Origin of the sequence: Brevundimonas sp. (assembly GCF_035627055.1) — a bacterium.
Taxonomy (GTDB): domain Bacteria; phylum Pseudomonadota; class Alphaproteobacteria; order Caulobacterales; family Caulobacteraceae; genus Brevundimonas.
This window is the reverse complement of record NZ_DASPMM010000020.1, coordinates 1-52,524: the sequence shown is the minus strand read 5'-3', so window position 1 is coordinate 52,524 and position 52,524 is coordinate 1. Positions and strand designations below refer to the sequence as shown.

At 70.0% G+C, this 52,524-nt stretch carries 63 protein-coding genes and 1 tRNA gene (1 of these 64 only partly in view); 36 read left to right on the top strand and 28 right to left on the bottom strand.

Translation table 11 applies throughout. The annotated features are described in order from the left end of the window. A protein-coding gene (locus tag VEA98_RS10520) for a metallophosphoesterase (protein ID WP_324813938.1) crosses the window boundary here: on the top strand, positions 1 to 538 show its 3' portion. It extends 305 nt beyond the left edge of the window; 538 of the gene's 843 nt are visible here — the last part of the coding sequence; its start codon lies beyond the left edge, outside the window; it ends in the stop codon at positions 536 to 538. 63 nt (positions 539 to 601) lie between these two features. Here the strand turns inward: VEA98_RS10520 and VEA98_RS10515 are convergent, their stop codons facing one another. From VEA98_RS10515 to VEA98_RS10505, 3 genes are all read right to left on the bottom strand, one after another. Then, on the bottom strand, positions 602 to 778 hold the full coding sequence (locus VEA98_RS10515; RefSeq protein WP_324813935.1) for a DUF1328 domain-containing protein: 177 nt from the start codon (positions 776 to 778) through the stop codon (positions 602 to 604). Positions 779 to 870: 92 nt separating this feature from the next. After that, complete coding sequence (locus VEA98_RS10510; protein WP_324813933.1) at positions 871 to 1,278, bottom strand: hypothetical protein; 408 nt, start codon at positions 1,276 to 1,278, stop codon at positions 871 to 873. Beyond that, positions 1,278 to 1,658, bottom strand: a complete 381-nt coding sequence (locus VEA98_RS10505) for a glycine zipper domain-containing protein (protein WP_324813930.1) — start codon at positions 1,656 to 1,658, stop codon at positions 1,278 to 1,280. The genes VEA98_RS10510 and VEA98_RS10505 overlap by 1 nt, the downstream gene beginning before the upstream one ends. Before the next feature lie 133 nt (positions 1,659 to 1,791). Here VEA98_RS10505 and VEA98_RS10500 point away from each other — a divergent pair, with 133 nt between their 5' ends. Both VEA98_RS10500 and maiA read left to right on the top strand, forming a co-directional pair. Then, complete coding sequence (locus tag VEA98_RS10500) at positions 1,792 to 2,445, top strand: fumarylacetoacetate hydrolase family protein (protein WP_324813927.1); 654 nt, start codon at positions 1,792 to 1,794, stop codon at positions 2,443 to 2,445. Continuing rightward, on the top strand, positions 2,442 to 3,074 hold the full coding sequence (maiA, locus tag VEA98_RS10495) for a maleylacetoacetate isomerase (RefSeq protein WP_324813925.1): 633 nt from the start codon (positions 2,442 to 2,444) through the stop codon (positions 3,072 to 3,074). The genes VEA98_RS10500 and maiA overlap by 4 nt, the downstream gene beginning before the upstream one ends. Before the next feature lie 55 nt (positions 3,075 to 3,129). Here the strand turns inward: maiA and VEA98_RS10490 are convergent, their stop codons facing one another. Both VEA98_RS10490 and VEA98_RS10485 read right to left on the bottom strand, forming a co-directional pair. After that, entirely contained in the window at positions 3,130 to 3,750 is a 621-nt protein-coding gene (locus tag VEA98_RS10490; protein WP_324813922.1) for a hypothetical protein, read from the bottom strand. 170 nt (positions 3,751 to 3,920) lie between these two features. Continuing rightward, entirely contained in the window at positions 3,921 to 4,808 is an 888-nt protein-coding gene (locus VEA98_RS10485; protein ID WP_324813920.1) for an alpha/beta hydrolase, read from the bottom strand. A gap of 46 nt (positions 4,809 to 4,854) precedes the next feature. On the opposite strand from VEA98_RS10485, the gene VEA98_RS10480 reads away from it, so the two are divergent. Next, positions 4,855 to 5,502 (top strand): glutathione S-transferase family protein, encoded by a 648-nt coding sequence (locus VEA98_RS10480; protein WP_324813918.1) that lies wholly within the window; start codon positions 4,855 to 4,857, stop codon positions 5,500 to 5,502. Between the two features lie 9 nt (positions 5,503 to 5,511). Here VEA98_RS10480 and VEA98_RS10475 read toward each other — a convergent pair whose 3' ends face one another. Beyond that, positions 5,512 to 6,795 (bottom strand): M23 family metallopeptidase, encoded by a 1,284-nt coding sequence (locus VEA98_RS10475; protein WP_324813914.1) that lies wholly within the window; start codon positions 6,793 to 6,795, stop codon positions 5,512 to 5,514. Between the two features lie 292 nt (positions 6,796 to 7,087). On the opposite strand from VEA98_RS10475, the gene VEA98_RS10470 reads away from it, so the two are divergent. The 10 genes from VEA98_RS10470 (at position 7,088) to VEA98_RS10425 (ending at position 14,706) form a co-directional block, all read left to right on the top strand. Then, positions 7,088 to 7,243 (top strand): hypothetical protein, encoded by a 156-nt coding sequence (locus tag VEA98_RS10470; RefSeq protein WP_324813912.1) that lies wholly within the window; start codon positions 7,088 to 7,090, stop codon positions 7,241 to 7,243. Next, positions 7,240 to 10,431, top strand: a complete 3,192-nt coding sequence (locus tag VEA98_RS10465) for an intermembrane phospholipid transport protein YdbH family protein (RefSeq protein ID WP_324813910.1) — start codon at positions 7,240 to 7,242, stop codon at positions 10,429 to 10,431. The genes VEA98_RS10470 and VEA98_RS10465 overlap by 4 nt, the downstream gene beginning before the upstream one ends. Before the next feature lie 79 nt (positions 10,432 to 10,510). Continuing rightward, on the top strand, positions 10,511 to 10,699 hold the full coding sequence (locus VEA98_RS10460) for a YnbE family lipoprotein (protein WP_324813908.1): 189 nt from the start codon (positions 10,511 to 10,513) through the stop codon (positions 10,697 to 10,699). Next, a complete protein-coding gene (locus tag VEA98_RS10455; RefSeq protein WP_324813906.1) occupies positions 10,699 to 11,088 on the top strand; it encodes a YdbL family protein in 390 nt (129 codons plus the stop codon). The genes VEA98_RS10460 and VEA98_RS10455 overlap by 1 nt, the downstream gene beginning before the upstream one ends. Positions 11,089 to 11,189: 101 nt before the next feature. Then, positions 11,190 to 11,330 carry a hypothetical protein gene (locus VEA98_RS10450; RefSeq protein WP_324813904.1) on the top strand — a complete coding sequence of 47 codons (141 nt, stop codon included), beginning with the start codon at positions 11,190 to 11,192 and terminating at the stop codon, positions 11,328 to 11,330. 96 nt (positions 11,331 to 11,426) lie between these two features. Continuing rightward, positions 11,427 to 12,476, top strand: a complete 1,050-nt coding sequence (locus VEA98_RS10445) for a sensor histidine kinase (protein ID WP_324813902.1) — start codon at positions 11,427 to 11,429, stop codon at positions 12,474 to 12,476. Between the two features lie 74 nt (positions 12,477 to 12,550). Next, positions 12,551 to 12,808 carry a hypothetical protein gene (locus VEA98_RS10440; RefSeq protein WP_324813900.1) on the top strand — a complete coding sequence of 86 codons (258 nt, stop codon included), beginning with the start codon at positions 12,551 to 12,553 and terminating at the stop codon, positions 12,806 to 12,808. A 43-nt stretch (positions 12,809 to 12,851) separates the two neighbouring features. Beyond that, positions 12,852 to 13,655, top strand: a complete 804-nt coding sequence (locus VEA98_RS10435) for a tryptophan 2,3-dioxygenase (RefSeq protein ID WP_324813898.1) — start codon at positions 12,852 to 12,854, stop codon at positions 13,653 to 13,655. Positions 13,656 to 13,666: 11 nt separating this feature from the next. Next, positions 13,667 to 14,161 (top strand): hypothetical protein, encoded by a 495-nt coding sequence (locus VEA98_RS10430; RefSeq protein WP_324813895.1) that lies wholly within the window; start codon positions 13,667 to 13,669, stop codon positions 14,159 to 14,161. Positions 14,162 to 14,220: 59 nt separating this feature from the next. Next, entirely contained in the window at positions 14,221 to 14,706 is a 486-nt protein-coding gene (locus tag VEA98_RS10425) for a PA2169 family four-helix-bundle protein (RefSeq protein WP_324813892.1), read from the top strand. Between the two features lie 65 nt (positions 14,707 to 14,771). Here the strand turns inward: VEA98_RS10425 and rplS are convergent, their stop codons facing one another. Both rplS and trmD read right to left on the bottom strand, forming a co-directional pair. Continuing rightward, complete coding sequence (gene rplS, locus VEA98_RS10420) at positions 14,772 to 15,203, bottom strand: 50S ribosomal protein L19 (protein ID WP_324813890.1); 432 nt, start codon at positions 15,201 to 15,203, stop codon at positions 14,772 to 14,774. Between the two features lies 1 nt (position 15,204). Further along, positions 15,205 to 15,960 (bottom strand): tRNA (guanosine(37)-N1)-methyltransferase TrmD, encoded by a 756-nt coding sequence (gene trmD, locus VEA98_RS10415; RefSeq protein ID WP_324813888.1) that lies wholly within the window; start codon positions 15,958 to 15,960, stop codon positions 15,205 to 15,207. Positions 15,961 to 16,058: 98 nt separating this feature from the next. Here trmD and VEA98_RS10410 point away from each other — a divergent pair, with 98 nt between their 5' ends. Continuing rightward, positions 16,059 to 16,703, top strand: a complete 645-nt coding sequence (locus VEA98_RS10410; RefSeq protein ID WP_324813885.1) for a hypothetical protein — start codon at positions 16,059 to 16,061, stop codon at positions 16,701 to 16,703. 16 nt (positions 16,704 to 16,719) lie between these two features. Here the strand turns inward: VEA98_RS10410 and VEA98_RS10405 are convergent, their stop codons facing one another. Beyond that, positions 16,720 to 18,555: a DUF885 domain-containing protein gene (locus VEA98_RS10405; protein WP_324813882.1), complete on the bottom strand. Its 1,836-nt coding sequence runs from the start codon at positions 18,553 to 18,555 to the stop codon at positions 16,720 to 16,722. A gap of 67 nt (positions 18,556 to 18,622) precedes the next feature. After that, on the bottom strand, positions 18,623 to 18,934 hold the full coding sequence (locus VEA98_RS10400) for a metalloregulator ArsR/SmtB family transcription factor (protein ID WP_324813879.1): 312 nt from the start codon (positions 18,932 to 18,934) through the stop codon (positions 18,623 to 18,625). 87 nt (positions 18,935 to 19,021) lie between these two features. Here VEA98_RS10400 and VEA98_RS10395 point away from each other — a divergent pair, with 87 nt between their 5' ends. Beyond that, on the top strand, positions 19,022 to 19,942 hold the full coding sequence (locus VEA98_RS10395) for an acyl-CoA desaturase (protein WP_324813877.1): 921 nt from the start codon (positions 19,022 to 19,024) through the stop codon (positions 19,940 to 19,942). Beyond that, positions 19,939 to 20,373: a hypothetical protein gene (locus tag VEA98_RS10390; protein ID WP_324813875.1), complete on the top strand. Its 435-nt coding sequence runs from the start codon at positions 19,939 to 19,941 to the stop codon at positions 20,371 to 20,373. The genes VEA98_RS10395 and VEA98_RS10390 overlap by 4 nt, the downstream gene beginning before the upstream one ends. Here the strand turns inward: VEA98_RS10390 and VEA98_RS10385 are convergent. Together VEA98_RS10385 and VEA98_RS10380 are read right to left on the bottom strand one after the other, a co-directional pair. Next, positions 20,370 to 20,948 carry a DUF6655 family protein gene (locus VEA98_RS10385; RefSeq protein WP_324813959.1) on the bottom strand — a complete coding sequence of 193 codons (579 nt, stop codon included), beginning with the start codon at positions 20,946 to 20,948 and terminating at the stop codon, positions 20,370 to 20,372. The genes VEA98_RS10390 and VEA98_RS10385 overlap by 4 nt on opposite strands. 40 nt (positions 20,949 to 20,988) lie before the next feature. Beyond that, a complete protein-coding gene (locus VEA98_RS10380; protein ID WP_324813873.1) occupies positions 20,989 to 21,429 on the bottom strand; it encodes a VOC family protein in 441 nt (146 codons plus the stop codon). Between the two features lie 151 nt (positions 21,430 to 21,580). Between VEA98_RS10380 and VEA98_RS10375 the strand changes: the two genes are divergently transcribed. The 3 genes from VEA98_RS10375 (at position 21,581) to VEA98_RS10365 (ending at position 23,462) form a co-directional block, all read left to right on the top strand. Next, entirely contained in the window at positions 21,581 to 22,156 is a 576-nt protein-coding gene (locus VEA98_RS10375; protein WP_324813871.1) for a YqaA family protein, read from the top strand. Between the two features lie 186 nt (positions 22,157 to 22,342). Beyond that, a complete protein-coding gene (locus tag VEA98_RS10370; protein ID WP_324813869.1) occupies positions 22,343 to 22,882 on the top strand; it encodes a disulfide bond formation protein B in 540 nt (179 codons plus the stop codon). Next, the gene (locus VEA98_RS10365; protein WP_324813867.1) at positions 22,863 to 23,462 is read left to right on the top strand and encodes a demethoxyubiquinone hydroxylase family protein; all 600 of its coding nucleotides are present in this window, start codon (positions 22,863 to 22,865) and stop codon (positions 23,460 to 23,462) included. The genes VEA98_RS10370 and VEA98_RS10365 overlap by 20 nt, the downstream gene beginning before the upstream one ends. A 64-nt stretch (positions 23,463 to 23,526) precedes the next feature. Here VEA98_RS10365 and VEA98_RS10360 read toward each other — a convergent pair whose 3' ends face one another. The 4 genes from VEA98_RS10360 to VEA98_RS10345 are packed head-to-tail and all read right to left on the bottom strand — an operon-like array spanning position 23,527 to position 26,949. Beyond that, positions 23,527 to 24,507: an esterase-like activity of phytase family protein gene (locus VEA98_RS10360; RefSeq protein ID WP_324813865.1), complete on the bottom strand. Its 981-nt coding sequence runs from the start codon at positions 24,505 to 24,507 to the stop codon at positions 23,527 to 23,529. Next, a complete protein-coding gene (gene cobT, locus VEA98_RS10355; protein ID WP_324813862.1) occupies positions 24,507 to 26,378 on the bottom strand; it encodes a cobaltochelatase subunit CobT in 1,872 nt (623 codons plus the stop codon). The genes VEA98_RS10360 and cobT overlap by 1 nt, the downstream gene beginning before the upstream one ends. A gap of 22 nt (positions 26,379 to 26,400) precedes the next feature. Then, positions 26,401 to 26,640 carry a zinc-finger domain-containing protein gene (locus VEA98_RS10350; RefSeq protein WP_324813860.1) on the bottom strand — a complete coding sequence of 80 codons (240 nt, stop codon included), beginning with the start codon at positions 26,638 to 26,640 and terminating at the stop codon, positions 26,401 to 26,403. A gap of 54 nt (positions 26,641 to 26,694) precedes the next feature. Further along, the gene (locus VEA98_RS10345; RefSeq protein WP_324813858.1) at positions 26,695 to 26,949 is read right to left on the bottom strand and encodes a hypothetical protein; all 255 of its coding nucleotides are present in this window, start codon (positions 26,947 to 26,949) and stop codon (positions 26,695 to 26,697) included. A gap of 158 nt (positions 26,950 to 27,107) precedes the next feature. Here VEA98_RS10345 and VEA98_RS10340 point away from each other — a divergent pair, with 158 nt between their 5' ends. Further along, the gene (locus VEA98_RS10340; RefSeq protein ID WP_324813857.1) at positions 27,108 to 28,082 is read left to right on the top strand and encodes an ABC transporter ATP-binding protein; all 975 of its coding nucleotides are present in this window, start codon (positions 27,108 to 27,110) and stop codon (positions 28,080 to 28,082) included. A gap of 96 nt (positions 28,083 to 28,178) precedes the next feature. Here the strand turns inward: VEA98_RS10340 and VEA98_RS10335 are convergent, their stop codons facing one another. The 3 genes from VEA98_RS10335 to VEA98_RS10325 all read right to left on the bottom strand — a co-directional run bounded on the left by VEA98_RS10335 (position 28,179) and on the right by VEA98_RS10325 (position 30,734). Further along, entirely contained in the window at positions 28,179 to 28,574 is a 396-nt protein-coding gene (locus VEA98_RS10335) for a Tat pathway signal protein (protein WP_324813855.1), read from the bottom strand. A gap of 188 nt (positions 28,575 to 28,762) precedes the next feature. Continuing rightward, entirely contained in the window at positions 28,763 to 29,758 is a 996-nt protein-coding gene (gene bioB / locus VEA98_RS10330) for a biotin synthase BioB (RefSeq protein WP_324813852.1), read from the bottom strand. Positions 29,759 to 29,795: 37 nt separating this feature from the next. Beyond that, entirely contained in the window at positions 29,796 to 30,734 is a 939-nt protein-coding gene (locus VEA98_RS10325; protein WP_324813850.1) for a retropepsin-like aspartic protease, read from the bottom strand. A gap of 174 nt (positions 30,735 to 30,908) precedes the next feature. On the opposite strand from VEA98_RS10325, the gene ahcY reads away from it, so the two are divergent. Then, positions 30,909 to 32,318: an adenosylhomocysteinase gene (ahcY, locus tag VEA98_RS10320; RefSeq protein ID WP_324813847.1), complete on the top strand. Its 1,410-nt coding sequence runs from the start codon at positions 30,909 to 30,911 to the stop codon at positions 32,316 to 32,318. Between the two features lie 45 nt (positions 32,319 to 32,363). On the opposite strand, the gene VEA98_RS10315 is transcribed toward ahcY, so the two are convergent. After that, positions 32,364 to 34,418, bottom strand: coding sequence for an alkaline phosphatase D family protein (locus tag VEA98_RS10315; RefSeq protein ID WP_324813845.1), 2,055 nt, complete (start codon positions 34,416 to 34,418; stop codon positions 32,364 to 32,366). A gap of 135 nt (positions 34,419 to 34,553) precedes the next feature. Beyond that, positions 34,554 to 34,769, bottom strand: a complete 216-nt coding sequence (locus tag VEA98_RS10310) for a hypothetical protein (RefSeq protein WP_324813844.1) — start codon at positions 34,767 to 34,769, stop codon at positions 34,554 to 34,556. A 132-nt stretch (positions 34,770 to 34,901) separates the two neighbouring features. Here VEA98_RS10310 and VEA98_RS10305 point away from each other — a divergent pair, with 132 nt between their 5' ends. After that, positions 34,902 to 35,108 carry a twin transmembrane helix small protein gene (locus VEA98_RS10305; protein WP_324813842.1) on the top strand — a complete coding sequence of 69 codons (207 nt, stop codon included), beginning with the start codon at positions 34,902 to 34,904 and terminating at the stop codon, positions 35,106 to 35,108. 3 nt (positions 35,109 to 35,111) lie between these two features. Next, complete coding sequence (locus VEA98_RS10300; protein ID WP_324813840.1) at positions 35,112 to 35,684, top strand: cob(I)yrinic acid a,c-diamide adenosyltransferase; 573 nt, start codon at positions 35,112 to 35,114, stop codon at positions 35,682 to 35,684. Between the two features lie 4 nt (positions 35,685 to 35,688). Here the strand turns inward: VEA98_RS10300 and VEA98_RS10295 are convergent, their stop codons facing one another. Beyond that, entirely contained in the window at positions 35,689 to 36,021 is a 333-nt protein-coding gene (locus VEA98_RS10295; protein ID WP_324813838.1) for a hypothetical protein, read from the bottom strand. Positions 36,022 to 36,128: 107 nt separating this feature from the next. Between VEA98_RS10295 and VEA98_RS10290 the strand changes: the two genes are divergently transcribed. From VEA98_RS10290 to arfB, 8 genes are all read left to right on the top strand, one after another. Continuing rightward, complete coding sequence (locus VEA98_RS10290) at positions 36,129 to 36,893, top strand: electron transfer flavoprotein subunit beta/FixA family protein (protein ID WP_324813836.1); 765 nt, start codon at positions 36,129 to 36,131, stop codon at positions 36,891 to 36,893. After that, positions 36,893 to 37,822 carry an electron transfer flavoprotein subunit alpha/FixB family protein gene (locus VEA98_RS10285; protein WP_324813834.1) on the top strand — a complete coding sequence of 310 codons (930 nt, stop codon included), beginning with the start codon at positions 36,893 to 36,895 and terminating at the stop codon, positions 37,820 to 37,822. Before VEA98_RS10290 ends, VEA98_RS10285 begins: the two co-directional genes overlap by 1 nt. A gap of 172 nt (positions 37,823 to 37,994) precedes the next feature. After that, the gene (locus VEA98_RS10280) at positions 37,995 to 38,438 is read left to right on the top strand and encodes a hypothetical protein (RefSeq protein WP_324813830.1); all 444 of its coding nucleotides are present in this window, start codon (positions 37,995 to 37,997) and stop codon (positions 38,436 to 38,438) included. Between the two features lie 5 nt (positions 38,439 to 38,443). Next, positions 38,444 to 38,722 (top strand): DUF167 family protein, encoded by a 279-nt coding sequence (locus VEA98_RS10275; protein WP_324813827.1) that lies wholly within the window; start codon positions 38,444 to 38,446, stop codon positions 38,720 to 38,722. Positions 38,723 to 38,805: 83 nt separating this feature from the next. After that, the gene (locus VEA98_RS10270; protein ID WP_324813824.1) at positions 38,806 to 40,302 is read left to right on the top strand and encodes an amidohydrolase; all 1,497 of its coding nucleotides are present in this window, start codon (positions 38,806 to 38,808) and stop codon (positions 40,300 to 40,302) included. After that, positions 40,302 to 41,654, top strand: coding sequence for an amidohydrolase family protein (locus VEA98_RS10265; RefSeq protein ID WP_324813823.1), 1,353 nt, complete (start codon positions 40,302 to 40,304; stop codon positions 41,652 to 41,654). Before VEA98_RS10270 ends, VEA98_RS10265 begins: the two co-directional genes overlap by 1 nt. Positions 41,655 to 42,155: 501 nt before the next feature. Beyond that, entirely contained in the window at positions 42,156 to 42,617 is a 462-nt protein-coding gene (locus VEA98_RS10260) for a YaiI/YqxD family protein (protein ID WP_324813821.1), read from the top strand. Next, positions 42,614 to 43,018: an alternative ribosome rescue aminoacyl-tRNA hydrolase ArfB gene (arfB, locus tag VEA98_RS10255; RefSeq protein ID WP_324813818.1), complete on the top strand. Its 405-nt coding sequence runs from the start codon at positions 42,614 to 42,616 to the stop codon at positions 43,016 to 43,018. The genes VEA98_RS10260 and arfB overlap by 4 nt, the downstream gene beginning before the upstream one ends. Before the next feature lie 2 nt (positions 43,019 to 43,020). Here the strand turns inward: arfB and VEA98_RS10250 are convergent, their stop codons facing one another. The 4 genes from VEA98_RS10250 to VEA98_RS10235 form a co-directional block, all read right to left on the bottom strand. Further along, positions 43,021 to 43,482: a hypothetical protein gene (locus VEA98_RS10250; protein WP_324813816.1), complete on the bottom strand. Its 462-nt coding sequence runs from the start codon at positions 43,480 to 43,482 to the stop codon at positions 43,021 to 43,023. Positions 43,483 to 43,503: 21 nt separating this feature from the next. After that, positions 43,504 to 45,102 carry a 2-polyprenylphenol 6-hydroxylase gene (gene ubiB, locus VEA98_RS10245; RefSeq protein WP_324813813.1) on the bottom strand — a complete coding sequence of 533 codons (1,599 nt, stop codon included), beginning with the start codon at positions 45,100 to 45,102 and terminating at the stop codon, positions 43,504 to 43,506. Continuing rightward, a complete protein-coding gene (locus VEA98_RS10240) occupies positions 45,090 to 45,872 on the bottom strand; it encodes a class I SAM-dependent methyltransferase (RefSeq protein WP_324813811.1) in 783 nt (260 codons plus the stop codon). Before VEA98_RS10240 ends, ubiB begins: the two co-directional genes overlap by 13 nt. A gap of 68 nt (positions 45,873 to 45,940) precedes the next feature. After that, positions 45,941 to 46,648 carry a Crp/Fnr family transcriptional regulator gene (locus VEA98_RS10235; RefSeq protein WP_324813809.1) on the bottom strand — a complete coding sequence of 236 codons (708 nt, stop codon included), beginning with the start codon at positions 46,646 to 46,648 and terminating at the stop codon, positions 45,941 to 45,943. A gap of 156 nt (positions 46,649 to 46,804) precedes the next feature. On the opposite strand from VEA98_RS10235, the gene VEA98_RS10230 reads away from it, so the two are divergent. Beyond that, entirely contained in the window at positions 46,805 to 47,107 is a 303-nt protein-coding gene (locus VEA98_RS10230; protein ID WP_324813806.1) for a 4a-hydroxytetrahydrobiopterin dehydratase, read from the top strand. Between the two features lie 8 nt (positions 47,108 to 47,115). Beyond that, positions 47,116 to 47,886, top strand: a complete 771-nt coding sequence (locus tag VEA98_RS10225) for an SDR family oxidoreductase (protein ID WP_324813804.1) — start codon at positions 47,116 to 47,118, stop codon at positions 47,884 to 47,886. A 6-nt stretch (positions 47,887 to 47,892) separates the two neighbouring features. Here the strand turns inward: VEA98_RS10225 and VEA98_RS10220 are convergent, their stop codons facing one another. Further along, positions 47,893 to 49,179, bottom strand: a complete 1,287-nt coding sequence (locus VEA98_RS10220; RefSeq protein ID WP_324813802.1) for a hypothetical protein — start codon at positions 49,177 to 49,179, stop codon at positions 47,893 to 47,895. Between the two features lie 160 nt (positions 49,180 to 49,339). Between VEA98_RS10220 and VEA98_RS10215 the strand changes: the two genes are divergently transcribed. Together VEA98_RS10215 and VEA98_RS10210 are read left to right on the top strand one after the other, a co-directional pair. Then, positions 49,340 to 49,416 (top strand) — tRNA-Arg (locus tag VEA98_RS10215). Between the two features lie 92 nt (positions 49,417 to 49,508). Further along, positions 49,509 to 49,943 carry a surface-adhesin E family protein gene (locus tag VEA98_RS10210; protein ID WP_324813800.1) on the top strand — a complete coding sequence of 145 codons (435 nt, stop codon included), beginning with the start codon at positions 49,509 to 49,511 and terminating at the stop codon, positions 49,941 to 49,943. Between the two features lie 4 nt (positions 49,944 to 49,947). On the opposite strand, the gene gyrB is transcribed toward VEA98_RS10210, so the two are convergent. Beyond that, the gene (gene gyrB / locus VEA98_RS10205; RefSeq protein ID WP_324813797.1) at positions 49,948 to 52,395 is read right to left on the bottom strand and encodes a DNA topoisomerase (ATP-hydrolyzing) subunit B; all 2,448 of its coding nucleotides are present in this window, start codon (positions 52,393 to 52,395) and stop codon (positions 49,948 to 49,950) included. Between the last annotated feature and the right edge of the window lie 129 nt (positions 52,396 to 52,524).

Genomic DNA, 52,524 nt, shown 5'->3' with positions numbered 1-52,524 from the left:
GGCCCTGATGGTGCGCGGCGTGGTCACGGCCCGCGGCTGGCAGGCCCGGCCCAACTGGTCCAAGGGCGTCATCGACCTGGCCCAGACCCGCAAGGCCGCCGAGGCCCTGCGCCAGGCCCCGGCCGGGGCCCTGCGCATCCTCGCCTGCCACCACCCTCTGGTGGAGATGATCGGCACGCCCATGACCGGCGACGTCAAGCGCGGCGACGAGGCGGCGCTGATCTTCGCCGAGGCGGGCGTCGATCTGATCGCAACCGGCCATGTCCACGTGCCCTTCGCCCTGCCGGTGAACCTCGGCGACAAATGCTCCTACGCCGTCGGCTGCGGGACCCTGTCGCATCGCGAGCGGGGCGCGCCCCCCAGCTTCAACCAGATCGACTGGGACGCGAAGGAGATCGTGGTCACCGCCATCGCCTGGACCGGCGACCGCTTTGAACCGGGCCAGGTCTGGCGCCTGCCGCGCCGGCAGGACACGCGCAAGCGGTCGACCGCGCCCAAACCGAACATCCCCGGCGAACGCGAGCGCACGGCCACCTGACGCTGAAACGAAAAAGGGCCGCGGCGGAACCGCGGCCCTTTTCCTGTGCCGGACGAGGCGGCGCTAGATGCGCGTGCCCCGTCCGCGCATCCCGCCCATCACCAGGGCGATCACGAACAGGATGACGGCGATGATGGCGATGAATTTGGCGATCTCGAACGAGAAGTTGGCGATGCCCCCAAACCCGAGCACCGCCGCGACCAGCGCGACGATCAGAAAGATGATGGCCCAGCGAAACATGAGCGGTGACTCCCGGAAACGTTGATCCAAAGGAGCGGCTCGATACCGCCGCGCCTGTCAGATCAACTCGCCGGACGCGGCCGTGTTCCGCTTCAGCGGCGCCGACGGCCGTGCGACTTCTCGGTGAAGGCGGCCGCGACCATGGTCGCCAGGGCCGGGTTGCGCAGGAATATCCAGCCCCCGGCCAGCGCCGCCGCCGTGCCGAGGATCGGTCGGTTGCGGAACAGCGTATAGGCCCGCTCGCCGAGGCCCATGGGTTCGTCGTCCTCTTCCTCTTCCTCGTGCGCCTCGCGCCGCAGGAAGACCATCACCACCGTCAGCGCCGCCAGGGCGAACAGCAGCATGGTCAGGGCGGCCGCGGCCAACGGCACGAGCACCAGGCACAGGGCGTAGAAGATCGTGGCCCCGAACGCGATCACGGCGACCAGCGCCGCCCCGGCCGCCACGGCGGCCGCGACGGCCTTCTTCGCCATCTTGCGGGCCAGCCCTCCGCCCAGCATCAGCGGCGACGACCGGCGAGCAGGAGACCGAGGACGACGCCGACGCCGAGCGCGATGGCGGTCGACTGCATCGGGCGCTCCTGCACCCGTTCGGTCAGATAGCGCTGGGCCTCGTCGAGGCGCTCCGAGGCCTCGTCATAATACTCCCGGCCACGCACCCGGGCGGTGTCGTAATAGCCGCGGGCGCGTTCACGCAGGACGTCCGACTGTTCACGCAGGCGCGCCTCGGTTTCCGCGGCCTTGGCCCGCAGGCGGGTTTCGGCGGTCGCGGCCTTCTCGCGCAGCCGCGCCTTTTCCTCGGCGCCGAGGGTCTTCAGGTCGTCCTTCAGCGTGTTGATGTCGTTCTTCACGGCTGTCCGTGCTGCCTTGGTCGTGGCCATGTGCGCGCTCCGCTTTGCAAGCTTGACGGTTAGATAGAGAACCCTGAGCCGGAACGCCACTGCGACGTGCGGGTTCCGCAACGCAGCATGACGCGCGCTGGCGAAGCGGCGCTTCCCGGCCTAGACAACGGCGATGACCGACTGGCTGTTCCCGCCCGCCCCGACCGCCTCCCTGCCGATCGTCGGACACGCTGACAGGCTGCCCGTGCGGCGCATCCTGTGCGTCGGCCAGAACTACGCCGCCCACGCCCGCGAAATGGGCCACGAGCGCGCCGAACCCTTCTTCTTCTCCAAGCCCGGCGACGCCCTGGTCACCGACGGCGCCGACCCCCTCTATCCCACCGCCACGGCCGAGCTGCACCACGAGGTCGAACTGGTCTGCGCTATCGGCGAGGACGGCGGGATCGTCGGCTGGGCGGTCGGCTGCGACCTGACCCGCCGCGATCTTCAGGCGGCGGCCAAGGCCAGGGGCCGCCCGTGGGACGCCGCCAAGGGCTTCGATCAGTCGGCCCCCTGCGGCGCCTTGACCCTCGGTCCGCTGCCGGACCCGGCCGCGCCCATCGCCCTGTCGGTCAACGGCGAGACCCGCCAGTCGGGCCGGCTCAACGACATGGTCTGGGCCCCGGACGAGATCCTCGCCAAGGCCCGGACCCTCTGGGACGTCCGCCCCGGCGACCTGATCTTCACCGGCACGCCCGAGGGCGTCGGCCCCCTTCAGCCCGGCGACCGGGTCGAGGCGTCGATCGGCGGACTGGAGCCCCTGACCTTCACCCTGAGGCCGCGATGATCCTGCACGGCTACTGGCGCTCGGGCGCCGCCTACCGCACCCGCATCGCCCTGAACCTCAAGGGGCTGTCTTACGATCAGTCCGGCGTCGACCTGCGCACCGGCGCCCAGCGGTCGGAAGCCTTCGTCGCGCTGAATCCGCAGGGCATGGTCCCCGCCCTGGAAGTGGACGGCGCGGTCCTGACCCAGAGCCCGGCCATCCTCGAATGGCTGGAGGAGGCCCATCCGACGCCGCCCCTGCTGCCCGCCGACCCGGTCGGCCGCGCCCATGTCCGGGCCATGGCGGCCCTGATCGGCTGCGACATCCACCCGCTCAACAATCTCCGCGTCGGCAAGGCCCTGCGCGAGACCTTCGGGGCCGACCAGACCGCCGTCGACGCGTGGGCCGCGCGCTGGATCCTGCCGGGCTTCGAGGCGCTCGAGCGGCTTGTGGTCGCCCACGGCGACGGCTGGTGCTTTGGCGCCTTGCCGACGCTGGCCGACTGCTACCTGATCCCGCAGATCTATTCGGCCCGGCGCTTCAACGTCCCGCTGGACGCCTTCCCCCGCCTGCTGGCCATCGATGTGGCGGCGCGGATCCACCCCGCCTTCGTCGCCGCGCATCCAGACAACCAACCGGACGCGGACTGAGGCCAACCAGCGGCCCGGATGTCCGGTGCGCAGGCGAACACGCGTCCCCCGAAACTCACAGCAACAGCTTTCCCTGAGGGCCCGTTCTACTCCCTGGGGTGTGATCGCCCCCGGCCGTCCCACGGCCGAGCGCTTGGACTTCAAGCTCGTCGAAGTCGAGACGCCGGATTGGTCGCAACCGACCGGTCACGCGTGTTCCGGTGTCCCAAGGCCTTGAACTGCCGCGAGGCATGGGAAAGCGGAAGGGGCGCGAGGGAATGCGGCACCTGATCCGGCCGTTCCAGCCGTCGACGCTCAACGGCCAGGCCGGAAAGCCGCCAATATAGTCCACGTAGGCTTCGTAAGCGTCGGGACGCAGAAACAGCGACACCCCGATGCCCGTGAAGTCGATTTCGCCGCGCATGTAGGTGTCTCGCACCAGCACCTCGGCGACCTTCAGCGTCCCCAGCGAGGTCCCGCTGTCGCGTCGGGCAACGTGGAGGAACTTGTCCTGCATCGTCCCGGCGTTGTCGTAGGGCGTCGTCGTCGGCCGGGGCGGCCGCCCGAAGAGAACGTCGTCCGGCGCGTTGGAGAAGCCGATGTCGACGATGTCGCCGTATCGGTGACCGACGACCAACCCCGACGAGTCTGGGTCGGCTTCGGGGGAGAGATGGCTGATCACGACGAGTGATGACATGACGCGACGACCCAACGGCTCCCGAAGTTGAGTCCTCGCATTTCAGGCTTTCGTCGACGTTAAGCGGCTACGAGAGCGCACTTGCCAGCGTCCTGTTGCTGGCGCCCTGCCAAGGTTCGTCAATGACCCTTTGCCGAACCGCGCTGATCGGCTGACGCCGGATTCACGCCCTATCCCAGGAACCGCTCCACCGCCGCGAGAAACCGGCTCGGCTGGTCGATCATCACCATATGCTCGGCCCCCTCGATCCGCTCGAAGGTCGCCGGGCCGGGCAGGTTGGCGTAGGCCCCGCGGAACAGGCTGTCGGTGCGGCTGCGCGGCGAGGTCTCATCGGGGCTCCAGCCATAGACCACCGTCACCGGGGCGGTGATGTCCGGCAGCCGGTGGCGCAGGTCGACGGTCATGACCTCGTAGAGGGCTTGGGCCAGAACCCGGCGGTCGCCGCCCTGCCAGCCCATCGAGCCGAACACCGCATCGGCCGCTCCGCCCAGTTCGAGACCCAGCGCGCGGCCGCGCTCGCGCAGTCCCTGATCGCCGAGGAACTGCACGGCCTGGTAGGCGACCTGCGCGATCGGCTCCACGTCGCCGACCGTTGCGCCGGGGCTGATCAGGGCCGGGAAGAAGGGCGAGGCGTCCACCGTCATCAGCCGATCGACCCGGCCCGGCGCGTCAGCGGCGAGGCGCAGCGCGATCTGGCCGCCCATGGAATGGCCGATGACGGCCGGACGCTCCAGGCCCGCCTCGGCGATGTAGCGGCGCAGCTCGCCGGCCACCGCCCCCATGATCGCACCTTCGGCGTTGGCCGCCGCCGGAAGGTCGCCGAAGCCTCGCACGGACACCAGATGCAGCCGCCGGTCCGGCAGGCGGGCCGCCGTGCGGCTCCAGACCGCCGAGGTCGAGGCGAGGCCGGGGATCAGGATCATGTCCGGCCCGCTCCCGCGCGTCTCGACCGTGATCCGCCGCGACTGGAAGGCGGCCCGCGCCCACGCCGGCGCGCCGGCGGCGCAGAGACCGGCGGCGGCGATCAGGCCCTTGAGGATGTTTCGTCTTTGTTCCATCGCCTCGTCGGTCTAGGCTGGCTCCCTAAACACGAGGGAGGTTCAGATGATCCCGCCGTCCGACGACGAAATCGTCTTCTACACCAACCCCATGTCGCGCGGCCGGATCGCGCGCTGGATGCTGGAGGAGGTCGGCCGTCCGTACCGCACCGTGGTGCTCGATTTTGGCACGACTATGAAGGCGCCCGACTATCTGACGATCAATCCGATGGGCAAGGTCCCGGCCGTGACCTGGCGCGGCGTGGCGGTCACCGAATGCGCCGCGATCTGCGCCTGGCTGGCCGACGCCTGTCCCGAGGCGGGCCTCGCCCCCGCCCTCGACGACCCGGCGCGCGGGACGTACCTGCGCTGGCTGTTCTTCACCGCCGGACCAGTCGAGGCGGCGGTCACCGCCAAGGCCCTGAACCTGCTGGCGCCCGCCGAAAAGGCCGGCATGGCCGGCTACGGCAGCTTCGAACAGGTGGTCGACGCCCTGGAAGGCGCGGTGTCCGGCGGGCCGTGGATTCTCGGCGACCGCTTCTCGGCCGCGGACGTCTATGTCGGCAGCCAGATCATGTGGGGCCTGCAGTTCAAGACCCTGCCCGAGCGCGACGCCTTCAAGGCCTATGCGGAACGGCTGTCAGGCCGTGAGGCGGCCGTCCGGGCGCGCGGCATCGACGACGCCCTGATCGCGGCGGCGCAGGCGGGCGGCTGAGAGGGAAGATCAGCCCTGGGCGGGACGCAGGCCGCCGCCCAGGCTGGCGCGCTGGACCTCGGGACGGCGCTCGCCGCCGGCCGCGATGATGCGGTCGATGCGGGCCTTCTCGGCGCGGAAGGCGGCCAGATCGGCCCCCGCCAGGATGGTGCCTTCCGTGGTGCGCACGCCCGCGGGATTGATCCGCCGGCCGCCGCGCCAGATTTCATAGTGCAGGTGCGGACCGGTCGAGGCGCCGGTCGAGCCGACGAAGGCGACGACCTGGCCCTGACGGACCCGCTGGCCGGCGCGCATGCCCGAGGCGTAGCGCGACAGGTGACCGTAGCCGGTCTCCAGGCCGTTCGAATGGCGGATGCGCAGCCAGTTGCCGTAGCCGCCCCAGCGCCGCGCCTCGACCACCACGCCGTCGGCCGGGGCCACGACCGGCGTGCCGGTGCCGGCGGCGAAGTCGATGCCCTGGTGCATCCGGCGATAGCCGGCGATCGGGTGACGGCGGAAGCCGAAGCTCGAGGAGATGCGGGAGAAGCGCTCCAGCGGCGTGCGCATGAAGGCCGAGCGGGTGTTCTTGCCGGTGGCGTCGAAATACTGGGCTTCCTTCGCGCCCGCCGGCTGGAAGCGGTAGAAGGCCACGCCCTTCAGTTCGGCGTACAGCAGGCCGTCGGTGCCGATCGTGCGGCCGTTCTCGGTCACCGTGCGGCCGTAGACATAGGTGAACTCGTCCGAGGCGCGGATGTCGCGATCCATGTCGAACTTGTGCGAGAACAGCTGACCGGCCTTGCGGCGAACCGCGGCCGGGGCGCCCTCGCGCTGGGCCGAGGCCGACAGCGAGCCGTCCACCTTGCCCTTCAGGACGACGATCTCGTGGGTGACCTTCTCTTCGAGCGCGCGCAGGCGCAGGGCGCCGTCGAAGGTGCGCGACACCGTCACCTGGCTGGCGGGGCCGGTGCGCATGGTCAGGCCGATCAGGCGCGGATCGCCCCGGCCGCCGCGCGGCTTGGCGATGGCGGTCTCGAAGCGGAGACCGGCGCGGATCTCGCTCATGTCCATGGCGTTGGACAGGGTGGCGGCGATGGCCGAGGCTTCCTCGGGCGCGATGCCCGTGCGGCGAACGGCTTCCTCGAAGGTCTCGCCACGGCGAATCTGGACGGGGATCGCCTCGGGGGCGGTCAGGCCGGCGGGGGTGCCCGCGGCGGCGAAGGCCCGGGCCTCGATGAGGGCCAGCTGGGCGGGAGTCAGGGCGGGAGCTTCTTCAGCCCGGGCGGGCTGGTAAACACGTCCGGCAAGAAGGGCCACCGAGAGCGCTGCGACCGCCGTGAGAGCATGAGGCGCGAGACGCATCGGTTGGCGACGTGGATCGAACTGAGCCATCGGTCCCCGAAAACTGCGACGCCGACCGGCGCCCAAGCTACTGAACAAGCAAGGATCGCGCCTGAAGAGGCCCCCGACGCGAGACAGGCCCTATAACCCGTCAGTCCCATCATGGGAAGTCAGTTCGTTACAGACCATTAACCGGGACCGTTACCAGCGGTAAAGCCTGCGTGATGGATCAGCTTATCGCCGGGAGCGAACAGTGTATTGACGACGTTTGGCCACGGTATTCGGGGTCAACTCGCCGCACGGTCCTGATATCGTCATCACTGCACTCAAAGTGGCGGATGCGCCACTCTACTGTGTTCCCTCAGTCACGGCCGCTGTGCTGTTCCAGGAGTCCGGTTTGTTCATCGTCCAGATCAACGCATGAGCGAGGCCGCCGCGCCCGCCACACCGCCGCCGAGCGCTGCCGGACGCAGGAGTCGCACCGGGCGGCGCCTGCTGCTGGCCGCCGGCGTGCTGGTCTGCGTTCTGCTGGTGCTGGCGGGCCTGCTCTATCTCAACCGCCGCGCCGCCACCCGCCAGGTGCTGATCGGCTGGCTTGAGCGTCAGGGCATCCCCGCCGACGTGGACATCGAGCGGGTCGAACTCGACGGCATCGTGGCGAGCGTCCGCATCGGCGACCCTCGCAATCCTGATGTTGTGGTGGAGCGGGTCGAGGTCGATTACGCCATCGGCTCGCCGTGGTCGAAGGCCGGCCTCGGGATCACCCCCAGCCGCATCCGGCTGGTCAGGCCCGTGCTGCGCGCCTCGTTCCGGGACGGCAAGCTGTCGCTCGGCTCGCTCGACCCGCTGGTCGAGCGGTTCACGGGCCGGCCGCCCCGTCCCGACGCGCGTGGGCCGCTGGTGCTGGTGGAGCAGGGCCGGGTCCGGCTCGACACCGAATACGGCCCGGTCGGCATTCTCGGCGACGCCCGCATCGACGACGGCAAGCTGATCCGGCTCAGCGCCCGCATGCCCGCCGCCGACCTGAAGAGCGGCGACATCGAGGCCCGCGCCCTCGCCGCCACCCTCAGCGTCGAGACCACCGGCGACCGCGCGGCGGTGCGGGCCACGGCCGCCGCCGACCTGGCGGCCCTGCCGGGCTTCACCGGCGTCGGGACCCGGATCACCCTGACCGGCGACCTGCCCTATCCCGATCTGAAACAGCGCCGGGGCGACGGCCGGGCGCAGCTGGCGGTCGGGCTGGTCGCCGCCCGCCTCACCGCCGGGGACATCGTGGCCCGCCAGGCCGTCGCCGACCTCGATTTCGACGGCCAGACCGCGGGCTGGCTCGAGACCTTCCGCGTCGAGGGCGCGGCCGACGCCGACCTCCGCGCCTCCCGCATCGAGGGCTCCGGGCTGGACGCCTCGGCCGCCGTCCTGCGCTGGACCCGCGCGGGGGCCGTGATCGCGCGCACCGACGCCGGACTGGGCTGGCGCATCGACGGCCCGGCCGGGGCCTCCGCCGCCCGCGCCTCCGGGGCGGGACTGGAGGGCTCCGGCGTGGCGCTGACCTCCCGCCGCCTCACCGTCGGCGGCCGCGACGCCGCCTTCGAGGTGAGCGGCCCGCTCGGCCTGGCCGCCGACCGGCTGGGCTGGGGCGAGCTGTCGCTGGCGGAAGCCCGCGGCGCCGCTGACCTCGAGCTCGTCGCCGACGCCGGCCTGCGCCTGCGCGTCGACGGCGGCCTGCGCGCGAGCCGCGGAGCGTGGCCGCTGTTCGGCCCGACGGCGCGCGACGACGGCCCTGATCTGGCCGAGATGAAGCGGGCCCTGTCCGCCTTCGCGGTCGATATTCCCGCCTTCACCGTCGTCTCGGGCGGCGGCGGAACCCGGGTGACGCTCGACCGGCCCGCGACCCTGCGGCCCGCCAACGGCGGCGTCCTCACCCTTCGATCCGCCGCCAGCCCGATCTTCGCCGCTGCGTCCGGCCAGCTCGGCGGCGGCGCCCTGTCCCTGACCGCCACGCGCGGCAAGGGCCTGCCCGAGGCGAGCTTCGCCATCCCGGCCTGGCGTCTGACGCCAGACGGCTTCACCGCAGACCTTGAGGGCCGCGCCGCCCTCGACTTCGAACTGGCGCGGGGGATCACGCTGGACACCCGCGGGCGTCTGACCTCGTCGAACGGCCGCGTGACCTACGTCGCCGCCGGCTGCATCCCGCTGAGCGTCGAGCGGCTGGAGCTGGGCGAGAACGACGTCGTCGGCCTGTCGGGCCGCGCCTGTCCCGGCGCCCGCCCGCTGGTCAGCATCGCCGACGGGCGCTGGCGGGCCGACGGTGCCCTCGCGGGCGTGGTGGCCTCCGCCCCCTTCCTCGCCCTGCGGTTCCGCGACGCCGACGGGACCTTCGCCGCCACCGGCGGCCCGGCCGGCCTCGGTCTGGAGACGCGGATCGACCGCGCCACGGTCGAGGACGCCACCACCCCGCTGCGCTTCCACCCGCTGCAGGCGACCGGCTCGGCCCGGCTGGCGGACGAGGACTGGACCGGCGCTTTCGACCTGTCGCGGGAGGGCGTGACGCTCGGCCGCCTCGAACTCGCCCACGACGGCGGCTCGGGGGCCGGCGGCCTGACCATCGACGCCCCCTCCGTCGTCTTCGCCGAGGGCGGCCTGCAGCCGTCAGACCTCACCCCCCTCGTCGCCGGCTTCGTCGGCTCGCCCGCGACCGGCTCGGTGGCCTTCCAGGGCCGCATAGACTGGCTGGCCGAGGCCGAGGGCTCCAGCTCCGGCCGGCTGACCATCCCGAACCTCGATTTCGTCAGCCCGGCCGGCCCGGTTAAGGGCCTGAAGGGCGCCATCGACTTCACCAGCCTGGCCCCGCTCGTCACCGCCCCTGGCCAGCGCCTGACCGCCGACGTTCTGGAGTCCGTCGCGCCTCTCACCGAGGTCGCGGTGACCTTCGGCCTCGACAAGTCGGCGGTGACCGTCGAGGGCGCCGATCTCAAGGTCGCCGGCGGAGTCATCCGCGTCGAGCCCTTCGCCTTCCCGCTGGGTCCCGGCCAGCCGTTCAGCGGCGTCATCGTGCTGGAGAACGTCCAGCTCGGCGAGGTGATCGCCGGCTCCGGCTTCGGCGACAAGGTGGCGCTGGACGCCGTCGTCTCCGGCCGCCTGCCCTTCACCTCGGAGCCGGGCGCCGGCATCCGCATCGCCGGCGGGACCCTCGCCGCCGTCCAGCCGGGCCGGCTGTCCATCCAGCGCGAGGCGCTCAGCGGCCTCGACGCCGACGGCGGCGGCGAGGCCGTGCCCCCCGGAACCGTCCAGGATCTCGCCTACCAGGCCATGGAGAACCTGTCGTTCGACATCCTCTCGGCCGAGGTCAACAGCCTCGACGAGGGCCGCATCGGCGTGCTGTTCCACATCCGCGGCCGCCACGATCCGCCGGTGCATCAGGAACTGCGCATCGGCATCGCCGAGTTCATCAGCCGCGAGTTCCTCAACCGTCCGCTGCCCCTGCCGTCGGGAACCGGCATCGATCTGACCCTCGACACCACCCTCAACCTCAACCAGCTGATCGGCGACCTGCTCGAGCTGAACCGGGCCCGCGCCGGCGAACCCTCGGCCCCACCGGTTCCGGCGCCCTGATCTCGCCGGCTTGGCCGTTCAGAACCCGTTCACCCTGTCCGGCGTTAGATCGCCACGGATCAAACCGGAGACCCTGCCCATGACCCGGACGCGCGCACGTCTCGCCCTGATCGGCTTCATCGCCGCCGTCGGCGCGGGCGCCTGCACGCCCACGGTCCGGCTCCAGGTCGATCCGATCCAGATTTACGCCAAGCTCGACGCTGACGTCCGTGTCCGCCTCGACAAGGAGCTTCAGGACCTCCTCGTCGAGAACCCGAACCTGTTCTGATGCGAAAGCCGCCCGCCATGATCTCCTTCCGCAAGCTCTTCGTCGTCGCCGCCGCTGTCGCCGCCCTCGGCGTGGCCGCCGGCGCCGCCTTCGCGCAGACCGCGCAGCAGAAGGCGATGATCGACGCCGCCAAGGCGCAGGGAACCGTCGGCGAACAGTCGGACGGCTATCTCGGCTTCCGCGTCCCCTCTTCCGATCCCGCCCTGACCCAGGCCGTGACGGTGACCAACACCGCCCGCCGCGAAGGCTATGCCCGCAGCGCCCAGGCGGCCGGCGACGGCGCCACGGCCGAGGCGGCCGGCGTCCGCGCCTTCCAGACCATCGTCATGCCCCGCATCCAGAGCGGCCAGTGGTACCGCAACGCCCAGGGCCAGTGGGTCCAGCGCTAGGCGTCGGCGGAGCCTTTACCCTTCCGCCGGGTTTCACCTGCGGCCGGTCCTTTCCGGCCGTCACGGTAAAGCCGATGCGAACCGCCTCAGAATGTCTGGCCATGGCCGCGCGAATGGACGGGTACGCCGCGCGCGATCCCAACCAGCGCCTGCGCGCCGAATGGCTCAGCCTGGCGACGTACTGGCGCGGTCTCGCCCATCAGGCGGACCGGCAGGACAGCTACACCACCCGGGCCTCCTGAGTCGGATTCCCGACTTATTTTCCGAATGCCGCCGGTTGTGGCATGGATATTTCGCTGGCCGTCTTTCACGCGCCCGCGCCGGACTGCCCTCCCATCATGCCCACCACGATCCCCGCGATCGAGGATGCCCAGACGCTCGCGCAGGCGATCGTCGACACCATCCATGAGCCGCTGATCGTGCTGGACGGTGGCCTGCGCGTCCTCGCCGCCAGCCGCGCCTTCTACGAGATATTCCGGGTCGATCTCGAGCACACCATGGGCTGCCGGCTCTATGACCTGGGCGACGGTCAGTGGAACATCCCGGCCCTGCGCCTGCTCCTCGAGACCATTATCCCCGAGAAGACCGCCATGGACGGGTTCGAGGTCGATCACGACTTCCCCGGCGTCGGACGCCGCACCATGCTGCTCAACGCCCGCAAGGTGATCTACGAGACCAGCGAGAACAGCACCATCCTGCTAGCCTTCACCGACGTCACCGCGCGGCGGGCCGTCGAGCGCGACCGGGCCAACCTGCTCGAGCACACCGAGGAGCTTCTGCGCCAGAAGCAGGTGCTGCTCCAGGAGATGCAGCATCGCGTGGCCAACAGTCTGCAGATCATCGCCAGCATCCTGCTGATCAAGGCCCGCGCCGTGACCTCCGAGGAAACCCGCCTGCATCTTCGGGACGCCCATCAGCGCGTCCTCTCCGTCGCCGAAGTCCAGGCCCATCTCCACGCCTCGGGCGACCTCGACCAGATCGAGGTCGGGCCCTACCTCGCCAAGCTGTGCGCCAGCCTCGCCGCCTCGATGATCGGCGACAGCCACCCGATCGCTCTCGAGGTAGAGGCGGACGACGGCTGGATCGGTTCGGACAAGGCCGTGAGCATGGGGCTGATCGTCACGGAACTGGTCATCAACGCCATCAAATACGCCTTCCCGTCCGGCCGGGCGGGCGCGCGGATCCTGGTCACCTATCGCGGCGAGGGCGCGGGCTGGCTGCTGGTCGTCCACGACAACGGCCTCGGTTCGGCGCCCTTCGTCACTCCGGCTCACGGCGGTCTCGGCACGGCCATCGTCGAGGCGCTGGTCAGACAGCTGGACGCGCGAATGCAGATCGAAACCTCGGAGGGCATGACCGTCTCCATCCGGCACAGGGCCGCCGGCTGACGCAGACGGCCCCCGCAGCCGCCTCCGTAGTTTCCCGAGGGTGCCCCCGTCGTGCCGACGGCCTACGAAGTCCCATGACCCGTTTTCGCATCTTTCTCATCGCCGTCGGCGTCGCCGTCGGTTCGGTCGTCGGCATCAGCCTCGCCTGGAACGCGATCGGCGGCGGTCCGATGCCGATCCATGGCCTCGTCGCCCTGTCGCTGGGCGTCTCCGGCACCATCGCCCTGGCCTGGGTCCTGATGGGCCTGGCCTTCCGCAGCGACCGCGAGGGCTGGGACGAACGCGCCGACCGCTCCGGCGGCGCCGACATCGAGCGCCCGGACAAGCCCTGAGTCGGGCCTTGAGCCGGACGGCCGGGCGGGCGATAGGTCGCCCATGACCGACACGCCCGCTTCCGTGATCACCTACGCCGGCTATCTGGCCCTCGACGAACTGCTCTCGGCCCAGCATCCGATCTCGTCCGAGCACGACGAGATGCTGTTCGTGATCATCCACCAGACCAAGGAGCTGTGGCTCAAGCAGATCCTGCACGAGGTGGCGCTGGCCCAGGGCCTCGTGCGCGCCGGCGATCTGGTCCCCGCCTACAAGAGCCTCGCCCGCGTCAGCCGCATCCAGGCGGTGATGACCATGAGCTGGGACATCCTGGCCACCATGACCCCGGCCGAATACCTGCGCTTCCGCGGCGTGCTCGGCTCCTCCTCCGGCTTCCAGAGCGATCAGTTCCGCCGCTTCGAATACATGCTTGGCCTGAAGGATGACCGCTTCCTGCGCTTCCACGAGGAGCGGCCTGAGGCCCATGCCGCGCTGAAGGCCGCGCTGGAGGCGCCCAGCCTCTACGACGACGCCCTGGCCCAGCTGGCCGCCGCCGGCCTGCCGGTGCCGGCCGAGGTGCTGAACCGCGATGTCAGCAAGCCCTGGGAGCCGTCCGAAGGCGTCGAAGCGGCCTGGCTCGAGGTCTATCGCGACACCGCCCGCTGGTGGCCCTTCTACCAGCTGGCCGAGAAGCTGGTCGATCTGGACGACGCCCTGCTGACCTGGCGCCACAAGCACGTGGTCACGGTCGAGCGCATCATCGGCCGCCGCCGTGGAACGGGCGGCACCGAGGGGGTTTCCTACCTCACCGAGACCCTGCAGCGCCGCTGCTTCCCCGAGCTGTGGTCGCTGCGCACCAAACTCTGAAGGAGCGGAGCATGCGCACCGTCCTGTTGGCCGCCGCCCTGCTGGGCCTCGCCGCCTGCGGTCGTGAAGAGGCGCCGACCGCCCCGGTCGAGCCCGCGCCGATCCCGTCGAAGCCGCCGCTGGTCCAGCCGCCCGAAACGCCCGCCGCCACGCCCGGCCGCCTGACTCTCGTCGACGGATTGGGCGCGCCCGTCCTGCACCTGTCCTGCGACGACCGGGCAGAGGCCCTGATCATCCATGTGCCCGGCTTCGAACCTATCGGCAGCGAGGATCGGCTGACGCTGGGGGTCGGGGACGAGGCCTTCGCCTTCGTCGCCGACCTTCAGGCGTCCGGCCCCGGGGTCACCGCCGGCGGCGCGGCGGAGGCGGATTTGTTCGCCCGGATGAGGCGTGGCGAACCCGTCCGCGCCGTCTACGGCGCCCAGTCCGTCGGCCCCGCCCGCGCCTCCAGTCCCGAGGCGCTGCGTGACTTCCTCGTCCGGTGCGGCGGGCCGCAGGAGCCCTGAAAAGGCAACCAATGCCGCCACGGTGAGGTTTATGCCGGGTAACCCGCGGGAATCCCGTCATGTCCAACCCCAATCGCCACGACATCCACGTCCTCAACAGCCTGATCCAGACCACCATCGACAGCGCCGACGGCTATCGCGTCGCCTCGACCGAGGCCGAGGACCCCGGCCATCGCGACCTGTTCGGACGCCGCAGCTTCGAACGCCGCCAGGTCGCGGAGGATCTGCAATCCACGGTCCGCGCGCTCGGCGGCGACCCCGCCGCTGAAGGCTCCGTCCTCGCCAAGGCGCAGCGCGCCTTCGCCGACGTCAAACACGCCCTGATGCGCGACGACACCGGCATGATCGGCGCCGTCGAGATCGCCGAGGACGCCGTGAGGACCCAGTTCGAACGGGCGCTGGAGGACAGCCACATCTCGGCCACCACGCGAGACACCATCCGCCGCGCCTTCTCGCGGGTGGCCGACGGCCGCGACCAGGTGCACGAGCTCCGCCACAGCCTCGAGGGCCAGCGCGACGCGGGCAACCGGCTGTACCCGCACTAGGAGCGGAAACGAAAAAGGCCCCGGTCTGCACCGGGGCCTTCGTCATGTCAGGATCGTGAAGCGGCTCAGGCTTCGGTGTCGACCGCCGGGGTTTCGGCCTTGCCGGTCTCCGGCACCACCACGCCCTTGGGCGCGCGGACGGTCTGCTTTTCGGCGATCCGGGCCGACTTGCCGCGGCGATCGCGCAGGTAATAGAGCTTGGCGCGCCGCACGACGCCGCGGCGCTTGACCTCGATGGAGTCGATGTTCGGCGACAGGATCGGGAAGACCCGTTCCACGCCCTCGCCGAACGAAATCTTCCGCACGGTGAAATTCTCGTTCACGCCGCCGCCGGCGCGGGCGATGCAGACGCCCTCGAAGGCCTGGATGCGTTCGCGCTCGCCTTCCTTGATCTTGACCATGACCCGCAGCGTGTCGCCGGGCTGGAAGTTCGGGATGTCGCGCTTGGCGATCAGGCGGGCTTTTTCTTCGGCTGCGATCGTCTGCAGGATGTTCATGTCATTCTCCTCGAGCTTTTGCGCTCTTTACCTGTGATTTGGCGGGCTCTTGGCCCGCATGGGTCGTCTTTTGCAGGTGCGCCGCCCAGAGGTCTGGCCGCCGTTCCCGCGTCGTCTTCTCCCGCTGCTCTTCGCGCCATTGTGCGACCTTCTTGTGGTCGCCCGACAGAAGCACGTCGGGAATCTCCAGCCCCTCGAACGTCCGCGGTCGCGTGTACTGCGGATGCTCCAGAAGGCCGTCCTCGAAGCTCTCCGAACTCAGGCTTTCGGCCTGGCCCAGCACCCCGGGGATCAATCGAACGCACGCCTCGATCACCACCATCGCCGCCGCCTCGCCGCCGGCGAGCACCGCGTCTCCGACGGAGACCTCCTCGAACCCGCGCGCGTCGAGCACGCGCTGATCCACCCCTTCGAACCGGCCGCACAGCACCGTGATGCCGTCGGCCTTGGCCCATTCCTTGACGCGCGCCTGGGTCAGGGGCCGACCCCGGGCGCTCATGTACAAAAGCGGCCGCGCCGGTCCGGATACGCTGTCCAGCGCCCTCGCAACCACGTCCGCCTTGAGCACGGCTCCCGGTCCGCCACCCGCGGGGGTGTCGTCCAGGAAGCCGCGCCTATCCTCGCTGAAGCCCCGAATGTCAAGGGTTTCGAGGCTCCACAGCCCCCGCTCGCGCCACGCCGAGCCGATCAGCGAGACGCCGAGCGGCCCCGGAAAGGCTTCCGGAAACATGGTCAGGACGGTGGCGGTGAAGGGCATGGCGGGGCGCTCTTACAGCAATCTCCGGCGGGCCGCGAGCAACCCGCCGTTCACGCCCGCCCTTGACGGCCGGCGCCCGGGTCCGCCAGCGTGGCCGGATGACCTCGCAATTTCCGTCTCGCCTCTCCTTCGCCCTGCTCGGGGCGTGCGCCGTTGTGGGTTGCGCCACCCTTCCCGCCGCACCGACTGTCGAAACGGTGAAGATGCGGACGGAGGGACAGCCGCCCGGGGAGGTCTCGCTGTTCGCCGGCAGCTATGACGAAGCGTCGCTCTTCTCTCTCGCCATCGGTTTCAAGCCCGAGGGGAAAGATCTGGGGCCCCCGCGCTGGATGGGCTGGACGGTGAAATTCGGCGACTACTGCCGGGACCGCCCCAGTTGGGTCCAGTCCGTGGTGAACGGCCCGTCCGGACAGGTCTGGCGCGGCTATCGCGTGAGCGTGCCCGCCGGCCGCATCCGCGCCCAGGACTGGTCGAGCGGAGCAGACGCGGCCAGCGGACCGGGCGCCGTCCCGACGCCGGGGCTGTTGGACGCCGTCGCCGCGGGGGGCCGCTTCACCTTCGCGCTCGAGGACGACGAGGGCCAGCGCTGGAACGAGGTGGTCGTCGACACGCTCGACCCGGCGGAGCGGGAGAAACTGTTCAGGGCCGCGCCCCCGCCGCCGGCGCCTGTCCCCGGACAAGGAATGCTGGTCGTCCGCGAGTTGCCTCGGCCTACGGCCCAGCCGCAGGCCTGCGGCGCCTGACCCTCGTCCGACCGCCCTACTCGGGCGTCTCCAGCCACGCGTCCACTTGATCCTCCAGCACATCCAGCGGCACCGACCCCGACCCCAGCACCACCGCGTGGAAGTCCCGGATGTCGAACCGCTCGCCCAGCGCCGCCTGCGCCCGCTGGCGCAGCTCCATGATCTTCAGTTCGCCGATCTTGTAGCTGGTCGCCTGCCCGGGGCTGGTGATGTAGCGCTCCACCTCCTTGACGACGTCGCGCTCGCTCAGCAGTGAGTTCTGGCGGAAATAATCGATCGCCTGCTCGCGGCTCCACCGCTTCGAATGTAGCCCGGTGTCCGTGACCAGCCGCACCGCCCGCCACAGCTCGGTCGAAAGCCGGCCGAAGTCCGAATAGGGGTCCTGGTAGAAGCCCATCTCCTTGCCCAGCCGCTCGGCGTACAGCCCCCAGCCCTCGGCATAGGCGCCGTAGCCGCCGAACCGCCGGAACGACGGCAGTCCCTGCATCTCCTGCGCATAGGCGATCTGGAAATGGTGCCCCGGCGCGCCCTCGTGATAGCTGATGCCCTCGATCTGGGGCTTCAGCACCTGGGTCATGTCCGACAGGTTGACGTAGTAGATGCCTGGCCGCGACCCGTCCGGCGCCGGGGCGTTGTAGAAGGCCACCGAGGCCGTCGACTCGCGCCACGCCTCCACCGCCCGCACCTCCAGCGCCGCCTCCGGCAGGTCGCTGAACCACTGCGGGGCCGCCGCCATCACCTGCGCGATGAAGGCGCGGCTGTCGGTCAGATACTGCTCCTTGCCCTCCGGCGTGTTCGGATACTGGAAGCGCGGATCCGTCTTCAGGTAGGCGAACATCTCCTGCAGAGAGCCCTCGAACCCGACCTGGTCCATGATCGCCTGCATCTCGCCCTGCAGCCGCGCCACCTCGCTGAGGCCGATCTGGTGGATCTGGTCCGCGGTCAGGTCGGTGGTGGTCGAGAGCCGCAGGCGGGCGTTGTAGTAGTCCTCGCCCTGCGGCAGCCGCCACACGCCGCCGTCGCGATCCGGCATCGCCGCCGCCTGCGCCTGCACCTCGCCCAGCGCCGCCAGCACATGCTCATAGCCGCGCTTCCACTCGCCCGTCAGCGCCGTCCGGCCGTCGGCCAGCAACCGGTCCTTCTCCGCCTGCTCCACATCCAGCGCCGCCACCTTCTTCTGGAAGTCGGCCCAGACCGGATTGTCCGCCCCGCCGTCGAAGGGCGCCCCGGTGATGATGTTGCGGGTGTTGGCGATCGACGGCTCGAATACGAAATTGGGCGAGATCACCCCCGCCGCCGCGCGCTGGCGCAGCTCGTCCGCAATCTCCTGCATGACCCGCTCGGCGTCCTTCAGCCGCGACACATAGGCCTCGGCGTCGGCGACGCTGTCGACCCGGTGGTTGTTGATCATGAACACCGGCAGCCCCGTGGTCGGATTGCCGTTCGCCGCGAACTGGTAGCCCCAGTCGCGCCAGCGGTTCGACAGCCGCGCCTGCTCGACCCCGTATTCGAACAGCCGCCACGACATCCGGCTCTCGTCGCTCAGGGTCTGCGGATTGAACTGGTCGTTCAGCTCCCGCACCTGCCGCTCCATCAGCGCCAGCCCGCGCTCGGCCGCCGCGTCCGTCGTATCGTCCAGCCTGCCGTAGTCGCGCTTGATCCCGAGCGCCGTCATCGTCTGCGGCGACAGGGCGATCCGCTCCTGGAACGCCTGTTCGAAGAAGGCCGCCAGCCGCGCGTCCTCGCTCTGCGCGACCGCCGCCGGCGCGCCGACGTCCTGCGCCAGAACCGCGACAGGCGCGCCGGCCAGCATGGCGACGGCGCAGACGGTGGAGACGAGCAGACGACGCATGGAAACCCTCCCGGAAAATCAGCCCGGGACCATCACCGCAGGAATGACGGGTGGCAAGCCGCGCGAGTCAGCGTTTCCGCTTGGCCGCGATGTGCGCGCTCTCGGCCTTCAGCGGTTTCGACACCGGACAGACCTCCTGCGCATAGGCGTTCAGCGTATTGGCCAGGTGGTCGGGCACCAGGCTGTAGTGCACGTACTGGCCGCGCTTCTCGCTGGTCACCAGCCCGGCGTTCTCCAGCACGGTCAGATGCTGCGACACCGCCGGCTTGGAGATTTCGAACCGCGCCGCGATCTCCCCCGCGGTCATGTCCGCGTGGGCCAGATAGGCGAGGATCTTGCGCCGCACGGTGGACGACAGGGCTTCGAAGACGCGTTGCATGCCCCGACATTTAAGCGATTTGCGAACCACTTGCCAGCCGCTCATTTCAGTGATTAAGTTATGGCTTAAATACTAAAGAGCCTTCCGATGCCTGATCCGGATGACCCCTGCGCCGTCAACAGCCTCATCGAGACCCCCGGCTGCAGTCCCGTCGAAGGCCGGGTCGTCTGGGACCCGGCGCACTCGCTGTGGAACGGCGCCATGCTGACGGCGGCGCTCAGTCTCGGCCCCCTGACCTTCAGCCCCGCGGCCGTCGTCGTCTTCGCCCTCACCACCGGCGCGTCGCTGCTGCTCGGCCATTCGGTGGGCTTTCATCGCCGGCTGATCCACGGCAGCTTCAAATGCCCGCTGTGGCTTGAGCACATGCTGGTCTGGACCGGGACCGCCGTCGGCATGAGCGGCCCATTCTGGATGATCCGCACCCACGACCTGCGCGACTGGGCCCAGCGTCAAGCGGACTGCCACGACTACCTTGCCCACCGTCGCCCTATGCTCGTCGACGCCGTCTGGCAGATGCATGGCCGCCTCGAACTGGCCCGTCCGCCCGCTTTCGACCTGGGCCGCATCGGCCGCGACCGCTTCTATCGCTTCCTCGAACGCACCTGGATGCTGCAGCAGCTTCCCATGGCGGCCGTCCTCTGGCTGGCCGGCGGCTGGGGTTTCGTCGTGTGGGGCGTCTGCGTGCGCGTCGCGGCCTCGGTCACCGGCCACTGGTTCGTCGGCCACCTCGCCCACCGGCGCGGCCCGCAGACCTGGCGGGTCAGGGCCGCCGGCGTTCAGGCCCACGACGTGCCCTGGGCGGCGATCCCGACCATGGGCGAGGCCTGGCACAACAATCACCATGCCTATCCGGGCTCGGCCCGCATCGGCCTCTACCCCGGCCAGAGCGACTGGGGCTTCCGCTTCATCCAGCTGCTCGAACGGCTCGGACTTGCGTGGGACGTGCGGACGCCCGAGGAGATGCCTGGCCGGACACGGGCGCTTGAAACCGTGGAGGCAATTCAATGACCCTCGATCGAGGGCGGGCCGCGAAGGCCTGCTTTCCAGCTGCGGGAACGGGCGGGGCGATTTGCGGCCTCCAGTTCCTTGCGATCACCGGAGGCTTCACCGGAACAAACGCCTCGCTCGCGTCGGTACTGACCTGGGGGCTCATCGTGTTTTGGGTCAGTTGGCTGGTCGCGTCCGTCGCCTTCCTGATCGGCCTGCACGCCGTCGGTATTTCCTCCGTGGCCCTCCTTGAGCGTCGACGGCAGGCGACCCCCCTCACCGTTGCGATTCAAGGCTCATTGCTGTCGGGGGCCGTGGCTGGGACGTTCGGAGCAATTGCGGGCGGCGCCTATGGCGCGACGACCTCAGCCACCTTCCTGCTGCTTCCCGGCGCGTCCGCCGGCCTGGTCTTCCACCTGGCGGCTTCGCAGAGGGGCGCAAGCCGCCCCTAGAACTCCCGCCAGCTGTCGCCGGGGTCCCGTTCGCCGGGGTCGATGCTCTGCTGGCCCCAGGCGACGATCATCAGAAGCTTGTGGCTGCGGATGCGGAACTCGCCGGTCATCGGCAGGATCGCGCCCAGCGGGGCGCCGGTCTTGGGCTCGTAGAGGAAGCCGGAGAACTCGGCCACGCCGACGCGATCGCGGCGGCTGTAGACCGACAGTTCGGGCACCGAGACGACGTTGAAGCTGTCGTTGATCGGGATCCGCATCTCCGGCACGCCGAACACCCGGCGCATCTGCTCCAGCGACAGGGCCCCGGCGCGCAGCTCCAGCACGGCCTCGGCCGCGGCCTTGGACGGGGCCAGCGCATAGCCCGCCTCCGACAGGGCGCCGCGCACCGCGCTGACCGCATAGGGGGCGCTCTCGGCGCGGAAATAGGCGTCGTCGACAAACACCCGCGTGCCCTGGGGAATGGGCAGGGTCAGGCCCTCGACCGCGCGATCGGCGGCGCGGGCCACCAGCAGCTGCTCGGTCGCGGTGCGCGACGGATAGGTCTCCGAGGTCGAGGCGCAGGCCGCGAGGGTCAGGCTCGCCAGGGCGAGGGCGACGAAGGGGCGAATGTTCAGCTTACCAGCTCCCGGTGTTGGGCATGGAGGCCCACGGCTCGGCGGGCGGCAGCCGCTCGCCCTCCTGCAACAGTTCGATCGAAATGCCGTCCGGCGATCGTACAAAGGCCATGTGGCCGTCGCGCGGCGGGCGGTTGATCGTCACGCCGCCGTCCATCAGCCGTTGGCAGACGGCGTAGATGTCGTCGACGCGGTAGGCCAGATGGCCGAAATTGCGTCCGCCGCCGTACGGCTCCGGGTCCCAGTTGAAGGTCAGCTCGACCTCGGGCGACCGTTCGGCTTCCGAGCGCGCGCGGTCCTTCGGCGCGGCGAGAAAGACGAGGGTGTAGCGGCCCGCCTCGTTCTCCATCCGGCGCACCTCCTCCAGGCCCAGCAGGTCGCAATAGAAGCGCAGCGAGGCGGCGAGGTCCGTCACGCGGACCATGGTGTGCAGATAGCGCATGGTCGTCCGGTCCTGGGGAGAGGCGGGAGGCGGCCTCTATAGCGGCCGATGGCCGCGACCGCGACTCACGCCCTGTTTCGACAGGTGCGCCGCCGTTCGCGGGCTGCTAGAGCCGGACCGTGGCGCCCGTTGGGCGAAAGCCGGGGGACGTATGCTTCGCAAGCTCTACGACTGGGTCTTCTCGCTGGCCCGCAGCCGGCACGCCACGCCGGCCCTCGCCGTCATCTCCTTCGCAGAGAGCTCCTTCTTCCCCGTCCCGCCCGACGTGATGCTGGCCCCGATGATCCTGGCCCGGCCCGAGAAGGCGTATTTCTACGCCTTCGTCTGCACCGTCGCCTCGGTGCTGGGCGGCGTCCTCGGCTACGCCATCGGCTATTATCTGACCGACCTCGGCCTGTGGCTGATGAACCTCCTCGGCCATTCCGACGGTCTGGCCGAGTTCCAGCACTGGTTCGACCAGTGGGGTCTGGCGGTGATCCTGATCAAGGGCCTGACGCCCGTGCCCTACAAGCTGGTGACCATCGCCTCCGGCCTCGCCGCCTTCAGCTTCCCGGTCTTCGTGGCCGCGTCCGTGGTCACCCGCGGAGCGCGCTTCTTCCTCGAGGCCTGGGTGCTGCGCCGCTGGGGCCCCGCCATGCTCGCTCAGGTCGAGAAGCGCCTGGCCCTGTGGAGCATCATCGGCATTGTGGTGCTGGTCGGCGCGGTCGTGGCGGTGAAGATGCTGTGAGGGATGAGGGATGAGGGATGAGGGAATAGGGACGAGATGCGACCGTCACGCCGCCTCGTCCCGGTCAGTAGCCGCCGGGAACCTACCCCACTGATCTCTCATCCCTCGTCCCTAATCCCTCATCCCTGACCCCTCCTCTTCCTCCCCAATCGACGCCGCCCTCCGCCCCGGCTATGAACAGCACCGATGAGAGGCCTTTATCGACTCCTGACGCGGTGGTGGACCGCCTTCGCCCTCGCGGCCTCGCTGGCGCTGCTCGGCGCCGCGCATGCGTTCGAGCGCTTCGGCGGCCTCGCGCCCTGCAACCTCTGCCTCAAGCAGCGCGAGGTCTACTGGGGCGCGGTCGCCATCGCCCTGACCGCCACCCTCTGGCACCTGATCAGCCGCGGCAGCCGCGGCACGCCGCGCATCGCCGCCTTCATGCTGGCCGTGGTCTTCACCACCGGCGCGATCACGGCCGTCTTCCACATGGGCGGCGAGAGCGGCTGGTGGGAGCTTCCGGCCGCCTGCGCCGGCGGCGGCGATGTCAGTCTTGAGAGCCTGGCGGCCCTGGCCATGGGCACGGCCCCGGCCGCGCCCCCGGTCTACTGCGACGCGGTGACGTGGCGCTTCCCGGCCGATTGGGGGCTATCCATGGCGGGGTGGAACGCGCTGATCTCGGCCGCATTGGCCGTGTTCAGCCTGCTCGCCGCCAAGAGGCCCAAGGATGCCCGTGCCCCCCGCTGAAACGGCGCCTGATCCGGCGTCCCGGCCGGTTCGCCTGTCCCGCCCGGGACGGGGCGCTAGCCGCCGCCGCCGGGCTGAAATCCTCCGCGTCGACCACGCCGGCGAATACGCCGCCGTCCACATCTACCGCGCCCAGCGCGCTGTCTTCGAGGGCCGCGCGGGCAAGGACGGCATCGCCGCCGACATGGGCGAGATGCAGGGCCAGGAAGCCGTTCACCTCGCCCGCTTCGAGGCCCTGCTCAACGCCGAGCGGGTGCGCCCCACCCTGATGACGCCCCTCTGGCGCCTCGCCGCCCTCGGCCTCGGCGCCGGGACCGCCCTGCTCGGCGAGAAGGCCGCCCACGCCTGCACCGAGGCGGTCGAGAGCGTCATCGAGGAACATTACGCCGACCAGATCGCGGAGCTTCAGGACCGCGACCCGGATCTCGCCGCCGAGCTGGTGAAATTCCGCGACGAGGAGCTGGCCCACCACGACCACGCCGTCTCCCACGGCAGCCGTGACGCGCCCGGCTACGGCCTGCTCAGCGCGGTCATCAAGGCGGGCTGCCGCGCAGCAATCAAGGTGTCGGAGAGGGTTTAGGGATTAGGGAACAGGGATGAGGGATTAGGCTCGCTCGCCGCCGCCCCCGCTTGGCTCTTATCCCTCATCCCTCATCCCTCACGTCAAACACCAGCAACAGCGTCCTCTGCCGCGCGCTGCTGTTGTCATCGGACAGGATGTAGAGCCGCACGCCGCCCTGGTGCTCCACCGTCGCGATCCCCTCGAAATTGTCGACCGTCGACGGCAGGCTCAGTTCGATCAGCACGGGACCCAGCGTGCCGTCCGGCGCCATCCTCCGAACCCGGCCCCGCACATCGACCGGCGGGCGGAAGCGGCGCTCGACGACCCAGAAGCCCTCGCGGCCTGGATCCCGGTCCATGCCGGTGATGCGGTATTCGCTGTCGGGGATCGGCTGGGCGGGCGGAGCGACCACGACCCGACAACCCTGCCCTGCGCAGTCCCACAGCCCGCCGGATTCGCCGGCCACGCGCCAGCCGCCCGGCGCGATCGAAATCGCCTCCATCCCGTCATTGCGCGGGAAGGCGACGTCGGGCGCCGCCACGGCGACCGGCTCTGCGCGCGGCGCGGCGGGCGGGCCGTAGTTCCAGATGCGATGATCCCGTTCGAAACTGACCAGCAGGTCGCCGGCGGCCGTCGCGGCCAGCCCCTCGGCGTCCCCGTCCGCCTTTTCGACGATGGGCCCGCCATCTCGCAGAGTGAGGGCGCGGCCCTCGAACCGGCCGGCCCCGACCGGTTCGTCGGTGGCCCCGTCCTGCCAGACGACGAACCGGAACAGGGCCCCGGCGTCGGAGACGGCGTAGACCCAGCCGCGATGCGCCTTCAGGTCCGACAGGCTGTGGAAGGGCGAGTCCCGGTCGGCGACGAACTCGAAACCGCCGGCGAACTGCACCCCCGGTGCCAGCCGGACGCCGCCCGGGATTCCCAGCCCGATGGGGCGAACCTCCACCTCGACCGGCGACCAGGCCCCGGGCGGCGGTGGGGCGACGGCCGTCGGGGCCGGCGCGGTCGCGCAGGCCGCCAGCACCAGCGCGCCGAGCAACGGAACGAACCGGCGCAGGTCCATCAGGCCGCCCTTCGCCGCCCCTTCGGCGCCGCCTTGGGCTCGCTGTCGAACAGTTCGGCCAGCTTCTCGATCATCACCCCGCCCAGCTGTTCGACATCGACGATCGTGACCGCCCGGCGGTACCAGCGGGTCACGTCGTGGCCGATGCCGATGGCGATCAGTTCGACCGGCGAGCGGGTCTCGATCTCGGCGATCACCTGCCGCAGGTGCTTGTCCAGATACAGGGCCGCATTGGCCGACTGGGTGGAGTCGTCGACCGGCGAGCCGTCGGAGATGACCATCAGGATCTGCCGCGCCTCGGGCCGGCCCAGCAGCCGCTCGTGCGCCCAGGTCAGGGCCTCGCCGTCGATATTCTCCTTCAGCAGCCCTTCGCGCATCATCAGGCCCAGGTTCTTCTTGGCCCGCCGCCATGGCGCGTCCGCCGACTTGTAGATGATGTGCCGCAGGTCGTTCAGACGCCCCGGATTGGCCGGCTTGCCCGCCGTGATCCACGCCTCGCGCGCCTGCCCGCCCTTCCACGCCCGGGTGGTGAAGCCGAGGATCTCGACCTTGACCCCGCAGCGCTCCAGCGTCCGCGCCAGGATGTCGGCGCACACCGCCGCCACCATGATCGGCCGCCCGCGCATCGAGCCGGAGTTGTCCAGCAGCAGGGTCACCACCGTGTCCCGGAACGGACTCTCGCTCTCGGCCTTGAAGCTCAGCGGCGAGGTGGGGTCGGTGATGATCCGGGTCAGGCGCGCCGTATCCAGCACCCCTTCCTCGAGATCGAAGGCCCAGCTCCGGTTCTGCTGCGCCATCAGGCGGCGCTGCAGCTTGTTGGCCAGCCGCGCCACCACCGACGACAGCGCCGTCAGCTGCTGGTCCAGCAGCGACCTCAGCCGCTCCAGCTCGGTCGGATCGCACAGCTCCGCGGCGTCGATGACCTCGTCATGGGCGGTGGTGAAGACGCGGTAGGCGTCGACCGCCCGCCCGTCGTCCGCGATCTCCTGCCGGTTGGGCAGGGCGCCCTCGTTGATCTCCGGCCCCTCGTCCGAGGCGTCGCCGTCCGGATCCGCCGGGGCGCCGTCGGGGCGGGCGTCGCGCTCCTCGCCCGCGGTCTGGTCGTCGGTCGAGCCGTCCATCGACTGACCCTCGCCGCCGCCGGCGTCGTCCTCCTCGTCCTGATCGTCGGCGGCGTCCGGCTGCTGCGGATCGGGTTCGTCCCCGCCTTCGTCGTCCGAGGCGTCGTCGCCGCGTCCGTCGCCCGGGTCGAGATCCAGCGCCCGCAGCACATCCTTCAGCCGCGCCGCGAAGGCCGTCTGGTCCTCCGCGACCTCGGACAGGGCGTCGATCTTCGCCCCCGCCTTCGACTCCAGCTCGCCCCGCACCAGATCCAGCAGCGCCCCGGCCCCGTCAGGGGCCCTCTGCCCGGTCAGCCGCTCGCGCACCAGCAGCGCCACCGCCTCGTTCAGCGGCACGCGGTCGGCGGCGGCGGCCCTCAGGGCGCCGCTGCGCTCCAGCCGCGTCAACAGGGCCGCGTTCATATTGGCCCGCACGCCCGCCAGCGACTGCGACCCCACCGCCTCGACCCGCGCCTGCTCGACCGCCTCGAACACCTCGGCCGCCTTCGAGTCCGCCGGCCGCAGCCGGGCGTGCAGTCCCTCGTCGTGATTGGCCAGCCGCAGCGCCAGCCGGTCGGCCTGCCCCCGCAGCGAGGCGCTCTCCGGCCCGCCGGGGTCGCGCGGCGGATGGGGCAGGGTCAGGACGCCGTTGGCCAGCCTCGGTCCGTCGGAACCGAACACCACCTCAAGCTCCGACTGCTCCGCCAGCGCCCGCGCGGCGTGGGCCAGCGCGCGCTTGAAGATTTCGGCGGGGGTCTCTGCGGAGGCCATGGCGTCCGGTCAGCCTTTCGCCTCAGTGCGCCTCGGGCGGCCGCGCGGCGGGGCTGAAATATTCGCTCTCGGGCTTGGGCCGCGACGACAGCACGAAGCGCCGGTCGCAATAGCCGCACTCGACGGCGTCCTCTTCGCCCATGTCCATATAGACCAGCGGGTGGCCGAGGGCGCCGCCGCCCCCGTCGCACGCCACGCGCTTGGTCGAGACCACGACCTCTTCCGGCGGGGGGATGATCGCATCGGGATGGCGGGGCGGCATGATCGACCTGTCAGCTGGGAGGACGGGACTCCCTAGGCGGCAAGCCCGCCGCCGTCAAACCTCACGGGGCGTGCGCCGGAACAACTTGTCGAACAGGGCCTTGCGACGCTTGAACAGGGTCCAGCCGAGGCAGCCCGCCGCCACCCACAGGCCGATCTCCCCGGCCACCGCCACCGGCCCGCCGTAGAGCAGGGCCTCGCGCAGTTCCAGGTGGCCGAGCTTGTAGGCGATCATGATCGCGGCGAAGCCCCCGTAGCCGAGAAGGCAGAAGCCGAAGGCGGTCCAGCCGATCAGGCGGGTTCGGGACATCAGATGACTCCGTCAAGCAAGCTGTTCATAATGACAAGGAAACTAGACATCATTCGTTATGTTGTCAAGCGTCATTGACATGCCGGCTCGCCCCCGGGGGCTTGGCCCCGCCGGGTCCCGCGCCTACCTAGGCGGACCGCTCCGCCTGAAAGCCGCCGATGACTGAACACGCCCCGCTTCCCGTCAACGCCATCGAGGTTCGCGGGCTGGAGAAGACCTACGCCGGTTCGAAGAAGGCGCCCCCCAAGACCGCCCTGCGCGGCGTCGATCTCGTCATCCCCCGCGGTTCGATGTTCGGCCTGCTCGGCCCCAACGGCGCCGGCAAGTCGACCCTGATCAACATCCTCGCCGGGGTGGTCAACAAGACCGGCGGGACGGCCGCAATCTGGGGCCGCGACATCGACAGACAGCCCCGCGACGCCCGCGCCGCCCTGGGCGTGGTGCCGCAGGAGATCGTCGCCGACGTCTTCTTCACCCCGCGAGAGGCGCTGGAGGTTCAGGCCGGCTTCTACGGCGTCCCCGCCCACGAGCGCCGCTCCGACGAGCTGCTCGCGGCGCTGGGCCTGACCGACAAGGCCCACGCCTATGTCCGCGCCCTGTCCGGCGGCATGAAGCGCCGCCTGATGGTGGCCAAGGCCCTGGTGCACAATCCGCCGATCCTGATCCTCGACGAGCCCACCGCCGGCGTGGACGTCGAGCTGCGCCGCCAGCTCTGGGAGTACGTCCGCCGCATCAACGCCGAGGGCGTCACCATCCTGCTGACCACCCACTATCTGGAAGAGGCGCAGGAGCTCTGCGACACCATCGCCATCATGAACCGCGGTCAGGTGGTGGCCTGCGAGCCGACGCCCCAGCTGCTGCGCCGCCTCGACACCCGCAACGTCGTGGTCACCCCCGAGGGTGAGCTGAACGGCCTGCCGACGCTAAAGGGCTTCGACGTCGTCGCCCGCCCGAACGGCGCCTTCGCCGTCACCTATCGCAAGGGCCAGTCGTCGGTCGAACAGGTCCTCGCCGCCGTCCGCGCAGCCGGCGTCGTCATCGCCGACATCTCCACAGAGGACCCGGATCTGGAAGACGTCTTCCTCGCCCTGACCTACGGGGATGCCGGCCAGGGGGATCCGACGAAAGACTAGGGATCAGGCCGCAGGCAGCAGGCAGCAGGCAGGAAGAGGCACGTTGCTGACCTCAGGCTCGATGCCCCTGCTGCCTGCTGCCTGCTGCCTGCTGCCTCAAACCACCATCACCGTCCCGATCAGCAGCCGCGCGCCCGCCCGGCCCACAGTCCGGTCCGTCGCGGCCTGCAATTGCGCCACCAGCCGTTCCACGTCCGGCGGCGCGCCCGGCAGCAGGCTGTTGGCCGTCGCCTGCACCACCGCCGCATAGGCGGCCCTCAGGCGCGGCGCCGACTGCGCCACCCGGGTGCGCAGGGCCGCGTCGGGCGTATCGACGCCGGTCTCGACCGTCATCACGCCGCGCCGACCGCCCGACCGCATGACGTTGGCCGTGACGGTGGGCAGGCGCAGATAGCTGGCCTGCACGGTCCCGGTGTCGCCGGACGCCTTGGCGGGCGAGGCGGCTGTCGAGACGGCGACGGCGGCGAGGCCGAGAAGGGCGCGACGATCCATGCGGCGACGCTATCCGCCGGCGCTTAAGGGCCGGTTACGTTCTCCCTCCCCGCTCGGGGAGGGTGGCTGAGCCGCAGGCGAAGCCGGGTGGGGGCGACCCGCAAGACCGGCGTGCGCTCGCCGGGCCGCCCCCACCCTGTCGTCGCTACGCGCGACATCCCTCCCCGAGCGGGGAGGGAGAACGCATTCTAGGCCGCCGCCTCTGTCCGCTTCGGCTCCATCGGCTTCAGGTCCAGCAGGGCGAACAGCCGCGCGTCCTCGTCCTGCTCCGGATTGGGCGTGGTCAGCAGCTTGCCGCCGACGAAGATGGAGTTGGCCCCCGCCAGGAAGCACAGCGCCTGCATCTCCGGGCTCATCGTCTCGCGCCCGGCCGACAGCCGCACCATCGCCTTCGGACAGACCAGCCGCGCCACGGCGACGGTCCGCACGAACTCGATCGGATCGATCTCGCCCTCCCGCTTGACCCGGTCGCCCAGCGGCGTCCCCGTCACCGGGACCAGCGCATTGACCGGCAGGCTGTCGGGATGTTGGGACAGGGTGGCCAGCGCATGCAGCAGCCCGGCCCGGTCGCGCCGGCTCTCGCCCATGCCGACGATGCCGCCGCAGCAGGTGCTCATCCCCGCCTCGCGCACATGGGCCAGCGTCTCCAGCCGGTCCTGATACGTCCGCGTCGTCACCACCTCGGCGTAATACTCCGGGCCCGTATCGAGGTTGTGGTTGTAGTAATCCAGCCCCGCCGCCTTCAGCTGCCGCGCCTGATCCGCGCTCAGCATCCCCAGGGTCGCGCAGGTCTCCAGCCCCAGCGCCTTCACCCCCGCGATCATCGTCGCCAGCTTCGGCGTGTCGCGGTCCTTCAGCTCGCGCCACGCCGCCCCCATGCAGAAGCGGCTGGCCCCGCCCGCCTTGGCCGCCATGGCCTCGGCCAGCACCGCCGACGCATCCATCAGCTTCTCGGCCTTCAGCCCGGTCTGGAAACTGGCCGACTGCGAGCAGTAGCCGCAGTTCTCGGCGCAGCCCCCGGTCTTGATCGACAGCAGCTGGCTCTTCTGCACTTCGGACGGGTCGAACCAGCGCCGGTGCACGGTCGCGGCCTCGAACACCAGCTCCATGAACGGCCGGGCGAAGAGCGCCTCGACCGCCTCCAGGGTCCAGTCGTGTCGGGGAACGGACAGATCGCGGGTCATGCGGCCTTTCCTGCGTCAGGCGGGCGGCCGGCGCAAGTCAGACCTCGAACACGACCTCGCCGCGCTTCAGGTCGATGGCGACGCGCTCGAACAGGCCGAGGATGTCGACCCCCATCAGCATGGCCGGCCGGTCCGACAGGCCCCACAGGTCGAAGGTGTGGAAGTCGCCGGTCAGGATCGGCAGCCGCCCGACGGTGATCCCGCCGAAACGCAGGTTCGGGATCATCACCGGGGTCGCCTCGGCCACGCGCCCGGTCGGCGACTGCACCCGCTCGCTGGTCCTGCCGTCCCGCAGCGTGATCGGCAGGGCGCCGGACGTCCGCGTCAGGGCGAGATTGGCGATGCTGACCTGGGCCCCGGTGTCGAGAATGGCGGAAGCGGCCACGCCGCCGACCTGGATCTCGATCATCAGCAGGTCGCCGAAGCGCTGCTCGATGGCCCGGACCAGCCGGGTGGTGGCCCGCCGCGCCTCGAAGAAGCCCTCCCCGGTGCGTTTGGAGCGCGACACCCGGATCCGCCGCCGGCCGCGAAAGGCGAGGTCCAGCCTGAGGTCGCCCAGCAGATCCGTGCCGATCAGGCCGTCAAGACCGTCCATGCCCGCCCGCGAGGCCACCGCCAGCCGCGGGACGTCGACGTCCAGCGCCCCCGTCTGCAGCCGCCGGGCCCGGACGGTGCCGACGATCTCGCGGGCGATCAGCGTGTGCATGGCGATCTCGCCGTCGGGCGGCAGCGACAGGGCGTCGGCGAGGTCCGCGGCGATGACCGAGGCGTTGGCCGCGCTGTCCACCGCGAAGGTGAACGGGCCCCGCCCGTCGATCTCCACCGGCACGGTCAGCCGGCCGCGGTTGAGGCTGTCGGCGCCGAAGCCGGGATCGGGCGGGGCGGGAACGGTCTGCGCCTCGCCCCGGCTAGCTGCGCCCGCGGCCACCAGTCCAAGGGCCGCGCCGGACAGAACGCGCCGGGTCCAGTCTGTCATTCACGCTCCTCCCCCGGCGACGTTTGCACGGAACCGGACGGGCGGCGAGAGGCGCCGCCGAACGTGTCGCGGATTTCATATAAGGACATCGTTATATGTTTCTTGCCGGGGCGCGGGCCGGCGGTTATACGGCGCGACCAACCTGCCGCCGCCCACGCGACCCGGAGCGCCTCCATGACCGACTACATCGTCCGCGACATTTCCCTCGCCGCCTATGGCGAGAAGGAGATCGCCATCGCCGAGACCGAAATGCCCGGCCTGATGGCGCTGCGGGCCGAGTATGGCGCGGCCCAGCCGCTGAAGGGCGCGCGCATCGCCGGCTCCCTGCACATGACCATCCAGACCGCCGTGCTGATCCAGACGCTGGAAGCGCTCGGCGCCGAGGTCCGCTGGGCCTCGTGCAACATCTTCTCGACCCAGGACCACGCCGCCGCGGCCATCGCCGCCTCGGGCACGCCGGTGTTCGCGGTCAAGGGCGAGACCCTGGTCGAGTACTGGGATTACGCCCACAAGATCTTCGAATGGGCCCCCTCTCCTGAAAACCCGGGGGGCGGCTATCCGAACCTGATCCTCGACGACGGCGGCGACGCCACCCTGCTGTGCGTGCTCGGGCCCAAGGCCGAGAAGGACCCCTCGGTCCTCGACAACCCGACCAACGAGGAAGAAGAGGCCCTCTACGCCGTGATGAAGCGGTACCTGAAGGAGAAGCCCGGCTTCTACTCGGCCATCCGCGACGCCATCGGCGGCGTCTCGGAAGAGACCACCACCGGCGTCCACCGCCTGTATCAGATGGCCGAGCGCGGCGAGCTTCCCTTCCCCGCCATCAACGTCAACGACAGCGTCACCAAGTCCAAGTTCGACAACCTGTACGGCTGCCGTGAATCGCTGGTCGACGCCATCCGCCGCGGCACCGACGTCATGCTGTCGGGCAAGGTCGCCGTGGTCTGCGGCTACGGCGACGTCGGCAAGGGTTCGGCCGCCTCGCTGCGCCAGGGCGGCGCCCGGGTGAAGGTCACCGAGATCGACCCGATCTGCGCCCTGCAGGCCGCCATGGAAGGCTATGAGGTCGTCACCCTCGAGGACGCCGCCGCCGACGCCGACATCTTCGTCACCGCCACGGGCAACAAGGACGTCATCACCGTCGACCACATGCGGGCGATGAAGAACAACGCCATCGTCTGCAACATCGGCCACTTCGACTCGGAGATTCAGGTCGCCGGCCTGAAGAATTTCAAGTGGGACGAGATCAAGCCCCAGGTCCACCACATCGAATTCCCTGACGGCAAGAAGATCATCCTGCTGTCGGAAGGCCGTCTGGTGAACCTCGGCAACGCCACGGGCCACCCGTCCTTCGTGATGTCGGCGTCCTTCACCAACCAGACGCTGGCCCAGATCGAACTGTGGACCAACAAGGCGTCGTACCAGAACCAGGTCTACGTCCTGCCCAAGCATCTCGACGAAAAGGTCGCCATGCTCCACCTCGACAAGCTGGGCGCCAGGCTGACCACGCTGAAGAAGGAACAGGCGGACTACATCTCCGTCCCCGTCACCGGCCCGTTCAAGCCGGACCACTACCGCTACTAGAGGTCGTCGGGGGGCGCAGGCCCCCCTTCGTTCCCGGCCGCCGCCTCAGATCGCCAGCCCCGGGTCGCCTTCGAGAATTTCCTGCCTGAGCCGGGGCGCCTCGCCCGCCTCCCACAGCGACACCCGGTGCGCCACGCGATAGCGCAGCGGCCCGCCGTCCTCCGTTTCGCTGCGCTCCAGCGGGACGGGGATGCAGACGAACTCCGTCTCCAGTTCGTCGCCGGTCGCCCGCACCACGGTGTAGCCGTGACCCGCGTAGTCGAGGAATTCGAGATGCGGCGACAGGTCCGGGTTGCGCGCCGCCCGGGCCCGCTCGGGATCGCCGGTTTCGTGCAGGACCAGCGAGGACCGCACCCCGTGCATCAGCGTCATGTTCCAGGCGCACTCCATCGAACCGTCCGGCCTGTCGTGGATATTGAGGGCGCGGAGCGGCCGGTCCTTCGGCATCGTCAGCGCCTGGACCTCGCCCAGGGTCTGGGCCGAGATCGAGCCGGTGACGAATTCGACCGCGACCGGTTCGAACGGCCGGGGCGGCAGGGTCTTTGAGGGATAGCCGGCCCAGAAGGCGTGCCGGTCGCCCGCCAGGATGGTCAGGCCGGTGATCCCCTCGTCGCGGACCATGTCGAAGATTTCGCCGTGTTCGAGGCCATAGGCGCCGGTCGTCACGCCGTATCCCGCCCCCGCCGGCCACTGGTCGGCGAATTCCTCCGGCAGGTTCTGCGGATCGGTGCGTCCGGTCAGGGTGCCGAACGAATGGCCCCAGATCTTCCACGGCGCCTCGGCGGCGCGCAGCCGGTCCTTGAACCACGCCATCTGCTCGAGGCCGAGATAGGCCTCGGGCGGCGCGTCGACATGCGGATTGGGGAATTCGATGTCGTCGCCGACGCGAATGACGGCCGGCGGGTGGCCGCCTGCGTATTCCCGCGCCTGATCCAGAATCTCCAGCATCTCTTCGGGAAAGGCCCCGAACTTGATCTGCGGCAGGCCCTCGTAGCTGCCGCCCGGCGATCCGAACGACCGGTTGTCGGTCAGGATCATGTCCACGTTCTTGCCGTACCGGAACGCCCGCTGGATCTGCAGCGCCTTGATCGCCGCCAGATTGTTCGGCTCCTGCCCGGTCCCCCGCGCATCCAGTTCCGCCAGCGGCTGGTTCTCGACCGCCGGCGCCTCGAACGGGTCGCCCCTCCCCGGCTTGCGCACCCGCGCCGGCTGGAACTCGTACCAGGCCTGGCTCGCCGCCACCTTCAGCGTCTGGGCCGGCCGGATTTCGCCATTGATGATCTGCTGGCTCTGATACGAGCGCCAGTTGAACTCGTGATTGTCCCAGACGGGCACGAACGGCCACCGGGCCCGGGCGTCCTGCAGGTCCGGATCGGTCAGATAGCCCTTATAGGCCGTGCGGTAGTCCTCCAGGTTCGCCGGAATATGGAAGGTCCCGACCTTTTCGCCGGTCGGATAGCGCACGATATCGCGCAGCCGCCGGCCCCGCTCCATCCCGTTCGGGCGCTCGTCGGCGTACCAGACCAGCTCATAGAGGAAGTCGCCCAGGTGCAGCACGAAGCCCAGCTGCTCCCCGCGCGGTCGGCGCGCGTCCTCCCACAGCATGCGCCGATAGGCGTTCATCGCCCCCTGGGTGACGTCCTGGCAGCTGACGAAGGCGAACGTCACCGGCCGGTCGTCGTCGTCCGCCGGCGCCGTCAGGGTGCGGCCGACCCGGCTCGCATCCCCCGCCTCGTCGATGAAGCGGTACCAGTATTCCCGCGCCGGCCTCAGCCCCGCCGCCAGGAAGCGGCAGGTCCAGTCCGTCGCCGCCGTGACCTCGACCTCGCCGCGTGCGACCACGTCCCCGAATTCCGGATCGCCCGCCACCTCGACGGTCAGCCGATGCGCGCCGCCGTCGCTGTCCGGCGCCCGCCGCGTCCACAGGATCACGCTGTCCGCGCGCGGATCGCCCGAGGCGACGCCCTGCGGATACAGGTCCCGCCGTTCCTCGCGCGCCCCGGTCCCCGCCCGCGCCGAAGTTCCTCCAAACGCGAGCGCCGCGCCCAGCGCCGCGGCCTGGGCGGCGAAGGCCCGCCGTGACAGTCCAGCCTTGTCCACGATCCATCCCTCCCCGAATGGCCACGTCTTGCCGCCGTGCGGGACCGATCGAAGGCGCGCGAACCCGGTTCGTCCAGAGGGGACGACATTAAATCGCGGTAGGATTCCGGGCCGGCGGCGGCGAGTAGCGCCAGCCTAGGCCGCCAGCGGCAGGGCCTCCGGAGGCGCGGCGCTCTCCAGGAGTCCGACCGGCCGCTCGCCCTCATAGACCCTGATCCGCGTCCAGCCGGGCACGCTCTCCACATGGCCCCGGGCGCGCGCCAGCGCCGCCGCGTCGTCGTGCGCGTCCAGCACGCACAGGTCGGCGACCTCTTCAACGGCGGTGCTGACGATGCAGTAGTAGGCGTCCATGGCGTCCTCTTCGGGGCGCAATGAACGACGCCGCGGCGCGCGCGTTCCCGCGACCGCTTGCCGCCCCTCCCGGCGCAGACCGGCTCCGCCCGCCCGCTGGCGCTGCGCCCGGCGGCGGCCTAGAACCGCGTCATGGGCACAGTGTTCGACATCCTCATCATCCTCGCCATCATCGCCGTGGCGATCACCCTCGCCTTCGGCATCCGCTCGCTCTATCTGACCGGCCCCGAAGCGCGCTCGCGCTCCAACAAGCTGATGCGGCTGCGCGTCGCGCTGCAGGCGCTCGCCGTGGTGCTGCTGGTCGCCGGCATGTGGTGGAAATCCACGCACGGGGGCTGAGCCATGGTGGTCCTGAACCGCATCTATACGAAGACTGGCGACGGCGGCGAAACCCGTCTGGCGTCCGGCGCCCCGGTGTCCAAGACCGACCCCCGGGTCGAGGCCTATGGCGCGGTCGACGAGCTCAACGCCGTCCTCGGCCTGGCCCGCCTCACCGCCGGCCAGCACGACCGCATCGACGCCATGCTCGGCCGCATCCAGAACGAGCTGTTCGACCTCGGCGCCGACCTCGCCACCCCGCACGACCCGCCGCCCAAATGGGAGGCGCTGCGCATCCTCGACAGCCAGGTCGAACGGCTCGAATCCGAGATCGACTGGATGAACGAGAGCCAGAAGCCGCTCGACAGCTTCATCCTGCCGGGCGGCTCGGCCCTGTCGGCGCACCTGCACCTGGCCCGCACCGTCTGCCGCCGGGCCGAGCGCGACGCCATCCGCGCCCGCGAAGCCGGCTGCGCGCTCTCGCCCGTCGCCCTGCGCTATCTGAACCGGCTGTCGGACCACCTCTTCGTCGCCGCGCGCCGGGCCAACGCCAACGGCGCCGACGACGTCAAATGGAGCCCGGGCGCGACCCGCTGAGGCTCTACTGCGCCTCCAGCGCCCGGCGCTGGCGCGCCGCATCGGCGTCCCGCGCCGCCTTCTGCGCCTTCAGCCGGTCCTCGATCTGGATCAGCTCCCGGTTCTTGGCGTGCGAGGCCTCGGCCCGGCTCTGGCCGGTCGGCCGCCGGGTGATCTCGGCGATCGAGATCGGCGTTGCGCACACCCCGCTCGCCCCGTCCCACCAGCCGCCCCCGCGCTCGCAGCGGTCTCCCGGCGCCACCACCAGCGCCTGGTAGACGAACACGCCGGCGACCAGCACGGCGAAGCTCGCCAGGAACAGCACGCTCAGTCGCTTCATGGTCAGCAGGCGGTGCATCGATGATCTCCGTCGGCGAGGGGCCGTTGACGCCGGGTTACGTTGACAGGCCGGGGCAGGCGTTCCATTCCCTGCCCCCACAATCCGGCCATCTCATGGACAGCGCAATGAAGGTACTCGTCCCCGTCAAACGGGTGATCGACTCCAACGTCAAGGCCCGCGTCAAGGCGGACCAGACCGGGGTCGATCTGGCCAACGTCAAGATGAGCATGAACCCGTTCGACGAAATCGCCGTCGAGGAGGCCGTGCGTCTGAAGGAAGGCAAGGAGCATCACGCCGCCGGCACGGCGAGCGAGATCGTCGTCGTCTCCATCGGGGTCACGCAAGCCCAGGAGACCATCCGCACCGCCCTGGCCATGGGCGCCGACCGCGGCCTGCTGATCCAGTCCGACGCCGACCTCGAGCCCCTCGCCGTCGCCAAGCTGCTCAAGGCGGTGGTCGACGAGGAGAAGCCCGACCTGGTCCTGATGGGCAAGCAGTCCATCGACGGCGACAACAACGCCGTCGGCCAGATGCTCGCCGCCCTGCTCGACTGGCCCCAGGCGACCTTCGCCTCGAAGATCGAGATCGCGGGCGGCAAGGCTGTCGTCACCCGTGAAGTCGACGGCGGTCTCCAGACCCTCGCCGCGACCCTGCCGGCCGTGGTCACCGTCGACCTGCGCCTCAACACCCCTCGCTACGCCTCCCTGCCCAACATCATGAAGGCCAAGAAGAAGGAGATCGCCATGAAGGCGGTCGCCGACTACGGCGTCGATGTCGCGCCCCGTTTGAAAGTTCTCAAGGTCGCCGAACCGCCCAAGCGCGGCGCCGGCGTGAAAGTCACCGACGCGGCCGATCTGGTCGCCAAACTCAAGACCGCGGGGGTGCTGTAATGGCCGTTCTCGTCATCGCCGACCACGACGGCGCGTCCGTCCGCGAGACCACCCACAAGACCGTCACCGCCGCCTCGAAACTGGGCGGCGAGGTCGACATCCTCGTCGTCGGCCAGGGCGCGAAAGCCGCCGCCGACTCCGCCGCGAAGATCGCCGGAGTGCGCAAGGTCCTGCTCGCCGACTCCGCCGCCCTCGGCCACCAGCTGGCCGAGGCGGTCGAGGCCACGGTCATGGGTCTCGCGTCCGGCTACGACGCCTTCCTCTCGCCGGCCAGCAACGACGGCAAGAATTTCATGCCGCGCCTCGCCGCCAGGCTGGACGTCGCCCCCATCTCCGACATCGTCGAGGTGGTCAGCCCCGACACCTTCGTGCGCCCGATCTACGCCGGCAACGCGCTGGAGACGATCCAGACCTCCGACGCGAAGAAGGTCATCACCGTCCGCCCGACCGCCTTCGACGCGGCCGGCGAGGGCGGCTCCGCCTCCATCGAGTCCGTCGCGGGCGCCGACGCCGGCAAGGCCGCCTTCGTCTCGGAAGAGATGGTCAAGTCCGACCGTCCCGAGCTCGGCGCCGCCAAGATCGTCGTCTCCGGCGGCCGCGCCCTCGGTTCGGCGGAAGAGTTCCACGCCGTCATGGACCCGCTGGCCGACAAGCTCGGCGCCGCCGTCGGGGCCTCGCGCGCCGCCGTCGACGCCGGCTACGCCCCCAACGACTACCAGGTCGGCCAGACGGGCAAGGTCGTCGCCCCGGCCCTCTACATCGCCATCGGCATCTCGGGCGCCATCCAGCACCTCGCCGGCATGAAGGACTCAAAGGTCATCGTCGCCATCAACAAGGACGCCGACGCCCCGATCTTCCAGGTCGCCGACTTCGGCTGGGTCGCGGACTACAAGACCGCCGTGCCGGAGCTGATGAAGGCGCTGGGCTGACACACGCCCAGACGGATCGAGACAGGGCGCGGCGCCGCAGGGGGCCGCGTCCTTTTTCATGTGTGGGGAGACGCCGACGTCTGCCATGATGCAAGGGGACAGCCTGCACGCGAGGGCTAATACGGTCGGGATTCTGGCCCAAGCCGAAGGCCAAAGCTCAAAGGATTCGTGAATGACGGAGGTTGTGAAATTTCACTACCGCACCTCTGCAATCGCCTACCCGTTCATCGGCTTTTCGGCGTTGAGCATACTCTTGGTTTGGAGTCCTTTCGGATCGACCTACTACCGCTTCCTGGAACACTATCCCGGAAGACTGATCGTCTTCGGCATCGTGGCGATATACGTCGTGTGTCTGGTTTGGCGGCTTCCGACTTTTGTTCGGGCCTTGGCCCGCATTCCCGCCGTTCAGCATGACGGTCGGGTGCTCCTCATCAGGGGTTGGGAAGATCGGTCTTTCAGCATGGACCGGCCGATCGACGTTCGTGTCGATGAGGAAAGGCAGAGGATAGAGGTTTCCGTGAATAGCGGCCGAGCGGCTTCTATACTCCTGCGCGACATCGAGGGGCCCAGAACCCTGATCAGCTTCCTGGAAAGCTTGGCCGCCTCCACCAGGTAAGGGCCATGACCATCCTCCCCGTCCGCCTCACCCCCGGCGCTTCCGCCGACCGCATCGACGGCTGGGACGTCGACGCCGACGGCCGCCCCGTCCTCAAGGTCCGCGTGCGCGCCCGGCCGGTCGAGGGCGAGGCCAACGCCGCCCTGCTCAAACTGCTGGCCAAGACCCTCGGCGTGCCCAAATCCGCCGTCTCTCTCGACCGCGGCGGCCAGTCCCGCACCAAGATGCTGACCATCACAGGCCTCACCGACGACGAGCTCCGCGCCCGCCTTACCGATCTGTAATGTTTCCGGCCTTGCCGGGCCGCCGCCGACGCCCTTGTAATCCCCCCTCGTTCTGCGCCGCCGGCGCATCAGGGGAGCGTCCGATGACCGTCAACCGCCTGCGGGGCCCCAGCCTCGCCGCCCTCGCCTGCGTCCTCGCCGGCGCCATGGCGCTGTCCGCCTGCGCCACCACCGGCGGCGACAGCCCCTCCGGCGACGCGCCCGCCAACGACGACGGCGATCGCGCCGCCCTCGCCCCCGGCCTCGACTACGCCGCCAACCCCGATCCCTTCCCCTCGACCTATCGCGGCCTGCCGCGCGAGAACATGGCCATCGTCGGCGGGACGGTCTTCACGGGCGCCGGCCAGCGCATCGACAACGGCGTGGTCATCGTCACCGACGGCCGCGTCGCCGCCGTCGGCGGGCCCTCGACCCCCATCCCCGCCGGCCATCGCCGCGTCGACGTCGCCGGCCGCTTCGTCACCCCCGGCGTCATCGACGCCCACAGCCACCTCGGCGTCTATCCCTCGCCCGGCGTGCAGGGCATGAGCGACGGCAACGAGGCCACCAACCCCAACACCGCCCAGGTCTGGGCCGAGCACAGCCTGTGGCCCCAGGACCCCGGCTTCAACGCCGCCCGCGCCGGCGGCGTCACCACCCTCCAGATCCTGCCCGGCTCGGCCAATCTGTTCGGCGGCCGCGGCGTCACCGTCCGCAACATCCCCTCGGTGACCATGCAGGGCATGAAGATGCCCAACGCCCCCTACGGCCTGAAGATGGCCTGCGGCGAGAACCCCAGCCGCGTCTACGGCTCGCGTAACAGCTCGCCCGCCACCGGCATGGGCAATATGGCCGGCTACCGCGCCGCCTTCATCGCCGCCCGCGATTACAAGGCCAAATGGGACAAGTGGCGCGAGGACGGCGAGGGCTCGCCCCCGACCCGCAACCTCCAGCTCGAAACCCTCGCCGGCGTCCTCGACGGCTCGGTCCTGGTCCAGAACCACTGCTACCGCGCCGACGAAATGGCCCAGATGATCGATCTGTCGAAGGAGTTCGGCTACCGCATCACCGCCTTCCACCACGCCATCGAGGCCTACAAGGTCGCGCCTCTGCTGGCCCGCGAAGGCATCTGCGCCGACATGTGGACTGGCTGGTGGGGCTTCAAGATGGAGGCGCTCGACGCCATCGAGGCCAACGCGGCCCTCGTGGACGCCCAGCCCAACAGTTGCGCCGTCATCCACTCCGACGACGCCGAACTGACGCAGCGCCTCAACCAGGAGGCCGCCGCCGCCCTCGCCGCCGGCCGCCGCATCGGCATGGACATCCCCGAAGAACGCGCCATCGCCTGGGTCACCCTCAACCCGGCCCGCTCGCTCGGCATCGCCGACCAGACCGGCTCGCTGGAAGCCGGCAAGCGCGCCGACGTGGTCATCTGGAGCGCCAATCCGTTCAGCGTCTACGCCCGCGCCGATCAGGTCTTCATCGACGGCGGTCTCGCCTTCGACCGCTTCAACCCGGCCTACCAGCCCGTCTCCGACTATGAACTGGGCCAGCCCGGCTACGGCGTCGCCGCCGCCAACGTCTCGCAGGGAGCCCGCTGATGCGCCTCAGGACCCTCATCCTCGCGGCCGCCTCGGCCGTCGCCGTCGCCAGCCCCGCCCTCGCGCAGGAGCTCACCGCCATCACCGGCGGCCGCGTCCTGACCGGAACCTCGGTGATCGAGAACGGAACCGTGGTGATCCAGAACGGCCGCGTCATCTCGGTCGGAACCGGCGCCGCGCCGTCGGGCGCCCGCGTCATCGACGCCCGCGGCAAGGTCGTGGCCCCCGGCTTCGTCGCGGTCGACTCCGGCCTCGGCGGTTCGGAGATCTCCTCGGTCGGCGGCTCGGACGACCTGCGCAACGGCGCCAACTCCATCAGCGCCTCCTTCGACGTCTCCTACGGCCTCGACCCCTGGTCCTTCACCCTGCCGGTGGCCCGCCTCGGCGGCATCACCCGCGCCATCGTCGTCCCGAACCACCCGGGCGGGGGCGGCGGCGGCCACGCCCATGACGACAGCAATTTCGCCGGCGTCGGCGACGGCGGCTACCAGTCGCCCAGCCTGTTCGCCGGTCAGGCGGCCATCATCCACCTCGCGGCCGGAACCGACATCCTCGTCAAACCGCGCGTGGCCATGGTCGCGCCCTTCGGCGAGGCCGGGGCCGGCGTCGCCGGCGGCGCCCGCGGCGCCGAGTTCGTCCAGTTCAAGGAGACCCTGGCCGAGGTCCGTCTCTACGCCCGCAACAAGGCCGCCTACGACCGCGCCGGGCTACGCGATCTCTCCCTGTCGCGCGCCGACCTCGAGGCCCTGATCCCGGTCGCCAACGGGACCATGCCGCTGATCGTCACCGTGCGCCGCGCCGCCGACATCCAGCAGGTGCTGCGTCTCGCCCGTGAGGAAGGCGTAAAGATCATCCTCGACGGGGCCGAGGAGGGCTGGCTGGTCGCCGACCAGATCGCCGCCGCCGGCGTGCCGGTGCTGCTCAACCCGATCTCCAACCTGCCCGGCAATCTCGAAACCCGGGCGACGCGGATGCAGAACGCCGCCGTGCTCGACGCCGCCGGCGTGACCATCGCCATCAAGGGCAATGAGGGTTCGGTCCACCGCGCCCGCGAGACCCGCTACAACGCCGGCAACGCCGTCTCGCACGGCCTGTCCTACGAGTCGGCGATCGAGGCCATCACGGTCAATCCGGCCCGCATCTTCGGCATGGCCGGCCAGTTCGGCGAACTGCGTCCCGGCGCCGCCGCCGACGTCGTGGTCTGGTCCGGCGACCCGCTCGAACCGCTCAGCATCGCCGAGACCATCTTCATCGGCGGCGCCGAACAGCCCCCCGAAAGCCGCCAGTTCCTCCTCCGCGACCGCTACCGCGACGGCGGCGAAGGCGCCATGCCGCCGGCCTACAGCCGGTAGGTGCTTCTCGTCTTTCGTCATCCCGGGGCAAGCGGCGCGCGCTAGCGCGAAACTGTCCGGAGCACTGAAGTCGGAGACAGCCTGCCTGAACAGGTCGCCTTCGGCGCCGCCCTGTCCCGGGGGTCTCGCTTCGCTCGCTCCCGGGATGACGAAAGAGAACAGGCCGTGACGCTGTGCTGACAATCCGGGGATCCATAGTCGGGTTCAGCGGATAATCTCTCGCTCCATCAACGACATGGCGGTTTCCCGACCCCGTCTTCCCGCCACAGCAGCCGGCCGGCGCATAATGGTCCGGCTCGTCACGTCCCGGCGGGCGCGGGTCTTTGACAATCAGGTTCGCGGCTGCCGAGCGCGCTGTCCGGACGAACGCGGCGGACTCTGTGCACTCAACGCACTCTGTGCACTCTACGGACGCTTCGGACGCTTCGGACTGTATTTTTCGGGCCGCGCCCGTCCCGACGGGACTTTGACAACCCTCCGACGAACCGCCAGTCAGGCGGCATGACCCTGCCGCGGATCTTCATCGACGCCGACGCCTGCCCGGTGAAGGATGAGGTCTACCGCGTCGCGGCCCGATACGGCCTGCAGGTGTTCGTGGTCTCCAACGCCTTCGTCAACACGCCCCGCGAGGCGTGGATCGAGCGCGTTCTGGTCGACGCCGGCCCCGACGTCGCCGATGACTGGATCGCCGAACGGGCCGGACCGGGCGACATCGTGATCACCTCCGACGTCCCGCTCGCCGACCGCTGCCTGAAGGCCGGGGCCCAGGCGCTGAAGCCGAACGGCCAGCCCTTCACCCCCGACTCGATCGGCTCGGCCCTGGCCGGGCGCATGGTCGGCGAACACCTGCGCTCCATCGGCGTGGCGACCAGCGGCCCGCCGCCGTTCGGGCCCAAGGACCGCTCCGCCTTCCTCCAGGCGCTGGACCGCGCCGTGATCCTGGCCAAACGGGTGGTCCGGTGACCGTGCTTCCGGAAAGCGAACTGGAGTTTCGCTTCTTCCGCGCCGGCGGTCCGGGCGGCCAGAACGTCAACAAGGTCGCCACGGCGGTGCAGATGCGTTTCGACGTGCGCAACTCCCCGTCCCTGACCGAACCGGTGAAGGCCCGTCTGATGAAGCTGGCCGGCAGCCGCCTGACCCTCGACGGGGTCATCGTCATCACCGCCGTCCGCTTCCGCACCCAGGAGCGCAACCGCGCCGACGCCGTCGAACGCCTGCAGGCGATGGTCGACAAGGCCTCGATCGCGCCGGTCTATCGCGTCCCGACCCGCCCGACCCGCGCCTCGAAGGAACGCCGGCTCGAAGGCAAGACCCGGCGGTCGACGATCAAGAGCGGCCGCGGCAAGCCGGGCCTGTCCGACTGACGTCAGCTGGCGGGGCGGAACAGCAGGGCGGCGACCTTGCCGTCGTCGTTGACGCCGATCACCCATTCGGTCGCCGCATTGGCGAAGGTGACCGAGAACAGGTCGTTGCGGTCCTGGCTGCCGATGAAGTCGACCGCCACCAGCGCCCCGAAACTGTCGATGATCGGCGTGACGGTCGCCTCCTGTTCGCGGACCTTGGCGGCCAGGTCGTCGCTCATCAGCGCATAGTCCATCGCTCCGGCCTGGGCGCTGGCGATGAGGGTCCGCAGGATGTCCTCGGACTCCGGGTGGGCCCGGTCGGGGGACAGGGCCGGGGCCGCGGCGGGCGCCGGCGGCGGCGTCACGGGGCGCGCCCGGGCGGCCGGATCATCGAAGGTGTTGGGCACGGTGGCGGCGGCCACCTGGGCCTGGGCGGCGGCCGGAAGCAGAAGGACGGCGGCGGCGGCGAACAGAAGCGGCTTCATGGGATCGTCTCCGGACTGGAGTCAGACGATGGCGGGCCAAAGCGACAGAACAAGGGCGGCCGCCGAGGCGCAGGCCGCCAGGGTCAGGGTCACGATCATCCAGGCCGGGGCTTGTGTCTCCCGGACAATCACGGTCTGGGGCGCCGGCGGGTTCTGCGCCAGCCGCGACAGGGCCTTCAGCGTCGCTCTCAGCTCCTCGATGGCGTCACGCACCTGGGCCTGCGGGCCCAGCTCGCGCCGGATCCAGCGCTCGACCACGGAATGCGACGCCGCCCACAGGTCGTGGTCCGGATTCAGCCGCCGCGCCACGCCCTCGACCGAGACCATGGTCTTCTGCAGCAGGATCAGCTCGGGCCTCAGATGCATGTCGAACAGGGCCGTGATCTCGAACAGCTGGCCCAGCAGCCGCCCCATCGACACCTGGCTGGCCTGCTTGCCGATGACCGGCTCGCCCACCGCCCGCAACGCCTGGGCGAAGGCCTCGACCGAATGCTGCGGCGGCACGTAACCGGCCTCGAAATGCACCCGGGCGATCCGCTCGTAGTCCCGGCTCAGGAAGCCCCACAGGATCTCCGCTAGATAGCGCCGCTCCGACGGCCCCAGCCGCCCCACGATGCCGAAATCGATCGCCGTCAGCTCCGCCGGCGCATGGCAGAACAGGTTCCCCTCGTGCAGGTCGGCGTGGAAGGTCCCGTAGTCCAGCGCTTGAGTCAGGAAGGCCTGCACCACGTGGTCGGCCAGGGCGTTGCGGTCCAGCCCCGGTTGCTCCACCGCCGCCGGATCCGTCATCGCCAGCCCCGGGGCCCACTCCAGCGTCAGCACCCGCTTGCCGACGCCGTCCCAGATCACCGCCGGAGCGGTCATGTGGCTCGCGCCGCTGTCGCGGGCCTTGTCCATGATGTCCTTGAGTTCGGACGCCGCCGCCGCCTCCAGCCGCATGTCCAGCTCCAGCTGCAGCGCCCGGGCGATGGTTTCGACGAAGGCCGAGGGCTCCAGCCGCCGCGCCGGGGCCACGAAGCGCACCGCCAGCCGCGCCGCCAGCCGCATCGAGTCCAGCCCCTGCGCCACCCGCCGCTCGACGCCCGGCCGCAGCACCTTGACCGCCACCTTGCGCCCGTCGGCGAGCCACGCGGGATGCGCCTGCGCCAGCGACGCCGCCGCGACCGGAGGCCCGAAGTCGGTGAACAGGGACTCCACCCGCCGCCCCAGGGATCGCTCGATTTCGCGCCGCGCCTGATCGACCGGGAACGGCTCCAGCGCGTCCTTCAGCCGCCCCAGGTCGCGCGCGAACTCGACGCCGAAGATGTCCGCCCGCGTGGCCAGGACCTGTCCCAGCTTGATCGCCACGGGCCCGAGATGCTCGAAGGCCTTGCCCAGCCGCTGGCCCGGCCGTCCCTCGCGACCCTCGCGTCCGGCGAAGGCGTGCAGCAGATGGGCGATCCAGCGCACCCAGATCGGCAGCAGCGGCGTGATCTCGCGCGGCGCCAGCGCATCGTGCCGGACCAGCACCCAGCCCCAGCCCAGCAGGCGCACGAACGCTTCCAGCGGCCGGCGCACCGGCACGGTGACCGGAGGCGGCGGCGGGGTCGCGGGATCGATCCGGCGCGTCAGATCGCCCACCCGTGATGGATCGCCGCCACGCCGCCCGACAGGTTGGTCACCGTCACCCGGCTGAAGCCCGCCGCCTCGATCATGGCCCTGAAGGTCTGCTGGTCGGGGAAGCGCCGAATGCTCTCGACGAGGTACTGGTAGCTGTCCCGGTCCCCCGCCACCCAGCCGCCGATGCGCGGAATGGCGTGGAACGACCAGGCGTCATAGGCCTTGCGGACCGCCGCGGCGGTCGGTCGCGAGAACTCCAGACACAGGAACCTTCCGCCCGGCTTCAGCACCCGCCGCGCCTCGGTGAGCGCCTGCGGAATATCGGCCACGTTGCGGATGCCGAAGCTGATCGAATAGGCGTCCACCGACCCGTCCGGCAACGGCAGGGCCATGGCGTCGCCGACGCTCCACGACATCTCCGGCTCGCCGCCCTTGTCGACCCCGGCCATGATCATCTCGGCGTTGTAGTCCAGCACGATGACCGAGGCGTCGGCCCCGCCGCGCCGCTGCTGCGCCGCCCGCGCCATCTTCGCATAGCGCCGCGCCATGTCGCCGGTGCCGCCCGCCACATCGAGAATGGTCTCGCCCGGCCGCGGATTCAGCTTCGCCGCCGCCGCGTCCTTCCACAGCCGGTGCACGCCCCCGCTCATCAGGTCGTTCATCAGGTCGTAGTTCGACGCCACGCTGTCGAACACGCCCCGCACCAGCCGCACCTTCTCCCTCGCGTCCACGTCGCGGAACCCGAAGGAGGAGGTCTTGCCGGATGAAGCGTCGGAGCCCGTATCGGTCATGTCGGCGGTCTAGCGCGTCCCCGCGGCGCCGTCATCCGTCCGCGTGGCCGCAGGAGGACGCGGCCCGCTCAGTGAACCGGCCCGCTCGGCCGTGGCACGCCGAGGTCCTTCATCACCCCGCGGATCAGCCCGTAACAGCCACAGGACGCCCGCTCCAGCGCCGGCCGGTCCAGCACCTCGACCCACCCGCGCCCGCGCCGGATCAACCCCTTGTCCTCCAGGGCCGAGCCGACCTCGGAGACGGTGGCGCGGCGGACGCCGAGCATGCCGGCGATGTCGGCCTGGGTCAGGGCGAACCGGTCGGCGTCGGCCCGGTCGTGGATGGTCAGCAGCCAGCGGGCCAGCCGTTCATCCAGCCTGTGCTGCGCGTTGCAGGCCGCCGCCTGCTGCACCTGGGCGAACAGGCTTTCGGTGAATTTCGCCAGCGCAGTCCGCATGCCTTCGCTGTGGCTGAGCGCGTCCGCGAACACCTCGGCCGGACAGCAGGCCGAGATGCCGTCGACTTGGGCGATGGCGCGGCTGGCGGCGCGGGCGTTCAGCGGGCCGCACGTCACGCCCACCAGCCCCTCCCGCCCGATCGCCGCCGTCTCGATCATCCGGTCCCCGTCGACCAGCGTCATCAGCGACACCACCCCGCTCATCGGGAACCAGACGTCGCTGACGGATTCCCCCGCATCGTACAGCATCTGGCCCTGGGCGAAGGGCCGTTCGTTCAGATGCGGCTCGAGCCGCTTCCGATCCGCGGCGTCGAGCGCGGCGATCCACAGATTGTCCATCGACAGGGCTCCGCATTCGAAGGGTCGGGGCGGTAACGCTCAAGCTTTCAACTGCGTTCCTGCGTCGGGCAGCCGACGTCTTGTCGCCCGGCCGTCGGCGCTATACGGCGTTGATGCGGCCGCCTGTCGGCGCGGTCCGATGGCGAGGACGGGCGAATGGGCGAGCGGCTGGAACTGGACGAGGTGCTGGCGGCCCTGCCGGCATGGCGGGCGCACCCCGGGGATCGGCCCGCCATCGAGCGGAAACTCGTCTTTGCGGACTTCAACGCGGCCTTCGGCTTCATGACCCGCGTGGCCCTGCTGGCCGACAAGGTCGACCACCATCCGGAGTGGTTCAACGTCTACAACCGGGTCGAAGTCGTCCTGACCACTCATGACGCCGGCGGCGTGACCCGGCGCGACCTGGACATGGCCCGCTTCATCGACGAGACCGCCGCCGTCATGGGCGCCGGGGCGTGAACGGCCGCGTGGCCGGCAAGACGGCCCTGATCACCGGCGCCGCCGGCGGTCTCGGTCAGGCGATGGCGCGGATGCTGGCTCGCGAGGGGGCGAAGGTCGCCGTCACCGACATGAACCTGGCTGGGGCGCAGGCGCTGGCGGAGGCCATCAACGCCGACCGTCCAGGCGCCGCCTTCGCCTTCGGCCACGACGTCACCGACGAGGCGCAATGGATCTCGGTGCTCGATCAGGCCGTAGCGGCGATGGGCGGGCTCTCGATCCTGGTCAACAACGCCGGCATCGGCTGCGACTTCGTCTGGTCGGAACAGGACACGCTGGAGAACTGGCGCCGGGTCCAGGCCGTCAACGTCGAGTCGATCATGCTCGGCTGCAAACACGCCATGCCGCATCTGCGTGCCTCGGGCGCCGCGTCCATCGTCAACATCAGCTCGGTCGCCGGTCTCGCCGCCGCGCCCGGCATGGGCGCCTACAACGCCACCAAGGCGGCCGTCTGGATGTACACCAAGACCATCGCGCTGGAGGCGGCGAAGGCGGGCTGGAACGTACGCTGCAACTCGGTCCATCCCGTCTTCATCAAGACGCCGATCCTCGACCCGTTCGTGGCCATGGCCGGCGGCGACGAGGAGACGGCGCACCAGAAGCTGGCCCGCGGCATTCCGCTGAAGCGCATCGGCGAGCCGGATGACGTGGCGTATTGCGTCCTCTACCTCGGCTCGGACGAGTCGAAATTCGTCACCGGCGCCGAGTTCAAGATCGACGGCGGCATGCTCGCCCAGTGAGGCGGGTCAGTCGATGTCGGCGGGGAGTATCTGGCTGCTGAGCAGCGTCTCCATGCCGCGCCAGTGGTCCGGCCCCTGCCGCTCGACCCAGGCCTGCACCACATCGCGGCCCAGGCCGTAGTTGATGATGTAGCTGCGATAGGTGTCGATGAAGCGCAGCCGCTGCGTCGCCTTGGCGCGGTCGGCGAGGCTGTATTTCATCAGCTGCTCGATGGCCGTATCGCGGCTGATCCGCCCGGCCAGATAGTCGTCCGCAATGGTGTATTCGGCGCGCGCCAGCCGCCGGATCAGCGCCGCCAGCTGGGCCTTCTTCTCCGCCGTCGAGGGATCGAGCCCGGCGAGCGGGAACAGCACCTCGCGCTCGAAGTCGGTCGCCTCGTCGCCGGGAAAGGCCAGGTCGATGCCGTAGTTGGCGCTGCCTTCGGCGACGAAGGACATGGGCGAAAAGAGCGGATAGACGCTCATCTCGACCCAGCCGCGCTCGCGCACAAAGGTCTTCTCCAGCAGTGCATTGTACACGTGGTGGCCGGGGTATCCTTCGTGGCACCCGAGATCGATCGCCCGCTCGGTGTAGATCGGGAAGTCCGCGTTGATCTCGATCTTCGACTGAGCGTCGCCCTGGTAATAATTATACCCGGACCACGGCTTGTCGCTGACGAAGGCGAGGGTGAAATTCTCGTTGGCGGGCAGGGCGATGTGCCGGGCCGTGCGGCGCCGGCATTCGGCGATAGCGGCGTCCATCACCACCTGCAGCCGATCCTTAGGGATCACATAGTGGGATTTGAACTCGGTGTAGCGCTCCGCCAGCGTGCCGGGGCCCGGCAGCAGGGAGGCGATCTCGGCCAGCACCGGGTCGTAGGAAGTCAGGGGCCGCAGCTCCGGGCGGACGCCGAACAGGGCCTCGGCCTCGTCGGCGAAGCTCATCTTCTCGCCCGAGAGCATGCGCAGTCGCGCCGCAGCCGCCGAGACATGGGCCGCCAGATAGGCCTTGCGTTGGGCCACGGCGGGTTCGGCGCCGCGGGTCGGGACCGCGTCCAGCCGCTCGGTCAGGGACGCCGCCCCCTGGATCAGCTGCGGGATCTCGCGGGGGTTCGCCTTGGCCGCGGCCAGCCATTCCGGCGGGCCGTAATAGGCGTCGACGTAGCCTTCCTCGCGCTCGCCGATCTCGAGGATCAGGGCGACGTAGTCACGGGCGATGGCGTCGAGGCTGTCGCCGGAGGGGTCGGGCGCGGCGGCGGGGTGGGTGGCGCAGGCGCCGAGCAGCACCAGCAGGCTGAACAGAAAGGCGCGCATCGGAACCTCCATCGTCGAAGCGGGCGCAGGCTAGACCGGGACGCGCCGACCCAAACCTTACAAATCGTCCAGAATGGCGTCCGGTTCTGCGGACGCATTCGGGATTGAGGGCGGGGCGGTCCTGCTGTAAGGCCCTTCGTCCGGCGTTTCGCCGTCAGACGCACCCGTAGCTCAGCTGGATAGAGTACTGCCCTCCGAAGGCAGGGGTCAGAGGTTCGAATCCTCTCGGGTGCGCCATTTTCCCCCTTCCGGATTCCACAGGCCTCGCAGGGCTCTTGCCAAGCGCCCGGCGCGGCGCATCATGGCGGCGTTGATCTGGGGAGGTCGCAATGAGAATCGCCGCTTGGACGGGCGTCGCCGCCCTGACGTTCGCGGGTCCGGCCGCCGCCGATACATGGCAGGCGTTTTCCCGCAGCACCCATAACGCCTTCATGGCCGAGGTCGACGGCATCGCGACGGAGGGCGAGATCACCTCCATTCGCGTCGCCACCGTGCCGCGGGAGGGCGAGGCCGGCGACCTGAGCCACTCCGTCGAAACCTACCAGTTCCGCTGCCGGGCCGACCAGTGGCGCACGGCCGGGGTGGTCGAGTTCGGGCCGGATGGAGCCGAGACCGGCCAGTATCCGGAAGAGGACGCCGAATGGGAGCCGGTCCGGCCGGACACCATGCCCGGCTATCTGAAGGAGATCGCCTGCGACGGCGCACGCGCCCAGCCTCCGCACTGGCCGACCATCCTGGCTTTCGTCGAGGCCGGGCGGCCGTAGCGCGTCAGGCGTCGACGGCGGCGTCGAGGGCGTTGGCCTGGATGAACTCCCGGCGCGGCTCGACCACGTCGCCCATCAGCTTGGCGAACAGATCCGACGCGTCCTCCTGGTGCTCGACCGACACCTTCAGCAGGGTGCGGGCGTTGGCGTCCAGGGTGGTCTCCCACAGCTGCTCCGGGTTCATCTCGCCCAGACCCTTGTAGCGCTGGATGGCGATGCCCTTCTTGCCCGCGTCCAGAACCGCCTCGAGCAGGTCGAGCGGGCCACGGATGGTCACGCTCTTGTCCTTGCGGCGATAGACCCCCGGCTTCTCGAACAAGCCCTCGAACGCGGCCGAGCGCTCCGCGAGGCGGCGGGCGTCGAGCGAGCGGATCAAGGCCTCTTCGAGAACAATGCGCTCGGTCACAGCGCGACGGACGCGCTCGAACACCACCGCGCCCTGGGCGCCCGGAGACCCGGTCCAGTCGCCGTCGCCTTCCTCGGCGTACAGATTCAGCCGGGCGGCGGCCTTGGCCATCGCCTGCGCCGGATCGGAGGCGGTCTCGTCGAACAGGCCGGCGAGAGCCGCCTGCTCGACGGCGAAGGCGGGCGCGCGCTGGCTGAGGCGATCGACGCCGGCCTTGAAGGCCTTGGCCTCGCGGACCAGGGCCTGCAGGTCCAGGCCGACGCGGCGCTCGCCGTTGGGCAGGTCCAGCTCGGCCTCGGACGACCCCTCCTCGATCAGGTAGGAGTCCATCTCGGACTGGTCCTTGAGGTAGCGCGACTGCTTGCCCTTGGAGACTTTGTAGAGCGGCGGCTGGGCGATGTAGACGTGGCCCCGCTCGATCAGTTCCGGCATCTGCCGGTAGAAGAAGGTCAGCAGCAGGGTCCGGATGTGGGCGCCGTCGACGTCGGCGTCGGCCATCAGGATGATCTTGTGGTAGCGCAGCTTGTCGGCGTTGAAATCGTCCCGCCCGATGCCCGTGCCCAGGGCCAGGATCAGGGTGCCGATCAGCTCCGACGACAGCATGCGGTCGAACCGGGCGCGTTCGACGTTGAGGATCTTGCCGCGCAGGGGCAGGACGGCCTGGTTCTCGCGGTTGCGCGCCTGTTTGGCGGAGCCGCCGGCGGAATCGCCCTCGACGATGAACAGTTCGGACTTGGCGGGATCGCGCTCCTGACAGTCGGCCAGCTTGCCGGGCAGGGAGCTGATCTCCATCGCCGTCTTGCGCCGGGTCAGGTCGCGGGCCTTGCGCGCGGCCTCGCGGGCGGCGGCGGCCTCGATGATCTTGGCGACGACCTGTTTCGCCTCGACCGGATGTTCCTCGAACCAGGTCGACAGGCCTTCGGTGCACAGCGCCTCGACCGCGGGGCGGACCTCCGACGAGACCAGCTTGTCCTTGGTCTGGGAGCTGAATTTGGGGTCGGGCACCTTGACCGACAGCACGCAGGTCAGGCCCTCGCGGGCGTCCTCGCCAGAGACCGAGACCTTCTCCTTGCGGGCGGCGCCGGCCGCGTCGATGTAGCTGCCCATGACGCGCGTCAGCGACGTGCGGAAGGCCGACAGGTGCGTGCCTCCATCCCGCTGGGGGATGTTGTTGGTGAAGCACAGCATGGTCTCGTGGTAGCTGTCGTTCCACCACAGGGCGAGATCGAGTTCGATCCCTTCCTTCTTGCCGCGGATGACGATGACGTCCTTGAGGATCGGCGACTTCGACTTGTCGAGGTGGCGCACGAAGGCCTCCACGCCGCCCTCGTAGTGCAGGATCTCCTCGAATGGCTCGGCCCCGCGGTGGTCCTGCAGCTTGATGACCACGCCCGAGTTCAGGAAGGCCAGTTCGCGCAGGCGGTGCTCGAGCGTCTTCAGGTCGAAGTCGATGGTGGCGAAGGTGGTCTTCGAGGGGAAGAAGGTGACCTCGGTGCCGGACAGGGGCTGCCCAGCCCGTTCGCCGTCGGTGCGGATCGGGGCATCGCCGGTGACCCGCAGGCTTTCGACCGTATCGCCGCGCTCGAAGCGCATCTCGTGGCGCTTGCCGTTGCGGTAGATGACCAGCCTGAGCCAGTCGCTGAGGGCGTTGACGACCGAGACGCCGACGCCGTGCAGGCCGCCGGAGACCTTGTAGGAGTTCTGGTCGAACTTACCGCCGGCGTGCAGCTGGGTCATGATCACCTCAGCCGCCGAAACGCCCTCTTCCTCGTGGATCCCTGTCGGAATGCCGCGTCCGTTATCGGTGATCTCGGCACTCCCATCCGAATGCAAAATCACCTCAACCCGCGTCGCATGGCCCGCCAACGCCTCATCAATCGCGTTATCGACCACCTCATAAATCATATGATGCAGCCCGGACCCATCGTCCGTATCCCCAATATACATCCCCGGCCGCTTCCTTACGGCATCCAAGCCCTTGAGAACTTTGATGGAATCCGCGCCGTAGTCGGGCGCGCTCGCCGGTGCGTTTTGGGGAGCGGTCATGCTGTTCGAATCGTCCTGGGAAACATCCCTAAATATAGGGAATGGCGGCCCAAAAGTCTTCGATTTGAGTGCGGTTTTAGCGTCGCGGCAGGACTGTGAATCAGCCCGCGAAAGCGTGCGCCATAAAGG

Coding starts and splice junctions, on each gene's coding strand:
- VEA98_RS10515 (WP_324813935.1), bottom strand. CDS start 778: ATGTTTCGCTGGGCCATCATCTTTCTGATCGTCGCGCTGGTCGCGGCG.
- VEA98_RS10510 (WP_324813933.1), bottom strand. CDS start 1,278: ATGCTGGGCGGAGGGCTGGCCCGCAAGATGGCGAAGAAGGCCGTCGCG.
- VEA98_RS10505 (WP_324813930.1), bottom strand. CDS start 1,658: ATGGCCACGACCAAGGCAGCACGGACAGCCGTGAAGAACGACATCAAC.
- VEA98_RS10500 (WP_324813927.1), top strand. CDS start 1,792: ATGACCGACTGGCTGTTCCCGCCCGCCCCGACCGCCTCCCTGCCGATC.
- maiA (WP_324813925.1), top strand. CDS start 2,442: ATGATCCTGCACGGCTACTGGCGCTCGGGCGCCGCCTACCGCACCCGC.
- VEA98_RS10490 (WP_324813922.1), bottom strand. CDS start 3,750: ATGTCATCACTCGTCGTGATCAGCCATCTCTCCCCCGAAGCCGACCCA.
- VEA98_RS10485 (WP_324813920.1), bottom strand. CDS start 4,808: ATGGAACAAAGACGAAACATCCTCAAGGGCCTGATCGCCGCCGCCGGT.
- VEA98_RS10480 (WP_324813918.1), top strand. CDS start 4,855: ATGATCCCGCCGTCCGACGACGAAATCGTCTTCTACACCAACCCCATG.
- VEA98_RS10465 (WP_324813910.1), top strand. CDS start 7,240: ATGAGCGAGGCCGCCGCGCCCGCCACACCGCCGCCGAGCGCTGCCGGA.
- VEA98_RS10460 (WP_324813908.1), top strand. CDS start 10,511: ATGACCCGGACGCGCGCACGTCTCGCCCTGATCGGCTTCATCGCCGCC.
- VEA98_RS10455 (WP_324813906.1), top strand. CDS start 10,699: ATGCGAAAGCCGCCCGCCATGATCTCCTTCCGCAAGCTCTTCGTCGTC.
- VEA98_RS10450 (WP_324813904.1), top strand. CDS start 11,190: ATGGCCGCGCGAATGGACGGGTACGCCGCGCGCGATCCCAACCAGCGC.
- VEA98_RS10445 (WP_324813902.1), top strand. CDS start 11,427: ATGCCCACCACGATCCCCGCGATCGAGGATGCCCAGACGCTCGCGCAG.
- VEA98_RS10440 (WP_324813900.1), top strand. CDS start 12,551: ATGACCCGTTTTCGCATCTTTCTCATCGCCGTCGGCGTCGCCGTCGGT.
- VEA98_RS10435 (WP_324813898.1), top strand. CDS start 12,852: ATGACCGACACGCCCGCTTCCGTGATCACCTACGCCGGCTATCTGGCC.
- VEA98_RS10430 (WP_324813895.1), top strand. CDS start 13,667: ATGCGCACCGTCCTGTTGGCCGCCGCCCTGCTGGGCCTCGCCGCCTGC.
- VEA98_RS10425 (WP_324813892.1), top strand. CDS start 14,221: ATGTCCAACCCCAATCGCCACGACATCCACGTCCTCAACAGCCTGATC.
- rplS (WP_324813890.1), bottom strand. CDS start 15,203: ATGAACATCCTGCAGACGATCGCAGCCGAAGAAAAAGCCCGCCTGATC.
- trmD (WP_324813888.1), bottom strand. CDS start 15,960: ATGCCCTTCACCGCCACCGTCCTGACCATGTTTCCGGAAGCCTTTCCG.
- VEA98_RS10410 (WP_324813885.1), top strand. CDS start 16,059: ATGACCTCGCAATTTCCGTCTCGCCTCTCCTTCGCCCTGCTCGGGGCG.
- VEA98_RS10405 (WP_324813882.1), bottom strand. CDS start 18,555: ATGCGTCGTCTGCTCGTCTCCACCGTCTGCGCCGTCGCCATGCTGGCC.
- VEA98_RS10400 (WP_324813879.1), bottom strand. CDS start 18,934: ATGCAACGCGTCTTCGAAGCCCTGTCGTCCACCGTGCGGCGCAAGATC.
- VEA98_RS10395 (WP_324813877.1), top strand. CDS start 19,022: ATGCCTGATCCGGATGACCCCTGCGCCGTCAACAGCCTCATCGAGACC.
- VEA98_RS10390 (WP_324813875.1), top strand. CDS start 19,939: ATGACCCTCGATCGAGGGCGGGCCGCGAAGGCCTGCTTTCCAGCTGCG.
- VEA98_RS10380 (WP_324813873.1), bottom strand. CDS start 21,429: ATGCGCTATCTGCACACCATGGTCCGCGTGACGGACCTCGCCGCCTCG.
- VEA98_RS10375 (WP_324813871.1), top strand. CDS start 21,581: ATGCTTCGCAAGCTCTACGACTGGGTCTTCTCGCTGGCCCGCAGCCGG.
- VEA98_RS10370 (WP_324813869.1), top strand. CDS start 22,343: ATGAGAGGCCTTTATCGACTCCTGACGCGGTGGTGGACCGCCTTCGCC.
- VEA98_RS10365 (WP_324813867.1), top strand. CDS start 22,863: ATGCCCGTGCCCCCCGCTGAAACGGCGCCTGATCCGGCGTCCCGGCCG.
- VEA98_RS10360 (WP_324813865.1), bottom strand. CDS start 24,507: ATGGACCTGCGCCGGTTCGTTCCGTTGCTCGGCGCGCTGGTGCTGGCG.
- cobT (WP_324813862.1), bottom strand. CDS start 26,378: ATGGCCTCCGCAGAGACCCCCGCCGAAATCTTCAAGCGCGCGCTGGCC.
- VEA98_RS10350 (WP_324813860.1), bottom strand. CDS start 26,640: ATGCCGCCCCGCCATCCCGATGCGATCATCCCCCCGCCGGAAGAGGTC.
- VEA98_RS10345 (WP_324813858.1), bottom strand. CDS start 26,949: ATGTCCCGAACCCGCCTGATCGGCTGGACCGCCTTCGGCTTCTGCCTT.
- VEA98_RS10340 (WP_324813857.1), top strand. CDS start 27,108: ATGACTGAACACGCCCCGCTTCCCGTCAACGCCATCGAGGTTCGCGGG.
- VEA98_RS10335 (WP_324813855.1), bottom strand. CDS start 28,574: ATGGATCGTCGCGCCCTTCTCGGCCTCGCCGCCGTCGCCGTCTCGACA.
- bioB (WP_324813852.1), bottom strand. CDS start 29,758: ATGACCCGCGATCTGTCCGTTCCCCGACACGACTGGACCCTGGAGGCG.
- VEA98_RS10325 (WP_324813850.1), bottom strand. CDS start 30,734: ATGACAGACTGGACCCGGCGCGTTCTGTCCGGCGCGGCCCTTGGACTG.
- ahcY (WP_324813847.1), top strand. CDS start 30,909: ATGACCGACTACATCGTCCGCGACATTTCCCTCGCCGCCTATGGCGAG.
- VEA98_RS10310 (WP_324813844.1), bottom strand. CDS start 34,769: ATGGACGCCTACTACTGCATCGTCAGCACCGCCGTTGAAGAGGTCGCC.
- VEA98_RS10305 (WP_324813842.1), top strand. CDS start 34,902: ATGGGCACAGTGTTCGACATCCTCATCATCCTCGCCATCATCGCCGTG.
- VEA98_RS10300 (WP_324813840.1), top strand. CDS start 35,112: ATGGTGGTCCTGAACCGCATCTATACGAAGACTGGCGACGGCGGCGAA.
- VEA98_RS10295 (WP_324813838.1), bottom strand. CDS start 36,021: ATGCACCGCCTGCTGACCATGAAGCGACTGAGCGTGCTGTTCCTGGCG.
- VEA98_RS10290 (WP_324813836.1), top strand. CDS start 36,129: ATGAAGGTACTCGTCCCCGTCAAACGGGTGATCGACTCCAACGTCAAG.
- VEA98_RS10285 (WP_324813834.1), top strand. CDS start 36,893: ATGGCCGTTCTCGTCATCGCCGACCACGACGGCGCGTCCGTCCGCGAG.
- VEA98_RS10280 (WP_324813830.1), top strand. CDS start 37,995: ATGACGGAGGTTGTGAAATTTCACTACCGCACCTCTGCAATCGCCTAC.
- VEA98_RS10275 (WP_324813827.1), top strand. CDS start 38,444: ATGACCATCCTCCCCGTCCGCCTCACCCCCGGCGCTTCCGCCGACCGC.
- VEA98_RS10270 (WP_324813824.1), top strand. CDS start 38,806: ATGACCGTCAACCGCCTGCGGGGCCCCAGCCTCGCCGCCCTCGCCTGC.
- VEA98_RS10265 (WP_324813823.1), top strand. CDS start 40,302: ATGCGCCTCAGGACCCTCATCCTCGCGGCCGCCTCGGCCGTCGCCGTC.
- VEA98_RS10260 (WP_324813821.1), top strand. CDS start 42,156: ATGACCCTGCCGCGGATCTTCATCGACGCCGACGCCTGCCCGGTGAAG.
- VEA98_RS10250 (WP_324813816.1), bottom strand. CDS start 43,482: ATGAAGCCGCTTCTGTTCGCCGCCGCCGCCGTCCTTCTGCTTCCGGCC.
- VEA98_RS10240 (WP_324813811.1), bottom strand. CDS start 45,872: ATGACCGATACGGGCTCCGACGCTTCATCCGGCAAGACCTCCTCCTTC.
- VEA98_RS10235 (WP_324813809.1), bottom strand. CDS start 46,648: ATGGACAATCTGTGGATCGCCGCGCTCGACGCCGCGGATCGGAAGCGG.
- VEA98_RS10230 (WP_324813806.1), top strand. CDS start 46,805: ATGGGCGAGCGGCTGGAACTGGACGAGGTGCTGGCGGCCCTGCCGGCA.
- VEA98_RS10220 (WP_324813802.1), bottom strand. CDS start 49,179: ATGCGCGCCTTTCTGTTCAGCCTGCTGGTGCTGCTCGGCGCCTGCGCC.
- VEA98_RS10210 (WP_324813800.1), top strand. CDS start 49,509: ATGAGAATCGCCGCTTGGACGGGCGTCGCCGCCCTGACGTTCGCGGGT.
- gyrB (WP_324813797.1), bottom strand. CDS start 52,395: ATGACCGCTCCCCAAAACGCACCGGCGAGCGCGCCCGACTACGGCGCG.